55 protein-coding genes and 2 pseudogenes (2 of these 57 only partly in view) are annotated in these 57,671 nt (G+C 38.8%); 11 read left to right on the top strand and 46 right to left on the bottom strand.

Features of this window, described 5'->3' with window-relative positions; translation table 11 throughout:
• From PYS62_RS06410 to PYS62_RS06425, 4 genes are all read right to left on the bottom strand, one after another.
• Positions 1 to 1,116, bottom strand: the 5' portion of a protein-coding gene (locus PYS62_RS06410; RefSeq protein WP_066713678.1) for a glycoside hydrolase family 2 TIM barrel-domain containing protein. The gene continues 2,043 nt to the left of window position 1, outside the view; only the first 1,116 of its 3,159 coding nucleotides appear in the window; its start codon is at positions 1,114 to 1,116; its stop codon lies beyond the left edge, outside the window.
• A 105-nt stretch (positions 1,117 to 1,221) separates the two neighbouring features.
• Entirely contained in the window at positions 1,222 to 1,395 is a 174-nt protein-coding gene (locus PYS62_RS06415) for a hypothetical protein (protein WP_315573643.1), read from the bottom strand.
• Positions 1,396 to 1,757: 362 nt separating this feature from the next.
• Positions 1,758 to 3,806, bottom strand: coding sequence for an AMP-binding protein (locus tag PYS62_RS06420; protein WP_066713681.1), 2,049 nt, complete (start codon positions 3,804 to 3,806; stop codon positions 1,758 to 1,760).
• Positions 3,807 to 3,848: 42 nt separating this feature from the next.
• On the bottom strand, positions 3,849 to 4,403 hold the full coding sequence (locus tag PYS62_RS06425; RefSeq protein WP_066713684.1) for a DUF1836 domain-containing protein: 555 nt from the start codon (positions 4,401 to 4,403) through the stop codon (positions 3,849 to 3,851).
• 535 nt (positions 4,404 to 4,938) lie between these two features.
• On the opposite strand from PYS62_RS06425, the gene PYS62_RS06430 reads away from it, so the two are divergent.
• From PYS62_RS06430 to PYS62_RS06445, 4 genes are all read left to right on the top strand, one after another.
• Complete coding sequence (locus PYS62_RS06430; RefSeq protein WP_066713686.1) at positions 4,939 to 5,274, top strand: PBECR4 domain-containing protein; 336 nt, start codon at positions 4,939 to 4,941, stop codon at positions 5,272 to 5,274.
• A 202-nt stretch (positions 5,275 to 5,476) separates the two neighbouring features.
• Entirely contained in the window at positions 5,477 to 7,999 is a 2,523-nt protein-coding gene (locus tag PYS62_RS06435) for a M1 family metallopeptidase (RefSeq protein WP_066713688.1), read from the top strand.
• A gap of 159 nt (positions 8,000 to 8,158) precedes the next feature.
• Positions 8,159 to 8,503: a helix-turn-helix domain-containing protein gene (locus PYS62_RS06440; RefSeq protein ID WP_066713691.1), complete on the top strand. Its 345-nt coding sequence runs from the start codon at positions 8,159 to 8,161 to the stop codon at positions 8,501 to 8,503.
• A gap of 35 nt (positions 8,504 to 8,538) precedes the next feature.
• On the top strand, positions 8,539 to 9,099 hold the full coding sequence (locus PYS62_RS06445) for an IS1634 family transposase (protein WP_452038990.1): 561 nt from the start codon (positions 8,539 to 8,541) through the stop codon (positions 9,097 to 9,099).
• A gap of 340 nt (positions 9,100 to 9,439) precedes the next feature.
• Here PYS62_RS06445 and PYS62_RS06450 read toward each other — a convergent pair whose 3' ends face one another.
• The 3 genes from PYS62_RS06450 to PYS62_RS06460 form a co-directional block, all read right to left on the bottom strand.
• Positions 9,440 to 10,099, bottom strand: coding sequence for an ABC transporter ATP-binding protein (locus PYS62_RS06450; protein WP_066714587.1), 660 nt, complete (start codon positions 10,097 to 10,099; stop codon positions 9,440 to 9,442).
• A gap of 155 nt (positions 10,100 to 10,254) precedes the next feature.
• A complete protein-coding gene (locus tag PYS62_RS06455) occupies positions 10,255 to 10,974 on the bottom strand; it encodes a hypothetical protein (RefSeq protein ID WP_066714588.1) in 720 nt (239 codons plus the stop codon).
• A 122-nt stretch (positions 10,975 to 11,096) separates the two neighbouring features.
• Positions 11,097 to 11,822, bottom strand: a complete 726-nt coding sequence (locus tag PYS62_RS06460; protein WP_066714589.1) for a YaaA family protein — start codon at positions 11,820 to 11,822, stop codon at positions 11,097 to 11,099.
• Between the two features lie 292 nt (positions 11,823 to 12,114).
• On the opposite strand from PYS62_RS06460, the gene PYS62_RS06465 reads away from it, so the two are divergent.
• Positions 12,115 to 13,485, top strand: coding sequence for an FAD-dependent oxidoreductase (locus tag PYS62_RS06465; protein ID WP_066714593.1), 1,371 nt, complete (start codon positions 12,115 to 12,117; stop codon positions 13,483 to 13,485).
• Positions 13,486 to 13,680: 195 nt separating this feature from the next.
• Here PYS62_RS06465 and PYS62_RS06470 read toward each other — a convergent pair whose 3' ends face one another.
• The 6 genes from PYS62_RS06470 to PYS62_RS06495 form a co-directional block, all read right to left on the bottom strand.
• Positions 13,681 to 13,860 carry a type II toxin-antitoxin system RelE family toxin gene (locus tag PYS62_RS06470; RefSeq protein WP_156422988.1) on the bottom strand — a complete coding sequence of 60 codons (180 nt, stop codon included), beginning with the start codon at positions 13,858 to 13,860 and terminating at the stop codon, positions 13,681 to 13,683.
• Positions 13,861 to 13,929: 69 nt separating this feature from the next.
• Positions 13,930 to 14,157: a type II toxin-antitoxin system RelB family antitoxin gene (gene relB, locus PYS62_RS06475; RefSeq protein WP_315573619.1), complete on the bottom strand. Its 228-nt coding sequence runs from the start codon at positions 14,155 to 14,157 to the stop codon at positions 13,930 to 13,932.
• A gap of 201 nt (positions 14,158 to 14,358) precedes the next feature.
• Positions 14,359 to 14,607, bottom strand: coding sequence for a hypothetical protein (locus PYS62_RS06480; RefSeq protein WP_315574181.1), 249 nt, complete (start codon positions 14,605 to 14,607; stop codon positions 14,359 to 14,361).
• Between the two features lie 105 nt (positions 14,608 to 14,712).
• Complete coding sequence (locus PYS62_RS06485; protein ID WP_315574182.1) at positions 14,713 to 15,063, bottom strand: ATP-binding protein; 351 nt, start codon at positions 15,061 to 15,063, stop codon at positions 14,713 to 14,715.
• 15 nt (positions 15,064 to 15,078) lie between these two features.
• On the bottom strand, positions 15,079 to 15,303 hold the full coding sequence (locus PYS62_RS06490; RefSeq protein WP_315574183.1) for a hypothetical protein: 225 nt from the start codon (positions 15,301 to 15,303) through the stop codon (positions 15,079 to 15,081).
• A gap of 18 nt (positions 15,304 to 15,321) precedes the next feature.
• Entirely contained in the window at positions 15,322 to 15,636 is a 315-nt protein-coding gene (locus PYS62_RS06495; protein WP_315574184.1) for an AlbA family DNA-binding domain-containing protein, read from the bottom strand.
• Between the two features lie 352 nt (positions 15,637 to 15,988).
• On the opposite strand from PYS62_RS06495, the gene PYS62_RS06500 reads away from it, so the two are divergent.
• The gene (locus PYS62_RS06500) at positions 15,989 to 17,140 is read left to right on the top strand and encodes a M20 metallopeptidase family protein (protein ID WP_066714599.1); all 1,152 of its coding nucleotides are present in this window, start codon (positions 15,989 to 15,991) and stop codon (positions 17,138 to 17,140) included.
• Positions 17,141 to 17,313: 173 nt separating this feature from the next.
• Here the strand turns inward: PYS62_RS06500 and PYS62_RS06505 are convergent, their stop codons facing one another.
• Genes PYS62_RS06505 through PYS62_RS06520 form a run of 4 tightly spaced genes read right to left on the bottom strand, consistent with a single transcriptional unit; the run spans position 17,314 to position 21,715 of the window.
• Complete coding sequence (locus PYS62_RS06505; protein ID WP_066714601.1) at positions 17,314 to 18,309, bottom strand: uroporphyrinogen decarboxylase/cobalamine-independent methonine synthase family protein; 996 nt, start codon at positions 18,307 to 18,309, stop codon at positions 17,314 to 17,316.
• Between the two features lie 47 nt (positions 18,310 to 18,356).
• Positions 18,357 to 19,145: an SDR family NAD(P)-dependent oxidoreductase gene (locus PYS62_RS06510; RefSeq protein ID WP_315574185.1), complete on the bottom strand. Its 789-nt coding sequence runs from the start codon at positions 19,143 to 19,145 to the stop codon at positions 18,357 to 18,359.
• Positions 19,146 to 19,170: 25 nt separating this feature from the next.
• On the bottom strand, positions 19,171 to 20,457 hold the full coding sequence (locus PYS62_RS06515; protein ID WP_315574186.1) for a hypothetical protein: 1,287 nt from the start codon (positions 20,455 to 20,457) through the stop codon (positions 19,171 to 19,173).
• A 34-nt stretch (positions 20,458 to 20,491) separates the two neighbouring features.
• Complete coding sequence (locus PYS62_RS06520; protein ID WP_066714607.1) at positions 20,492 to 21,715, bottom strand: MalY/PatB family protein; 1,224 nt, start codon at positions 21,713 to 21,715, stop codon at positions 20,492 to 20,494.
• Positions 21,716 to 21,988: 273 nt separating this feature from the next.
• On the opposite strand from PYS62_RS06520, the gene PYS62_RS06525 reads away from it, so the two are divergent.
• Positions 21,989 to 22,699, top strand: a complete 711-nt coding sequence (locus tag PYS62_RS06525; protein WP_066714610.1) for a helix-turn-helix domain-containing protein — start codon at positions 21,989 to 21,991, stop codon at positions 22,697 to 22,699.
• 83 nt (positions 22,700 to 22,782) lie between these two features.
• Here PYS62_RS06525 and PYS62_RS06530 read toward each other — a convergent pair whose 3' ends face one another.
• The 16 genes from PYS62_RS06530 to PYS62_RS06605 all read right to left on the bottom strand — a co-directional run bounded on the left by PYS62_RS06530 (position 22,783) and on the right by PYS62_RS06605 (position 37,135).
• A complete protein-coding gene (locus tag PYS62_RS06530) occupies positions 22,783 to 24,033 on the bottom strand; it encodes a 6-phosphofructokinase (protein WP_315574187.1) in 1,251 nt (416 codons plus the stop codon).
• A gap of 113 nt (positions 24,034 to 24,146) precedes the next feature.
• Positions 24,147 to 25,154: a uroporphyrinogen decarboxylase/cobalamine-independent methonine synthase family protein gene (locus PYS62_RS06535; protein WP_066714250.1), complete on the bottom strand. Its 1,008-nt coding sequence runs from the start codon at positions 25,152 to 25,154 to the stop codon at positions 24,147 to 24,149.
• A gap of 10 nt (positions 25,155 to 25,164) precedes the next feature.
• Positions 25,165 to 25,767 carry a dihydroxyacetone kinase subunit L gene (locus tag PYS62_RS06540; RefSeq protein WP_066714248.1) on the bottom strand — a complete coding sequence of 201 codons (603 nt, stop codon included), beginning with the start codon at positions 25,765 to 25,767 and terminating at the stop codon, positions 25,165 to 25,167.
• 12 nt (positions 25,768 to 25,779) lie between these two features.
• Positions 25,780 to 26,787 (bottom strand): dihydroxyacetone kinase subunit DhaK, encoded by a 1,008-nt coding sequence (locus PYS62_RS06545; RefSeq protein WP_066714246.1) that lies wholly within the window; start codon positions 26,785 to 26,787, stop codon positions 25,780 to 25,782.
• 28 nt (positions 26,788 to 26,815) lie between these two features.
• Positions 26,816 to 27,979, bottom strand: a complete 1,164-nt coding sequence (locus tag PYS62_RS06550) for an ABC transporter substrate-binding protein (protein WP_066714244.1) — start codon at positions 27,977 to 27,979, stop codon at positions 26,816 to 26,818.
• Positions 27,980 to 28,011: 32 nt separating this feature from the next.
• Positions 28,012 to 28,725, bottom strand: a complete 714-nt coding sequence (locus tag PYS62_RS06555) for an ABC transporter ATP-binding protein (RefSeq protein ID WP_390086093.1) — start codon at positions 28,723 to 28,725, stop codon at positions 28,012 to 28,014.
• A gap of 4 nt (positions 28,726 to 28,729) precedes the next feature.
• Positions 28,730 to 29,506, bottom strand: a complete 777-nt coding sequence (locus PYS62_RS06560) for an ABC transporter ATP-binding protein (RefSeq protein WP_315574188.1) — start codon at positions 29,504 to 29,506, stop codon at positions 28,730 to 28,732.
• On the bottom strand, positions 29,506 to 30,507 hold the full coding sequence (locus tag PYS62_RS06565) for a branched-chain amino acid ABC transporter permease (protein WP_066714240.1): 1,002 nt from the start codon (positions 30,505 to 30,507) through the stop codon (positions 29,506 to 29,508). The genes PYS62_RS06560 and PYS62_RS06565 overlap by 1 nt, the downstream gene beginning before the upstream one ends.
• A 3-nt stretch (positions 30,508 to 30,510) precedes the next feature.
• Positions 30,511 to 31,401, bottom strand: coding sequence for a branched-chain amino acid ABC transporter permease (locus PYS62_RS06570; RefSeq protein ID WP_066714239.1), 891 nt, complete (start codon positions 31,399 to 31,401; stop codon positions 30,511 to 30,513).
• A 130-nt stretch (positions 31,402 to 31,531) separates the two neighbouring features.
• Positions 31,532 to 32,452, bottom strand: a complete 921-nt coding sequence (locus tag PYS62_RS06575; protein ID WP_066714238.1) for a ribokinase — start codon at positions 32,450 to 32,452, stop codon at positions 31,532 to 31,534.
• Between the two features lie 210 nt (positions 32,453 to 32,662).
• On the bottom strand, positions 32,663 to 33,667 hold the full coding sequence (locus tag PYS62_RS06580) for a LacI family DNA-binding transcriptional regulator (RefSeq protein ID WP_066714236.1): 1,005 nt from the start codon (positions 33,665 to 33,667) through the stop codon (positions 32,663 to 32,665).
• 467 nt (positions 33,668 to 34,134) lie between these two features.
• The gene (locus tag PYS62_RS06585) at positions 34,135 to 34,425 is read right to left on the bottom strand and encodes a Wadjet anti-phage system protein JetD domain-containing protein (protein WP_315574189.1); all 291 of its coding nucleotides are present in this window, start codon (positions 34,423 to 34,425) and stop codon (positions 34,135 to 34,137) included.
• On the bottom strand, positions 34,418 to 35,266 hold the full coding sequence (locus tag PYS62_RS06590) for a hypothetical protein (RefSeq protein WP_315574190.1): 849 nt from the start codon (positions 35,264 to 35,266) through the stop codon (positions 34,418 to 34,420). The genes PYS62_RS06585 and PYS62_RS06590 overlap by 8 nt, the downstream gene beginning before the upstream one ends.
• 82 nt (positions 35,267 to 35,348) lie before the next feature.
• Entirely contained in the window at positions 35,349 to 36,200 is an 852-nt protein-coding gene (locus PYS62_RS06595) for an SbcC/MukB-like Walker B domain-containing protein (RefSeq protein WP_315574191.1), read from the bottom strand.
• A gap of 83 nt (positions 36,201 to 36,283) precedes the next feature.
• Positions 36,284 to 36,544, bottom strand: a complete 261-nt coding sequence (locus PYS62_RS06600) for a hypothetical protein (RefSeq protein ID WP_066714233.1) — start codon at positions 36,542 to 36,544, stop codon at positions 36,284 to 36,286.
• A 174-nt stretch (positions 36,545 to 36,718) separates the two neighbouring features.
• Positions 36,719 to 37,135 (bottom strand): DUF4143 domain-containing protein, encoded by a 417-nt coding sequence (locus PYS62_RS06605; RefSeq protein WP_315574192.1) that lies wholly within the window; start codon positions 37,133 to 37,135, stop codon positions 36,719 to 36,721.
• Between the two features lie 28 nt (positions 37,136 to 37,163).
• Between PYS62_RS06605 and PYS62_RS06610 the strand changes: the two are divergent.
• Positions 37,164 to 37,946, top strand: a pseudogene (locus PYS62_RS06610) (DUF3825 domain-containing protein); the annotation flags it as partial.
• A gap of 107 nt (positions 37,947 to 38,053) precedes the next feature.
• Here PYS62_RS06610 and glnA read toward each other — a convergent pair.
• The 4 genes from glnA to PYS62_RS06625 all read right to left on the bottom strand — a co-directional run bounded on the left by glnA (position 38,054) and on the right by PYS62_RS06625 (position 42,650).
• Positions 38,054 to 39,391 carry a type I glutamate--ammonia ligase gene (gene glnA / locus PYS62_RS06615; protein WP_066714227.1) on the bottom strand — a complete coding sequence of 446 codons (1,338 nt, stop codon included), beginning with the start codon at positions 39,389 to 39,391 and terminating at the stop codon, positions 38,054 to 38,056.
• A 472-nt stretch (positions 39,392 to 39,863) separates the two neighbouring features.
• The gene (locus tag PYS62_RS07500) at positions 39,864 to 40,034 is read right to left on the bottom strand and encodes a DeoR family transcriptional regulator (protein ID WP_156422973.1); all 171 of its coding nucleotides are present in this window, start codon (positions 40,032 to 40,034) and stop codon (positions 39,864 to 39,866) included.
• A 209-nt stretch (positions 40,035 to 40,243) separates the two neighbouring features.
• Entirely contained in the window at positions 40,244 to 41,509 is a 1,266-nt protein-coding gene (locus tag PYS62_RS06620; RefSeq protein WP_066714225.1) for a GntP family permease, read from the bottom strand.
• A gap of 4 nt (positions 41,510 to 41,513) precedes the next feature.
• The gene (locus PYS62_RS06625) at positions 41,514 to 42,650 is read right to left on the bottom strand and encodes a glycerate kinase family protein (protein ID WP_066714223.1); all 1,137 of its coding nucleotides are present in this window, start codon (positions 42,648 to 42,650) and stop codon (positions 41,514 to 41,516) included.
• Positions 42,651 to 42,767: 117 nt separating this feature from the next.
• On the opposite strand from PYS62_RS06625, the gene PYS62_RS06630 reads away from it, so the two are divergent.
• Entirely contained in the window at positions 42,768 to 43,991 is a 1,224-nt protein-coding gene (locus PYS62_RS06630; RefSeq protein ID WP_315574193.1) for a CdaR family transcriptional regulator, read from the top strand.
• A gap of 587 nt (positions 43,992 to 44,578) precedes the next feature.
• Here the strand turns inward: PYS62_RS06630 and PYS62_RS06635 are convergent.
• The 6 genes from PYS62_RS06635 to PYS62_RS06660 all read right to left on the bottom strand — a co-directional run bounded on the left by PYS62_RS06635 (position 44,579) and on the right by PYS62_RS06660 (position 53,791).
• Positions 44,579 to 45,484, bottom strand: coding sequence for a BRCT domain-containing protein (locus PYS62_RS06635; protein WP_066714219.1), 906 nt, complete (start codon positions 45,482 to 45,484; stop codon positions 44,579 to 44,581).
• Positions 45,485 to 45,780: 296 nt separating this feature from the next.
• Entirely contained in the window at positions 45,781 to 47,556 is a 1,776-nt protein-coding gene (locus PYS62_RS06640) for an InlB B-repeat-containing protein (RefSeq protein WP_066714217.1), read from the bottom strand.
• A 271-nt stretch (positions 47,557 to 47,827) separates the two neighbouring features.
• Positions 47,828 to 47,995, bottom strand: coding sequence for a hypothetical protein (locus PYS62_RS06645; RefSeq protein WP_315574194.1), 168 nt, complete (start codon positions 47,993 to 47,995; stop codon positions 47,828 to 47,830).
• 308 nt (positions 47,996 to 48,303) lie between these two features.
• Positions 48,304 to 48,657, bottom strand: a complete 354-nt coding sequence (locus PYS62_RS06650) for a winged helix-turn-helix domain-containing protein (RefSeq protein WP_315574195.1) — start codon at positions 48,655 to 48,657, stop codon at positions 48,304 to 48,306.
• Positions 48,658 to 49,145: 488 nt separating this feature from the next.
• Positions 49,146 to 49,646: a hypothetical protein gene (locus PYS62_RS06655; protein WP_066714213.1), complete on the bottom strand. Its 501-nt coding sequence runs from the start codon at positions 49,644 to 49,646 to the stop codon at positions 49,146 to 49,148.
• Positions 49,647 to 50,284: 638 nt separating this feature from the next.
• On the bottom strand, positions 50,285 to 53,791 hold the full coding sequence (locus PYS62_RS06660) for an SHIRT domain-containing protein (RefSeq protein WP_315574196.1): 3,507 nt from the start codon (positions 53,789 to 53,791) through the stop codon (positions 50,285 to 50,287).
• A 387-nt stretch (positions 53,792 to 54,178) separates the two neighbouring features.
• Between PYS62_RS06660 and PYS62_RS06665 the strand changes: the two are divergent.
• Together PYS62_RS06665 and PYS62_RS06670 are read left to right on the top strand one after the other, a co-directional pair.
• Positions 54,179 to 54,394, top strand: a pseudogene (locus PYS62_RS06665) (N-6 DNA methylase); the annotation flags it as partial.
• Positions 54,395 to 54,878: 484 nt separating this feature from the next.
• Positions 54,879 to 55,124: a hypothetical protein gene (locus tag PYS62_RS06670; protein ID WP_315574197.1), complete on the top strand. Its 246-nt coding sequence runs from the start codon at positions 54,879 to 54,881 to the stop codon at positions 55,122 to 55,124.
• A gap of 389 nt (positions 55,125 to 55,513) precedes the next feature.
• Here PYS62_RS06670 and PYS62_RS06675 read toward each other — a convergent pair whose 3' ends face one another.
• The 3 genes from PYS62_RS06675 to PYS62_RS06685 all read right to left on the bottom strand — a co-directional run.
• Positions 55,514 to 56,938 carry a recombinase family protein gene (locus PYS62_RS06675; RefSeq protein ID WP_315574198.1) on the bottom strand — a complete coding sequence of 475 codons (1,425 nt, stop codon included), beginning with the start codon at positions 56,936 to 56,938 and terminating at the stop codon, positions 55,514 to 55,516.
• Positions 56,898 to 57,107 carry a hypothetical protein gene (locus PYS62_RS06680; protein WP_066713340.1) on the bottom strand — a complete coding sequence of 70 codons (210 nt, stop codon included), beginning with the start codon at positions 57,105 to 57,107 and terminating at the stop codon, positions 56,898 to 56,900. The genes PYS62_RS06675 and PYS62_RS06680 overlap by 41 nt, the downstream gene beginning before the upstream one ends.
• A gap of 247 nt (positions 57,108 to 57,354) precedes the next feature.
• Positions 57,355 to 57,671 carry the 3' portion of an N-6 DNA methylase gene (locus PYS62_RS06685; protein WP_390085794.1) on the bottom strand. Its footprint extends 304 nt past the window's final position, so only the last 317 of its 621 coding nucleotides appear in the window; the start codon falls outside the window, past its right edge — the gene reads right to left on this strand; the stop codon is at positions 57,355 to 57,357.

Here is a 57,671-nt window from a genome sequence, read left to right on the forward strand (position 1 = left end):
ACAATCAAACTCATGCCGATTTACGCCCTTAAAGACAATTCTTTCGCCATTCAAGCGCATGATGCCATCAACAATTTCAAAACGCCGGAAGCCTACTTTTTGGCTAACTGATTCAATGAGCTGCCCTTCACTTGTGCATATGTCTATAGTTAAACGATACAAATTAGGCTTTTCAGCATTCCAAGCTTGTAGGCCTTTCAACTGTCCTGAACTTATTTTTAAGGTGCTTGTATCAGCAGGGCTGAGCTTAGTCTGCCAATAGATAACTTCTTTCTTAGTGCTATCGTTCAAATTAGTGCTATCGCTTAAATCTGTCAGCTTAAAGCTTAAGTTTTCGCCATTTGTGAATGGTTTGCTTAATGTTAATTCCAAATTCAAGCTCGCTGTCTCACTCGTTTTAGCATAATCTGCATCTATTTTTACATTATTAATATGGATAGCTGGTTTAGCTTCTAACTCAACTGATCTGAACAAGCCATGCAAGCGCCAATAGTCCTGATCTTCTAGCCAACTAGCACTAGAATATTCATAGCAAGCAACAACTAATAAATTTTCATTTTGGAGATAGGAACTTACAGCAAATTCGCTCGGCGTAAAGGCATCTTCGGCGTAGCCAACAAAATTTCCGTTCAACCAAACATAAATAGCTGTCTGCGCGCCATGCAAAGTTAGAGTCACTTGCCCACCTTGAGAGAGTAAAGTTTGAAGTGGCGCATCTAACTTAAATTGGCGACGATAAACAGCCACATGGTTGGCTTTAGGCACTTGCCCTAATTCTACCTGTTCATGGCCGTCCCAAGGATACTGAATGTTGACATATTTGGCTTGTAATAAGCCTGCTGTTTCCAAATGGCCTGGCACTTGAATTGCCTGATAAATGGCAGCTTCAGCTTGGCCGCAAATGGCTTTATCTGTGTCAAGTTGAAAATCGTTCGCATCTAATACTTTCACTTGCCAAATTCCATCTAAAGATTGGCAAGGCTTAACTTGCACACTGCTGTTAGCTGTTTTTAGAGGTACTGTGTAATTTAATGTCGCATGTGATTCTAAACGATTTACGGCATAAACTTCAGGATCTGTAAGCCATTTTATTTGGGACTGCCTAATCTGTTGCATCTTGTATCTCCTTGCTTTTTGTTGATACAACTATAACATATCAATCTACCAAATAGATGGCATTAGGAGTGCAAAATTATCTAAAATGAACCGTCAAGCTTTTGTTTACTTGTCCTCGATGTGTAATTCTTTTTTCAAAGCAGCTTGCAAAACGGCTGAGAAATTTAAGCCTGCTGTTTCTGCCTGAAAATTAAGCCAAGAAGGAATTGTGCAATTTTTCTTAACTGCACGCAGGTCATTCTTGCGCCGATATTCAGCCAAATCTATATTAATTTTCACATAAAGACATGTTTTATAGCTATAATTACATCATCTTTACGAGTAAGGACGTGATTAAAATCCTAATTATCCAATAGCCGTATTTATTGAAATCATACCATTTTAAAAAGTCACTCACTAAATGAGCTATCCCAGCTTTTTAATGAAAGAATGCTTCGTAATGCTTATTTGTATAAGTCCTCCCCTTCTATTAACCAAACTTATGATTTTTGTAAAAAAGCAATTAACAAATTGATCTATTAGCTTTATCGTGAAGTCACGAATTGAAAACGTGAGTTTTGCAGGTAGTGCATTTATGCGCTACCTGATTTTTTTACGCAAAACGCAAATGTGTAATTCTCCCAACAAAACTAGCCACCGCTTTATTTCAGTTTTACCTCTTTGCCATTTAGTTCACGCCACAAGTTATCTTCGCCCGTTAGACCATTAAGCAATTTCGTTAGAGTCGGCTCACGCTTGATCTTCAAGGTTGATGTCATAACGAAAGAATCTATGGTCCAAGCCCAGTATTTGATAGCTTTGTAGGGTGGAACTTGTGCATTAATACGGGCTAATTCCTGTTGAATTTGCTCTTTTATTGTATATGGTAATTCTTCACCTGGCTTTAGTTTAGCTTTTACAGCCTCATTCAAATGCAATAACAGACAAACATCAATTGTATCTCGCTTGTTATGTCCGCCAAATGCCATTGCCTGATCCACTATTTCTGGCAAAGCAATCAAAGCTTCCAACTCTTCTGGGAAAATTTTCTTACCATTTGTTAAGACAATCATCGATTTCACACGGCCTGTGATAAACAAAGCTCCATGTTCGTCCAAATAGCCAACATCACCAGTATGGAACCAGCCATCTCGATCAATTGCAGCTTGTGTAGCTGCTTTATCTTCGTAATAACCTAACATAAGATTAGGACAACGTACCAAGACTTCGCCTTGATTTTGGCTTGTAGATTCAGCTTGTCCATCTTGCAAAAATTTAGCTTCGACACCGGCTGCAAAAGTACCAACGCTGCCTGCCACCTGTAAAAAATTGCTATTCATAGCTAAAATAGGTGCTGTTTCAGTCAAGCCATAGCCAACGTAAACAGAAAAACCAATTTCAGCAAAGAAAGCCTCCGTTTCAGGGGTGAGAGCTGCTGCACCTACAATAAACAGCTTGAGATTAGGTGAAATAGCCTCTCTGACTTTTTGGAACAAGCGAGGGCGCAAATCTATACCCAATTTTAGGGCAAAATGGCTTAATTTGCACAAGAGCGCGAACTGTTTTTGTTTGCCACGTTTGGCTAAGGCATGTTCTACTTGCCGCTTTATATTATCAAGTAATAGAGGCACTGTGACCATTAATTCAATTGGAAATTTTTGGAGGTTTTGGCTGATATAACGCAACCCATTATTGAAAACAATTGTCTGCCGATGGCCCCACCAAGCATATTGCGCCGAATTTTCCAAAGTGTGATGCAAAGGCAAGACCGAGAGGACCATTTTGTCATATGGCAGTTTAATGGAAGCTCGGCAAATGTATTCCACGTGGCTGATATTACTGTGCGATAAGACCACGCCTTTGGCTTTGGAGGTAGTGCCTGATGTGAAAAATATGGCAGCTGGAGCTTTGGGATCAATTTCTACCTTTAAGAAAGCATCTTGCCCTGCTAAAAGCATTGTCTGGCCTGCAACTTCTAAATCATTCAAGCGCCAAACACGAACTCCATTAACCGTACAAATAGGTGAAATGATAGCAGCCTCTGGCTTATCTAACGCCAAATTCGTGGCAACATCTGTAGCTAAATTCGTTGCACTCGTATCTTTTCTAAATTGCGAAGCTAAATCAGTAGCTACCTTTATCTGCTTGCCGCCGATTAATATGAGGTCAGTGATGGAACCAGGTTGAGCCAAAATGCCATCTATGAGCGTTTTTTTGCTAGCATCTAAGAAAATTTTGCGACATCTAGAGCGACTAAGTAGGCCCTGTAATTCCTTAAGCCCTAATTGTTTGTCCAACGGAACAGCTAGGCCCGCGCCAAACATGGCCGCATTTTGCGCCACAATCCAATCGACTGAATTATCACCCAAAATAGCTAAACGTGGTTTATTCATCCCTTCTAGACCTGGCAGATTACAATCTTCTACCTTTTCTTGAAAATAAGGTGCGCTCAAAGCCGTACCTAAGGCATTGATGCGAGCTTCCAGTTCTTTATACGTGAAGCTGACAGGGGCATTGGGATCATCTGGCATCTCAATATACGCTACTTTATCTGGACAAGTTTGCACAGTATCTCGTAATAGCTGACGTAAATCTGTAACTTTCTTCTGTCCACTTACAAGCATGGATGCTGGATGCTTTATAATTTCCGGCTGCTTTATGGCTGAATTACTAGTAGCTGAATTTTCATTTGATTGACAACATTTACGCATAATAAGCTCACTTTCTTATTGGGGGAATATATTGAATTTGCTTTATTCCACTTTAGCTAGGGTGCTTGTCAAAAGTCCGCCAGCTTCAACGCCTCCGCTTTGCACAATGTAATCCAAAAAGCATTGAAAGACGAAAGTCTGCGCGCTCAAAGCTAACGAAACATATTGCACGTTGGCAGGTAAATTAGGCAAAACTATCTGACCATCATTGTTAGCAAGACTATTAAACATAGTCCTAAAGCCTTGATTAATAAATTCAGCTAAGCAATCGTACGCTTCAGCTACATTCATAAAATTTTGCTGTAAAGTAATTCCTTTTGCAACGTCTTTGATTGGCAAAATGCGCTTATACAACGTTATGCAAATACACCAAGCTAGATGTTCTCGCTCATATTTACGGCCTTTAATAGGTGGTAACAAATTCCACTTGAGATAGTTCTGAATCATTGTCGGCGTCAAATGAATCTTCTCGTTGTGTAAAGGTGCCATGAGTTGATTAACAAATGTACAGATTTCTTCTCCGTACATCCGCTTTAGTGGAAGTTCTTCCCACTTAGGCAAGACAAACTCCTTTAATTCTGTAAACATTACGTTCATTAATTTTCCTTACTAACTTGCTGTATATCCCTAAATATAGGATTAATTCAGCAAATTACTGCTTTATTAGCTTTTCGCTAGCTGTTCAATATGCAGTTATGATAACCGTATATAAGCCGTATATCAAGATAAAATAAATCACGGTTTTTGTCAATGCAGCTATAAATTTTGAGTCAAGCCAGAAACATAATTTTCAAGCATTTACAAGTGTCTATTTAAAGCTCACGCAACTTTTACGCAAACTTCGCTGGATTTGCCTGTTATTTTCCAATCGTTAAATATTTACAATTTATATTTAAGACTATCGCATGCTAAAATGGATTTATAAATAAAGTTTGAGATCTGGCGGTCGTGCATACCGTTACCCTAAGCTGAGTGGTCAGAAATATCAGTCATGGTGAAACTGCATTACCTTGATAGCTAAGGTAGACCAAAGCGTGGGTGGGTATCTTTGTGATCGTAACACGTTAAAGTTTTGAAAGTCTTGTAGGTAATCTGCAAGGCTTTCGTTATATAACCTAAACGAGTAAAATTTATGGCTAACGAAATACGAAAAACACTAGATTGGTGGCAACAATTTAATAAAAGTGATCTTTTAATTACAGCTACAAATAGAAAGTTCTTTTTGCAGATAAATTTTTGGGCTTTGCCCCATCTATTAGGCCTGCATTACAGTTATAAAAATTCCCGTGCCGTTACTGGCGGTCGCATCCTAAAACAGCCAGCTAAAAAAAGTGATGAAGAAATATACGCCTTAATAGAATTGCATAATCCTAAAATGCTTGCTTCTGTAAAAAGTAGAGTTAAATCATTTAAAACATTCATGGAAGCTCTCGAATTAGCAAGCTTGGTAGAAAATACAAAAAATTGAAATTTACAATGAAAGACGCCTCGTTCCATTTTCATTTGCTAAACAGAAATAGCGCCACATAGAAAGCAAGCCTCTTTTATATTACGCTGTTTGCGCCTAAGCATCTTCTCCTTTTTCCACAAATCACGCCCAAGCGCTAGTATTTAGCTGGATAATTTATTAAAATTAAAGAATTGAACATTTAACATAAAGGAGTAAAACTATGGCAGAAACTAAACGTTTATACGATGCTTTCCAACCTGAGCATTACGATATTTTCCTCGACATCAGCCGTGAAAACAAAACTATCAACGGCAATGTCCAAATTCAAGGTCATGCCTGCACGCCTACTTTTGAACTCAATCAAAAATTCATGCATATTAATTCTGTTAAAGTCAATGATAAAGTTGTTGACTTCACTTTCAGTGACAAGACAGAAACTGTTACAATCAACGGCAAAGAAAGTGGCGATATTAGCGTCTTTGTTGAATTTAGCACTGAATTAACTGACCCGATGATGGGCATTTATCCATCCTATTACCAAATTGACGGCGTCAAAAAGCAAATTGTCAGCACCCAATTTGAAACTACTTTCGCTAGACAGGCTTTCCCATGTGTCGATGAGCCATTAGCTAAAGCAACTTTCTCACTAGCTATCAAATACGATGAACAACCTGGTGAAACAGTTATTGCGAACCAACCAGAGGAGAAATGTGTAGATGGCGTACACTATTTCCAAGAAACAGTCCGCATGTCAACTTATTTGATCGCCTTTGCTTTTGGTGATTTACAAAAGAAAATTACCCATACTAAGTCTGGGGTTGAAATTGGTGTCTTTGCCACTAAGTCTCACGCTCCTAAGGAATTAGATTTTGGTTTAGATATTGCTAAGCGTTGCATCGAATTTTATGAGGACTTCTATCAAACACCTTACCCATTAGCTCAGTCATATCAATTGGCTTGCCCTGATTTCTCGGCTGGCGCTATGGAAAACTGGGGTCTTGTCACCTATCGTGAGGGCTATTTGCTGTTAGATCCTGACAACACAACATTAAGCAATAAGCAATTAGTAGCTGGCGTTATTGCCCACGAATTGGCACACCAATGGTTTGGTGACTTAGTCACAATGAAATGGTGGGACAATCTCTGGTTGAATGAGTCTTTTGCTAACATGATGGAATATGTAGCAGTCGACGCTTTGGAGCCAAGCTGGCATGCCTGGGAAAATTTCCATACATCTGATGTTGCTGCTGCTTTACGCCGCGATGCAACAGATGGTGTGCAATCTGTGCATGTTATGGTCAACGATCCAGCTGAAATTGATGCTATTTTCGATTCAGCTATCGTCTATGCCAAAGGTGCTCGTTTGCTCGTCATGGTACGCGCTCTCTTAGGTGACGAAGCTCTATGTAAAGGCTTAAAAGCTTACTTTGCTAAGCATCAATACGCAAATGCTGAAGGTCATGACCTCTGGTCAGCGTTGGAAGAAGCAAGTTCATTCGAAGTTGGCAAAATTATGGATTCTTGGTTGGAACAACCTGGTTATCCAGTTGTGGAAGCTAAAGTTGAAAATGGCCAATTAGTCCTAAGTCAAGAGCAATTCTTCATCGGTGAACATAAAGATGCTCAGCGTTTGTGGCAAATTCCTATCCATTGTAACTATGCCGAGGTTCCAGCTTTGATGACGACAAAGACATTGAATTTAGGCGATTACCAAGCTTTACGTGCCAAGAACGGCAAAGCTTTCCAACTCAATATTGGTAACGTTTCCCACTTCATTGTCAAATATGATGCTACTTTACAAGCTGATTTAATCAAGGAATTGGCTAATTTGGATGCTATTTCACAATTACAAGTCCTGCAAGATAACTTACTTTTGGCTCAATCAAGTAGTCAGCCTTACGCTAACTTAATCCCACTCATGGAAAAGTTAGGTAATAGCAAGTCCAATATTGTCCAAACTAAGTTGGCACAAGTAACAAGTAACTTGATGGATTTCGTCACAGTAGATAGTGCTGAAGAAAAGGCTTTGAAAGCATTCATCCACAAATTGACAGCTAATTCTATTGAGCGTTTGGGCGTCATGCCAAAGGCTAACGAAAGCAATGATGATAGTCTGGCTCGTCCAGTTGTCCTCAATTTGGCACTCTATGCTGAAAATGAGCAAGTCATTAAGGCTTTACATGAAATTTATCAAGCCAATGTCAATGATATTTATAATTTGCCAGCTGCCATTAGAAGTGCTGTCTTACGCAATGAGATGAAGCAGTTTGGCTCTAAGGACTTGTTCGATAAGTTCTTAAAAGCTTATGTCGAAACTTCTGATACACAATTCCGTCAACATTTGCGTCAGGCTTTGAGTGCAAGTCAAGATGTTGAACAGCTCAAAAAATTAATTAGCAAGTTCAAGCAAGCTGATGTGATTAAGCCTCAGGATGTCTGCAGCTGGTACTATGGTGTATTATCTAACCACAAGGCACAAGATTTGGCTTTTGAATGGATGAAAGCTGAGTGGCCATGGTTGAATAAGGCTTTGTGTGGCGATATGTCATTCTCCTATTTTATCACCGCAACTTCTAATATCTTCCATACTGAAGCTGAGCTTAAGGCTTTCAATGATTTCTTCATGCCAAAGTTGCATGAGCCGGGTTTGGAACGTGAGATTATCATGGATAGCCGCGCTATTTCCAGCAAGGTCGAAATGATCAAGCTGAACAAAGAGTCTGTTTTGGCCGCTTTGCAATAAGTTAGGCAAGCTGTCGATATGACACAATAAGGAGCAAGCCGTCTCTAAAGGCGGCTTGTTTTTTGGGGCTTGAATTTACACTGTAAGTGCAACGAAAAATAAAAGAAGGTACAAGGCGCTTCTGTTAAAATAAAATAACTCAAACCACAGGTGACAACCATGTACCCATATGCACATCTTACACTAAGTGAGCGAGAAAAGATCCTGTATTTGAAAGCAACAGGCAATAGTATAACAAGCATTGCTAATAAACCAGGGCGAAATAAATTTACCATTTCGAGAGAGCTTAAACGTAACAAATGTACGTTCAGTAACGATTATGGCAACTATCAACCAAGCTTAGCTCAAGCAGCTTACGAGAAACGAAGAAAGCGATGGTCACCAGAAGAAATACAGGGACGTCTAAAATTGGAGAATGATAAATTACAGATAAGCTATCCAAGTATATACAGAGCAATTTATAAGGGCGTATTCAACGCGCAAGAAATAGGTGTACACAGTTAAAGCGTGCTTGTAAGAAGCTTGAACAACCTAGTTCTATTTCTAGAAAACGACCTAATGATCCTTTGCGTTATGTTAAGGATTATTCCATGACTAACGATGGTGAATTAGTAGAAAAGCATGTTTATGCTTTAGATGAGAAAGCTATTTGGGAAGATGCTAAATATGATGGCTTTTACGCTGCTTGCACCAATCTTGATGATGATCCTTGTGAAATTCTCAAAATTAACCATGAAAGATGGCAAATTGAAGATGCTTTTAGAATGCTCAAAACTGAATTTAAGGCTAGACCTGTCTTTTTACAAAATGACGATAGAATCCTTGCTCACTTCCTAACCTGTTTCCTTGCTTTACTGATTTTTAGAATTCTTAAAGCTAAAATTATGCCGCTTGTTCCTACGCTTACTAACAAAAGCTTAATTAACACTTTGAAGATTTTCTCTTTTAAGTCTTATGACGATGCTACTTATGTTCCTTGCTATGATGGAATTAATATTACCGATGCTTTACATGACTTTGCTAATTTTAGAACTGATACGGAATATATTCCTGTTTCATCTATGAAAAATATTTTTTGTATTTCTAAAAAGTCTAAATAATGTACGCACTTTTTAACTTGACTCCTTAAGCTAAGTTTATCCCTAATTTTTGGGGGTATTCCTGAGCTTTTATCTTCTTCCAGCTGTCAAAGATGGGTATTATCACCCATTCCATAATTTGGCTAATTCTCATTCCACGATTTGGCTAATTCTCACTCTGTGATTTGGCTAGTTTCCATTCCATGATTTTGCTAATTGTATAATAAATTAATCAAGCCGTTTTCGATACGATATAACAATAAGCAAGCTATCTTAAGATAGCTTGCTTATTTGTAAGTAAAGGCTTATTAATCCGCACTGCAAAATCAACCTTCTAAGATACAGTCTTTTTTTATTTTCCCTAGTAATCATCAAGGTTTATTATTCTATCGGCCTTACGTGCTATGTCTAGGTCATGGGTAACTAAAACAATTGTCTTGCCCTGCTTATTCAATCGGCGCAGAATGGCAAAAACAATATCGCGGTTAGCAATATCAAGATTGCCCGTTGGTTCATCTGCCAAAATGTATTTGGCATCTTTTAGTAGCAATCTCGCTAAAGCTACTCTTTGTTGCTCACCACCACTCAATTGAAAAATCTTTTTATTCAGCACATTTTCAGGTAATTCTACTTTAGCTAATACTTGCTTTAAATACGCATCTTCATCTTCCTCTTGTCGAGATGTCTTATTAGCCTTATTTACGCTTGAATACTTGCAGGCAATCTCTAAATTTTCCTTGACAGAAAGATCATCAACCAAAGCATAATTTTGGAACAAAAAACTAACTTGTGAGCGATGGTAAAGTAAGCGTTTATGCGCTGAATTATATTTTTCGCCATCAATAAGCACCTGACCAGAATGAGGAAATTCCAATAAGCCGATGATATTAAGTAAAGTTGTTTTACCACTACCACTTTTCCCGACAATTGCGACAAATTCATTATCCTCAATCGTCAATGATAAATTCTCAAAAACCTTTTGCTCACCGTATGATACGCTGATTTTATCTAACTGAATCATACTCACGCAAAGTGGAACTACTCATTCCGCTGATTTATATTTTGCCTAATTTCATCAAGCCTGAAATTTGTGCCGTCTATGCCGCCGAAGCTATAAGCGACACTATCTCAGCACTTGTCACCACTTTAGTCTTCTTCAGATTTTTAAGAAGCGAATTAAAAAATTTGAAGGCATATAAATAGCGGGGTGATTACCACGCTTTTATCCTCATGCGCTTTGCATACGCACCAAGGCTTATCTGTTTGCGTCTCGCTTGGTTCCATAGGCAATATTTTCTTATAGGGATAGTCAGAACTCTTATCATCACCTGTCTTTTTAACCTCAAGCGGATTTAATGTAATGATAGGCTTACTAATATCTGAATAAGAAACGCCATCATCGCTTGTTCTTTCGTCTAATGGTACCAATGCAAAATAAGGTGCACCGCCAGATGGATTATCTTTAGTTTCAAAGCGATACTTGCCAACTTTTAATTTAAGATCATCAATCAACTGTAAAAACTCTTTGCTAATTGTAGCAGACCAAGTCAATTTTCCCGTTTTGTCCTTGAAAACTGTTAATACCTGAATGCATTTTCCATCCACATACATCGGAAACTGCGTATCTATCATCTGATTCGTATCGAGACTATATATTCCATATGGTTCGCCAATCTCTATTTTAGAATGTGCATATGTATCAAGTTCATCTCTACCTAAAAATGAAGTCCAATTAGCTTGAATATATTGAATGATTTCTGCATCATAACTACCTCTTGCTACTTGAAGTTTAGGAACAGCTAAACTTAGTGTATCACTTGCAAATACCAAATTTTTCGTAATAAATACTAAAAGAAAAAACATTACAGCCAATAAATGAATTCTAAATTTCCGCATATGAATTACCGCCTAAAGAACTTCAGTTCTTGCTTTTAATTTAAGCTATTTTTCAAGCAAAATGCATTAGGATCTTTTAAAATTTTGCTAACTTCTTTCACTGTGTTCAAGCTTTATCTCTCCTACATTCGCTTACGCACGTAAACAAATTTATTGGGCGTAGAAAGAGCTTCTTCATAATGATAATCAGCAAATTCAAGTTGCTTGAAGCCATCACGCTCCGTCACATTTTGTAGCGCACAAGCCCGTAAACAAAGGCCACGCGCCTGTTTTAATTGCGTAGAAGATTTGTGTAATTTGCTGTCAGATTTTTCATAGAAATCAAAATCAAGCCAATCATACATGCTAGCTGTCAAAACGCTTGCAAATTCTGAGCTAGCCAAATTGATAACAAGCTCATCTTTCTGCAAAAGCTCATCCCACTTAGCTTGCCAAAAAGCACGCAAACTCATGCCATCAAGCACAAGCTTGCTATTAAAATCTAGTCGATAGGGCTTAATCTGAGCTTGCGGACTAATTGGGCCATATAAAGCAGACAAAATGTAGAGGTATTTGGCTAAATAATTACGCGCCGCAACATCTAAAGTCTCTGCCTCTAATGCTCTATAAGCTACACCTTGATACATATCTAAAGCTGTATAGGTGGCTCCCTTATGCCAGCTTTCTATGTAGGCTTTAACCTTCGCCAAAGCTTTTTCAGATTTTAAGTCAAGCACATTGGCTAACTCTTCGTCAGACAAATTTTCTAGGGCAAAGACCAAACGCATACTATCTGGACTCAATTCCCAATTTTGAGTTGACGCTTCAACGCAATTCAGCTTCTTAGCTGGTGAAAAAATAATATGCATCAAATTCCTCTTTCCGTAAACTATTTACCCTTTTTTCAAGCATAACAAGCAGCAAATACGCTTCACCTTGTGGGCATTTTAGCATATTTAGCAGATTGTGCTCAGCTATTTTTTAGCTCTAACTCTTAGATTTAAGCAGTCACATGCTGAATCAACCACCCAATATATTGTCGATTTCTGACTCAAATCACTAATTAACTACTATGACTTGTGCTTTGTGATACACGTTATTTCGTCTAAGTGCCTCCATCTCTACAATGAAATTATTGAATCTAATTGGAGGTTACAAATTATGAAATATGCTATTGTTGGTACTTCACATACTGGTTATGAGGCTGTCCAAACTATTTTAGAGCGTGAGCCAAAGGCTGAAATTGAATTGTTCGAAGCTGGCAAAACGGCCTCTTTCCTATCATGTGGTATGCAATCTTACCTCGAAAACGAATCAGATTGTCTATGCAAAATCCATTATGCCAATGCCGAATCTTACATTAAGCAAGGCGTTCATATGCATTTGAACAGTGAGGTAAACAATTTCAACGCTGATAAGCACGAATTAACTTATGTTGATGCTCAGGGAGATCATGTCATGAACTATGACAAGTTGATTTTGGGCGTAGGTGCTATTCCAACTCCACTTAATTGCCCTGGCAAAGAATTAAATAATATTCTCTATATGCGCGGCGAAGTTTGGGGTGGCAAAATCAAGGACAGAATGCCAGCTAGCTCCAAAGTTGTTGTAATTGGCGGCGGTTACATTGGCATTGAAGCTGCTGAAGCTTTCGCTAAGGCTGGTAAAGAAGTGACTGTTTTGGATTTCCAAACAAGCATTTTGCCAACTTACCTCGATAAAGAATTTACCGATATTCTCGTTAAGCATGCCAGTGAGCACAATATGACATTCCATGGTGGCGAAGCTGTCAAAGAGTTTAAGGGCGAGAATGGCAACGTTTCAGCTGTCGTTACAGATAAAAACACTTATGCTTGTGATACTGTTGTTATTGCTATCGGTGTAAAGCCAAATACAGCTTGGTTAAATGGTCTTGTTGAGTTAGACAAGCGTGGTTTCATTTTGACTGATGAATATCAACAGACATCTGCTAAGGATGTCTATGCAGCTGGTGATGCTACTTACATTCAATATGCTCCAAATGGCAAAAAAGCTGCTATCGCACTCGCAACCAATGCTAGACGACAAGGTATTGTAGCTGCCCGCAATGCTATGGGTGACAAGGTGCAAGTGCAACCTGTTTCTGGCACATCTGCTTTGGCTTTGTTCGATTATCATTTTGCTTGTTCGGGTATCAGTTCTGCTAACTCAGCTAGCTATGATGGCAAGGTCGAAAGTGTTTATCTTGAGCAAAGAGTCAGACCAACTTTCTTTACAGAGCCTGATACAGCTACCAACACTTTGTACAGCAAGATTTTCTTCGATGCTGAAACTAAGGTTATTTTGGGTGCGCAATTCATGTCCAAGTTGGATATTACGCAATATGCTAATATCATCTCTTTGGCCATCTACAACAAAAACACTTTGGAGGAATTAGGTCAACAGGATTTCTTCTTCCAACCTGAATATGTTGGTCCATGGCACGCTATCTCTGCTATTTCTTTGAAAGCTCTCGGTCATACCTACGGTTCTGACAAGATGTTGTTCATGTAGTTTTGACGATTCTCAAGTTGAAATAGCCATGAGTAACTAACAAAAAGTCGCAAGTTTGCGCCTAAATAGCAAAATCAGGCCCGCTTATTAGTAATAGTAAGCGGGCTTTGCTTGTGTGTTTGCGTTTACCTGAATGATTTTGCCTGGTTAAGGTCGCGTGGCTGAAATAAAACATATGAGGCAAAGATGAACAATTTAATTGTCATAAACATCTCTACGATGACCTATATCTAGTACTAAAATCAATAATGTATGATTTTCGATTAAACAAATAAGTCGATAATCGCCTACTCGATATCGCCAAAGTCCTGCCAAATTACCTGTCAAAGCTTTTCCTTGTAACTTAGGATCATCATATTTCGCTATTTCTTTTATTTTTTAGTAACTCTTAATTGAATCGGTTTATCCAGCTTGTTAAATGCTTTGTCCGCTTTTTCAGAAAATTTAATCTTCCAAGCCATACCGTTGTTCCATTTCCTCTAATGTGTAGGTTTTTAATTTACCTTTGCGATAATCTTCTACATCTTGCAATATACTGTATTCGTACAGTAATTGATCCAATCCACCTTCAATCAATTTGCGTAAATAAAAAGACTTCGTTCTGCCAGTTTCGTCTGCTAATTTTGTCAATTTTTCCGCCACATCATCACTAAGTCTAACTGTTGTAAGCATAAACAAACCTCCTCATCAGGTTATAATTTCCATAATTTAATCTATTGCATTCCATACGCATAAGCGTAATACAAGTATTGTATTAGCATAAACGTATCTCCAATACTACACATTTGCAAGTTCCATCAATTTTGGCAACAGTGGCTACTTAGCGAGTTTCTCGCTTAAATTCCATATTTGCTATTAGAAATTTGTGCCTTGTTACTTAAGTTGATATTTTCGGCTTTTGCCTCGGCCACTTATGTTTATTAAACCCATTTTTGCCATTTGGCGCGTAAGAACATAAGCTCTCGTCTTTTTTATATTAAGTAATTCCTGCAAATCATTGTCAGAAATTTCATCATAGTCGCGCAAATAATCTATAACCATCTGCATCTGTGGAGTTATTTTTGTGCTTGATTTTTCAACTTCTAATTCTGCAATTTCATTCACAACGTGATTTAGATTCATATTTGGCAACACAAGTTTAAACGTATTGTCTGTAACTAAAATTTGAGGCTGAACAGCTTCATCTTTATATAGAGAATAAATTTTGCGAATGCCCGTACCATATGATTAAATTAGACGCAGGCGATGAAAAATAGCGGCTAGTTTGGCATTACGAGGCTGAGAAATACCATTTTTAATATCCTCAGTCGTTATTCCTGGCAATAAGCCGCCCAACGAAATAAACTCCATAGCATTATCATTTACATTGATTATAATACTACCGCTATAGCTATAATCACGATGAATGAGTGCATTTAGCATCGCTTCACGCAAGGCAGATTCTGGATAATCACTATGTTCTACCCGCTCTAATCCTCTAAATGTTGCCATTGTTCGGTTACAAAGTGTCAAGTATTCATAGCTATCATTTAATTGTTTGAAAATAGAGCCACCAAATTCTTTTGCATCCTTGAACATAAGATTATCAGCATCCTAAAATACAGCTATCTTAACTGTGTGTTTACACTGATCAGACAAAATCTCAGCTAAATTAGTATACATACCATCTTTAACATGTCTAAGGCCCAACGCTACAAATTTTTCTTTGGAAAAGTCAACATGATATTTATCGAATGTACATTTCGCTTCTGTAAAAGTTAGTTCTTGCTCAATTGTACGCATTTCTTCAAACGAAGTTCCATCAGTATCTTTAATCATGCGTCGAATCTGTTCTACCTATGCTTGAGCTAATGACGCCCCTTGACGCACATAAACACCACTAGGTTTTAAACCTTTAGTTTTTAAATAATATGGTTTATAGCTACCTTCTTTAACATCAACACGAATCGTTTTGTTTTCTTGGAGTGTATAATGTACAAACATTGTAACGTCTGGAGAAATTGCATCACGAATGCCGTTAGTTAAACGTGTATAAGTTGCATCTACATCATCTATACCAATAGAATTACCATTATTGTCATAACCTATGTATATAACTCCACCATTGGTGTTAGCAAATGCAATAACTTCCTTGTAAACATCATCAACCATTTATGATTTATACTCTATGCATTCGCTTTCATATTGCATAATTTCATCCTCCCAGCACTAATGAGTTTATTATACATAATTTTCAGTTCTTAGAGTGAAATTTTCATTTTTTCACTTTTTTCACTCTATAAAGTGAAAATTCACCGTGCGTAGTGAATTTTCCTTATGCACGATTTATGACTATCAAGTAACCGTAAACATATTGTAGAACTTCAGCATTTTCATATCGTATTTAGAAAGTTTTAATTGCTTTATAAGATCCGCATTGTGCTTTTTTTGCTGTTTGGTGACGAGAAAAGGAGTCTATAGTCTTTCACTATCAGTGATAAAATTAACCAGAAGGAGCAAAAAAATGGCTATTTCAAAAGAATTAAATGATTATGTTGTAGAGATGCGCAGATATTTTCACGCACATCCAGAACTTTCTTGGCAAGAAGTTAAGACCAGCGAAAAAATTCAAGCTGAATTAACTAAAATGGGCATTCCTTTTGTTAAGGGCAAAGGCACAGCTGTTATCGGCACAATTAAAGGTGGTCAGCCTGGTAAGAAATTAGGCATTCGTGCAGATATCGACGCTTTGCCTGTAACGGAGAAAACAGGTTTACCTTTCTCTTCTGAAAATAAAGGTGTAATGCATGCTTGTGGTCACGACTCCCATATTTCCATCCTCTTAGCAACAGCTAAGTACTTGAACGAGCAAAAAGAACAACTAAAAGGTGAAATTATAGTTATCTTCCAACCAGCTGAAGAATTCATTCAAGATTCTGGTGCTAAATATTTAGCTGAAGAACCAAGTATCAAAGAACTTGATAACATCATTGGTTTGCATATTTGGGGTAACCTCGATTGCGGTCAAGCTGCATTACAAACAGGTCCTATCATGGCTTCTGCTGATACATTTGATATTTATGTACAAGGTAAGAACGGTCATGGAGCTTCTCCTCAAATGGCAATTGATCCAATTGTAGCTGGCGCAGAAGTAGTCCAGGCTTTGCAAGCATTAGTAAGCCGTGAGAATGATCCATTAGAGCCAATGGTAATCAGCGTAACAGCTTTCAATTCTGGCAATTCCAAGAATGTTATCCCTGAGACAGCACATCTAGAAGGTACAACTCGTAGTTTCAACAATGCTTTGAGAGATAAATTTGAAGAAAATATTCGTCGCGTATTAGATGGTCTTTCAATGACAACAAGAGCAAAGATTACCTTAGATTATCATGATGGAACTCCTGCTACAGTGAACCATGCTGAACCAGTTAAAATTGGTCAAGAAGTGGCTAAAGAAATCTTCCATGAAGGTCTCGTTACTGATTTCCCACGTGTAATGGGTGGTGAGGATTTCGCTAAGTATTTGACCCATATTCCAGGCTGTTTCATGCTCTTAGGTTGTGCCCCAGCTTCAGGTCATTTTGCTCAGCATGATGAGCATTTCAACTTGGACGAAAGAGCACTTGCGTTAGGCGTTGAGTATTTTGTCAACTACGCTAAAAAGTATTTAGCTTAATTTTACCTAGCCCTGTAACTATCTAATTGCCAAAAAACAAAAAGATGTCCTATCTTAACTGATCTAAACAGGCATAGGACATCTTTTATTTTGTTTATAAAAATCCTCGCTTGCTCAAACTCATAAATCAAGCAAGCGAGGGGTACTACTAAATATCAACTTAATGATTAAAACTATCTAGCAGCGTTTTTAATTACTTCTAAGCGATGTAAATCTTTTGGAGCTGGGATAGTGCAGTCGGCACCAATGATCAAACCTTCGCGGCCATTTTCCTTGATTAATTGCTTTGTATAAGCCTCAAGTTCTTCCAATGAACCAGTATCAATCAATGTACCTTCATTGTTATCAAAGCCACCGCAAACTGAAGCATTAAACATACTTCTGCCATCCTTTAGGCTGATCTTATCAGTATGTGTTGCCCAATTGTAGCATTTGCACTTATACTGCTTGTAGAATTCAACGTTATTGTGATAACGCTCATATCCACAAATATGCAACATGTTGTAATCCCATAACTCATTCATATGATCAAGAATTCTCAAATCACTTGGAACAATCCATTTTTGATGGAACTCTAAGTCAGCCTCTTTATGTTGCAACATTTGAACACTGTAGAAAAGGCCATCTAATTTTGTGTGTTTACGTAATTCTGTTAAAAGCATGATTGTATCATCTTCAACAATCTTCAAAGCACGAAGTGTTTTTTCAGTATGATTAATCATCAAATTCTTATAGGCATCCAAATCACCTAAAGCATATTCAACATACAAACGTAATTGCTGTACAGCACTGAACATCGTATATAACATCAATGTTTGTCCGTCGGTTAAATCATAAACTTTATTAAGCAATTCAATTTGGCCCTGAACCCAAGGATGATCTTTCGTAATATGATGAATCTTGTCTAAGCCTTCTGGTGTATGAACATCATTTTCAACAATTGATGGATGCAAGAAGAAACCATCTGACATAACTTTGATCATATCTGGATCATACTTGCTCAACATTGCTTTTGTTCCATTTACAACCATGTTGATTGTTTCTTCAGGATTTTGATAACCCTTAACATGACCCATAGCTGTTGGAATAAAGTGCCACCAAAAACCTACTGGTGTACGATCGCCTACGCCACCGTCCATAACTTTCATGACTAATTCTTTTTTTTTCATTTTATAATCCCCTGTATCTCTATAGCATAAATTTAATTAGTACTGAACTAATTATTCTTTTTCTTATCGTAGGCAAAAGTAGGATTGAGTGTCATGCTTCTACCACCTGAAACCTCGATTGTTGTAGCTGTCATATAACTAGCTGCAGAAGAAGCCAAAAATACAATTGGCTTTGCAATCTCTTCAGGTTGCGCCATACGATTGAGCAATGTAGCAGCAGCATTACGATTAAGTTCTTCTTGAGAAATAGCTGCCTTAACTAATGGTGTAATTGTAAAGCCTGGCATAATACATGTAACACGTACATTATCAGCACAGAACTCTCCAGCAAATGTATTTGTCAAATTGCAAATAGCTGATTTTAATGGGCCATATAAAGTGCTACGGCCAGCTGAAGCACAACGTGCAGCCAAGGAGCTAACATTAACAATAACACCGCCTTGTTTCTTCAAATAACGGAATGCAGCCTGACAACCATACACAACCGACTTAAAGCATGTATCAACAATGAAATTAACTTCATCGTCTGTATATTCATCGCCAGCACGACGTCCTGTTGTACCTACGTTATTAACCCATACATCCAAGCGACCAAATTTTTCATAAACAGTCTTTGCAAACTGGTAGTTTGGCTCTCTCTTAGACACATCTACCTTTTCAGCATAAACTTCACCATACTTACTTAGCTCTGCAACGGCCTTTTTGAGTTCATTCTCGTCAATTGAGCAAATAGCAACCTTTGCACCTTCTTTTAAGAATGTTTCTGTTGTTGCATAACCAATACCGCTACTACCACCTGTAACAACAACTACTTTGCCTCTCAAACCTAAATCCATTTTATAGCCTCCTTACAATAATATTTTATTTGAAGAATAATGCCATAACAGCACCAGCAATAAATACTGAACCTGATGTTGCACTGACAAAACCAGCAACCAATGTCTTAGGTAACATATGATCTTCCAAAACTTGATATTCTTCATCGGTCTCAGCACAAACTTTTGCAGCTTCAACTGTTAAAGTGTAACTTGCTGGGAAGCCACCTGCAATAGAACCTAATCCTATAGCAAATGACATTGGTACTGACCAACCAAACATCTTACCAACAGGAATTGAGAAAGCAGCAATACCGATTGTGGTCAATACAATCAAAATAGCAAAATCTTTAATCAATTGCACAACAACATCTGGTGTACAGCTGCTCAACTGAGCAAACACAAACATCATAATTATGCTGTAGATAAAGCCCATACTACGTGACTTAACCAAAATATTCTTCTCAGTAAGTCCGAGACTTGTTGCCAAAACGCCCAAAATCAATGCCCAAACGAACTTTGAAACATAGCCACCAGTTAACTTATCTAAATAGCCTGACATAATAGTCAAGATAACCATTGATAACAAATGCGTGAAATCGCTTTTATATTTTTTAGGAACTTGTGGGAAAATGTAATTTTTATTACTTGTATCAGCAGAAGTTGATTGATTACTTACATTAGCTGTCCATTTGCCTTGACGATATTGTTTAAGAACTGAATAGCCTTCTTTCTTCAGGCAAATGCTCGTCAATGGATATCCAACAAAGCCTTGCAAAATATAAACAGCCATAGCCAAGATTGCCAATTTTTCTGTTGGTGCAACAGATTGCATCATCATTGCAGCCACAAATCCACCAGTCAAAGGAGGTGCTGCAATAGCTGCTGTATCACGTCCTAAGATAAAAGTACCTGCTGTCAAAACAATAGCTAGAATACCTAACATGCCAGCTAATGTAACAACAACAGTTTTCCACTGATTTATTAATTCATTCAAATCCAACATTGATCCAAGATGTACAACCATCATCATAACTAAGAATGTTGGTAAATTCTTAGCAACACCACCTTGTTGCAAAATATCTTTAGGTAATATGGTCCAGAAACCAATAACGAATAAGATAGCTGAAATAAACATCGAAGGTACAAAAGCTTTAGTTGCTGTTGAAATCACTTCACCAATTACGACTAATAAAAGCATTGTGAAAAAAGCTGTAGGTACATCCCATTTTGCTTCGCCTATAGCAATTTTATATAAGCCAAAATAAGCGTATGAAATTAACATCAAAGCAACTAGTATATAACCTAGCCATTTTTTATTGTTATTATTCATATTAATTAATCCTTTTCCTATTTAGTTGTTATATCTATTTCTGCTTCTTAGCTGCATGTGCTAAGACAGCTTTCTTCATACGCTCCAATGCTTCTTGCAAAGTCTTTCTTGGCATAGCAAGAGTCAAACGTACATAACCTTTAGCGTTACCAACGAATAATTCATCGCCGCCTTCAAGTAAAACACCTGCTTCATAAGCAAAGAACTTTGGCAAATCTTCCACATCATCCAAATAAGCATTGAGATTTACCCAAGCCAAGTATGTTGCCTTTGGAATTTCAAATTTGGCAAGTGGCAATTCTTTAGCTAAGAAATCACGTACGAGTTCAAAGTTACCATCTAAATAAGTCTTTAGTTGATCCAACCACTCTTCGCCGTAATCATAAGCAGCCTTATGAGCAACAATAGAAATTGGGTTGACGAAAGCAACGTTCTTGTCACGATCTCTGAAAGCTTGACGCAAATTCTCATCACGAATAATGATATTGGAGAATTGCAAACCAGCCATGTTAAATGTCTTACTTGCTGACATACATGTAACTAATTTCTTATAATCAGTTACTTTAGCAAATGGTGTGTGCTTAACGCCTTGACGTAACAAACCGCAGTGAATTTCATCAGAAATCAACCACAAGTCATACTTCTTAGCAATAGCAGCAACACGTTGAAGCTCTTCTGTAGTCCAAACAGTACCCGATGGATTTTGTGGATTGCACCAAATGATTAACTTCATACCAGGTTGGGAAGCTCGTCTCTCTAAATCATCAAAATCTACAGTGAAGCGGCTACCGTCGATGATGAGTGGTGAACATTCATAATCAATCTTGTTGTATACAACAGCCTTTTTGAAGAAACCATAAGCTGGTGTAACCATAAGAGCCTTTTCATTTGGCTTGCAGATTAGTTCTACTAATTGATAAAGAGCAGGGATAACGCCAGTTGAGAAACAGAGCTCTTCGCGTGGTACAGACCAACCATACTTCTTTTCACACCACTTATTCAGTGATTTATGATACTCAGTATCCAATGACATGATTGTATAGCCGAAGATCTTGCGGTTAACACGATCGATGATTGCTTGGCGAATTGGCTCTGCGCAAGCAAACTCCATATCAGCTATCCACATACGAATGAATTCATCATCAGCATAAGGGAATTTCATGTCTGGACCAGCATGGAAAATGAAATCTCTGAATCCATCTGTGTTTATCGAATTCGTATGTTTACGATCGATAATTTCATCAAAATTGTAAGTCATAAGTAATCCTTCCTGTCTGCATACTGTCAGTTAGCAGACTTAACGTATTGAATTGTGTTAATTAATTTATAAACCAATGCACAATCAACATATATTCATTATAATGAGTGGGCTTATTTAGTAAAAAAGCACAAAGTTTCTTTCCTTTTGCTAAAAAAAATAATAAAGTTTCCTCACAGTTGATTTTATGCGGCTTTTTGGCTATACTTGGCACAAAATATGATTTGAATCACATAAATCAGACAAAAATCAATTTGTAGGAGATTTTAGCTTATGCAGGACATCAGTCCAATTATCGGTGAGAATATCCGATTTTATAGAAAGCGCCTACAACTTACGCAAGAAGGTTTAGGCAAATTAATTAATAAGGGCAAGGCCACTGTCGCAAAATATGAAAGTGGCCAAATTATTTTAGACGTACAAACGCTTTACGAAGTGGCCAAGGCACTTTGTGTCAATATGGACCAATTATTGTATGTGCAAGAAGAAACAAAGCCGTTGTTAGTGACTAAGTCTATACCAAATTTTTTCAAAGATGTCAGCAAGCTGTACATTTATTTTTATGATGGGCGTAATAAGTCGCTGAATGAATCGGTTATGTTGATTAGTCCTTTGCCTAGAGAAGATGGAATTTTTGAGGCAAAACTTTTCTTTAACGTTGAGAGTATCGACCGTTATCAGCTTTGTGAATATACCTATGTCGGTAAGCTTGTGCACTACGATGTGATAAGCATTTTCACCTTACAGAATAAAACGATGGATATGGAAGAGCTTAAAATCGTAATTCCAGCTTCTTACAACGACGAAATGGAAAAATTTGCGCATTTCTCTGGCGTTTCTTCGCGCCCTTTGATGCCTGTTACTTTCAAAATTCTCGTCACCAAGCAACAAAAAAAGCACAATGCGGAGCTTATAAAGCAATTAAAACTTTCTAAATACGATATGAAAATGCTGAAGTTCTACAATATGTTCACGGTGACTTGATGTGTCTCGCTAGATGTAGTTTGGTAGCTCATATTTGTTTTGAAATAACTTATGTAGCAAGAATTAGGCTCTAAGTTATATCTCTATAACAAGTTTCGCTCTAACTTAGCAAAGTCAGGCAAACCATTTGAAGTTAGTTTCAATTCTAATGGTGCTTTGGCATGATCGATATTGCTGATTAATGGTAAACAATAATTAATAAAATCTGCCGTCACATCGTTGCCAGCTTCATTGATCCACTCTCTTGGCACCAATTTTTCGGCATTGGCTACCTTATCTAAATCCACTAAACCATATGTCGTTTCGTAAGTGTCGGCTTCTTTTCGCTTGATTGTCACCATCTTGCCACTCACGCCATTTACCGCCTGTAATACAGCTTCTCTGCCTACCTGATATGCCTCACACAAATCAACTTCAGAGGCCAAATGATTAGCTGCCCGCTGCAAAAGTGAAAACTCAATGCCTCGCACCTTGGTATTTAAGCGCTTCTTCAAAATCTCAGCCAAGATATGACCAGCGCCACCCTGCTGCTTGTGGCCAAACACATCATCTTCTTCATCTTCGCCCGACAAGTCAGTGATAAATCTGCCATCTGCTAAATGCAAGCTCTCGGCCACCGCAATTATAATTAAGCGTTTTTGCTTGCGTAAAGCCTGCACTTCTTCGATAAATTTCTCTATGTCAAACACAACTTCTGGCAAATAGATCAAATCTGGTCCAAAGCCTGTTAAACGAGCCAAGCTGCTACTTGCAGCCAACCAGCCAGCATTTCTACCCATAATTTCAAAGACAATTATCTGTTCACTTGTATAGCTGTTAGCATCGCAAGCTACTTCTGAAATCATGGTACTAATGAATCTAGCCGAACTTGCATAACCTGGGCAATGGTCTGTCTCAACTAAGTCATTGTCGATGGTTTTAGGTACGCCAATTACATAGCACTCATAATCAACCTGCTTAAAAAAAGCGGCCAACCTCGAACAAGTGTCCATGGAGTCATTGCCACCATTGTAAAGAAAATAACGAATATTATATTTTTGAAAAACGGCTAACACTTTCGCAAAATCAGCATCCGTATCAGCGTGTAATTTGTAACGGCAGCTGCCTAAGGCTGCACCTGGGGTTGATTTTAGCTTAGCTGTCTCTTGTTTATTCTCCAAGCCTAGCTCGAACAGAGTCTCTGCTAAGATGCCCTCGACACCATGGTAGGCTGCATAGATATGCTCAATTTGCGGACATTTACGGGCTGTTTCTAATACTCCTTGCGCACTACTATTAATTACGGATGTACAGCCACCTGATTGTGCATACAACAAATTACCACTATATAACATAAATCTCTCTCTTAATTTGAAACATAAATTTAGATAAATTAAGCACCAAGCAATGTGCGAAAATAGAATCCATCCACAGCTTGGTGCTGATAACAAACAACTAGATATCGTGTTTATTTGTTGTATTCGTCAACAACCTTCTTAACATATTTCAAGCGCTCAAATCCAATTGCTGGATCAACAGTACAGTCAGCGCCAACAATAATGCCTTTCTTACCGCATTCGTCAAGAATACTTGTAACATAAGACTTAATCTCAGCATCGCTTGCCGTGTACAAGAATGTACCTGGATTATTATCAAATCCGCCTAAAACTGCCTTTCCGCCGAATAACTTCTTGCCTTCCTTGAGGCTGACGTTCTCAGCATGTGTTGCCCAGTTGACGATATCACTTGGATAATCTGTGTAAAGTTCAAGATTATTTGTAAACTCGCCCCAACCACAGATATGCAATAAAATGGTCAAATCATTCTTCTTCATTTCGTCCAAAATTACGACGTCAGAAGGTCTTACATACTTCTCATGGAATTCAACACCACATGTCTTATTTTGAACTTCTTGAACACTGTAATAGATACCGTCAATATCTGTCTCTTTCTTCAAAGCATCAATCAAGCAAATAAAGTCTTTTTCGATTTCTTTTGCAGCATTTGCCATCAACTCTGGATTTTCCATGAACAATTTCAAGAATTTATCTGGGCAATCCTCATCCTCAAAGAAATACAAGCGGATAGCTGAAAGAGGTGAAAATACACTGTAGAATGTCAAAACATCATGATGTGTATAAGCTAATAACTCATTCACCATCTCAATTTGTTTTCTGATCCAAGGATGATTAGGCCCAACAGCCTTAATTTGCTTCAAATCCTCAGCACACTCAAACTTCTTATCGATCATGCTTGGATGGCCAAAGAAACCATCAGACATAATTTTCAAAAAGTCTGGCTTTAATTCATCATACATCTTCTTATGACCGGCAATTACTCTGTCAATAATTGTTGGATCTGACAATCCACGGCAATGTTCAGAAAATGGCGTGTAGTGATACCAAAAACCTACTGGAACTGTCTCTGGCTCCTCGTTAGCAATTGCTTGTTTTACAATTAATTTTCTATTATCCATAATAACTCCTTTACTCTGCCAATGCCTGGAACATAAGTGATCCAGCAATAGCGCCACCATCAACTAATCCGATGCTGTTTTCTCCATAATAAGCAGCACGACCGTGGACTGACTTCATATTTTTTGTTGATTCTGCACCTTCAACGGAAGCCTTGTAAGCATTCTTGAAAGCAACATTGACATCCGATTCACCCTTCAAACCATTGATAGCTGGAATAAGAGCATCCAAAATAGTCTTTTCACCTTGTTTTGAACCGGCCTTAAGCATGATGTTATTAATACCTGCTTCTAATGCCTCAATCAGTTGTTCCAATGTAATTTCTTGATTATTACGCAAAGTCTTAGCTATGCCCATCATACCGATGGAGAGTATCGTACCCAATGATGATGGGGCAGCTGTGTTGAAGCTCTTTGCAGCAGCCATGAAAATCTTACCTAAATCAGTTTCTTCTGATTGTTTTATTGTCTCATATGCTGCTTTGAAACCGTTACTCATTGAAATACCTAAATCGCCATCACCGTTTCTCTGATCAAGCTCAATCAGATATTCCCTATTTGCAGCCATCTTATCGGCTATTTTTCCGAAAGCACATTCGATAGATCTTTTATTCATCACACATGACTCCTATCTATTGTAATTTGTATAGAATGGCGTCTGTGCAACATCTTCTAACAAATCTTGCATCTCGTCATCCAACGCAATAAGTGTAACTGACAAGCCTGACATCTCCATTGATGTAGCAAACTCACCTAAATGAGGATGAACAACTTCGATGTTCTCGCTCTTTAATAGTTCACTTACACTCTTGTAAACAATATATTGTTCTTCTAGTGGCGTTGAACCTAAGCCATTAATCATGACAGAAACTTTCTTTGGCTTATTCTCACCAAAGTCTGCCAAGATTGACTTCACAGCCAATTTAGCAATTTTGTCTGCTGTCATCATTTTTCTTACTTCAATACCAGGTTCACCATGGATACCCATGCCAACTTCGATCTCGTCATCAGCAATCGTAAACGAAGGTTTACCAACTTCAGGAATAACACATGGAGAAGTTGCAAATCCCATTGTTCGGATATTAGCTAAAGTCTTCTCACCAATGCGCATTACCTCATCGATTGACATACCGCGTTCAGCAGCAGCACCAACGATCTTGTATGCATAGACAATACCAGCAACGCCACGTCTTTTTTCTGATGTTTCATTAGGGCTAGAAGCAATATCATCGCCAGCAATAAGTTGACGTGTTTCAATATCGTCAAATTCAACCTCATCGCATGCCATCTGGAAATTCATCTTATCTCCACCGTAGTTGCCATAGAGACAGATAACCCCCTTACCGCAATCACAGGATCTAATCATATCGGCCATTGAAGAAGCTGACGGTGAAGCAAAAACATTACCAACAGCGCATCCATCCAGCATGCCATGACCTACATAACCTAAGAACAACGGTAGATGGCCACTACCACCAGCTGTAACAATAGCTACCTTACCATCTTCTTTTTTATTAGTTCTTAATAGAACTCTGTTATCATTCTTCATTAGGCAAACCTTATCAGAATGAGCTGCAATTATGCCATCGATCATATCATCGACAAAGGTTTCTGGTTTGTTAATAATTTTTTTCATTTTACCTCTTTACCTCTCTTAAAACAACTTATTTTTCTTTGATAGCCACAAACTGACCATCAACAATCTTCATAGGAACCAATGTTCTCATAGCATCGCCCAATTCGTTCATGCTGTAAGGACCTGCTAAGCTAGGATAATCTTTCATACCAGCTAATGCTTCTCTGATCTTCACAGGGTCGCTGCTGCCAGCCTTTTCAATAGCTGCTGCGAGTTGGCAAATAACATCGTATGTCTGCATAACGAATGCGTCGCCTTGTTTACCAGTCTTATCTGTATATGTCTTCATAACACGTTTGAATTCAGGAGTATCGATAGATGGTGTGAAAGCATTCATGATAAATGCGCCATCAGCACTCTTACCAACGAGGTCCAAGAACTCTTGTTTCAAGACGGAGCTTGCTAAAATTGTCTGCGTTTCAAAGCCCAAATTCTTAGCTTGCTTCAAAATATTAGCTGAATCTTGATAGTAAGCAATTTGGAAGAAAGCTTCTGGCTTTGATGACTTAATTGAAGTAATCATAGGTGAGAAGTCAGATGTTTGGTTAGGAATGTATGCTTGCTTATCTGTGATTGTACCGCCTAAATCTTTGAACTTCTTCTCAAAGATATCAGCAATGTTTTGGCCCCAGTCATCGTTGACATACAAAATACCAACATTCTTGATACCTAACTTCTTATATACATAATCAGCATATTGTGTCGTTTCCATCTCTTGTGTAAGAGTATTACGGAAAATAAATTCACCCATTGAAGAATACTTCTGGTGTGAAGCTGTAGGAGAATAGTTAACAATCTTAGCCTTCTCATATAAAGGAGCTGAAGCCATACTTGAAGTAGAACCGAAAGCACCAACAACAGCTGAATACTTCTTAGCACCTATAACTTTATTTGCAATATTTACAGACTCTTTAGCGTCGTTCTTATCATCATAGAAATCGACTTTAATTTCACGGCCGCCAAGAACCCAACCTTTTTCTTTCAAATCGTTTAAAGCAATTTCAACAGCAACTCTTTCTGTATCGCCATACTGCTTTGTATCACCAGTCAAAGGTCCGTACCAAGCGAAATAAATAGGATCTTTTCCTGACGCATTACCTTCCTTGGTTTCTACCTTATCTTTACTTACAGGTGCTGAACACGCTGTTAAACACATCGCTAACATTGTCAACGTAGCTAATATTTTTTTCATAATAAACTCCTCTTTAATTTTGTGATCAAATATTATTGATCGTTAACCCCACCAAGATAAGCTTCGATCAAGCTCTTGTCTTGCAGTAAGTCTTCACTCTTACCTTCCATCTTCATAACACCATTCTCCAAAACATATCCACGGTCAGACACCTTAAGTGCCATACGTGCATTCTGTTCAACAAGAATAATGCTTGTTCCGCTGTCTCTTATTCGCTTTAAACTTCCAAGCACAAATTTAACAAGTTTTGGTGCCAAACCGAGTGAAGGTTCATCCAACATCAAAAGTTTTGGCGTAGAAATCAAAGCTCTGCCCAGTGCTAGCATCTGCTGCTCACCACCAGACAGCGTTCCTCCTGTCTGATTGCTTCTCTCTCCTAAAATTGGGAAAAGTTCGTAAACGAACTTGATCCTCTCTTCTGTCACCTCCTTAGAGACTGTATAACCACCTATCTCCAAATTTTCTTTAACTGTTAAATCAGGAAAAATCTGTCTGCCTTCTGGTGATAACGCAATTCCACTTTTAACTAACTCATGAGGTGGAATACCCGTAATTGGCGTTCCATTATAAATTATCTGTCCAGACTTAGGTTTCTTAATACCTGCAATCGTGTTAAGAGTTGTCGTCTTTCCGGAACCATTAGCTCCAATAATAGACAAAATCTCAGCTTCATTTAAGTGAAATGATATGCCGCGCAAAGCACGAATACCGCCATAATTTACCACTAAATCATTTACTTCTAGCATCATATTATTCGCCCTCCTCGACACCTAAATAAGCATCGATAACAGCTGTATCATTAACAACTTCCTCAGGTGTACCTATTTTTAATAAGCAACCATGATTAAGCACAGCAATGTGGTCACTTAATGACATAACGAAGCGAATATCATGTTCAATCAAAATAATTGTTACACCCAATTTCTGTAACTTTCTGACGTCATCTCTTAGCTCCAATGTTTCAACTTCATTCATACCAGCAGCAGGTTCATCCAATAACAACAAATGTGGGTTACTGATCATAGCACGCGCAATTTCCAGTTTTCTTTGTACACCATATGGTAGTGAAGTTGGATTTTGGTATCTCAATTCATATAAGTTGAAAAACTTCATCCATTTTTCAGCTTCTTTTTCGCAATTTCTTTCTGCTACTCTGTATTGTTTGCTTCTAAAGGCTGAAGAAAGTATTCCACTTTTTTCACGATCATGATCGCCAACCATGATATTTTCTTTAACGGTCATTTGTGGAAACAATCTGATATTCTGGAATGTTCTTGCCATGCCCAACTTATGAATATCAAACGACTTCGATCTTGTAATTTTCCTACCTCGAAAATAAACTTCACCACTACTTGCCTTAGCAAGACCAGATATAGCATTAAATAATGTTGTTTTGCCAGCACCATTAGGACCTATAATGGCAAAAATCTCACCTGGTTTAACTGAAATCGAAACATCCGTCAAAGCCTTAATACCGCCGAAGACCTGTGAAATGTTTTTAGTCTCTAGCATATACTCTCCAGCCATTATTCTTCCTCCATCTTTTGTCTGTCCAACAGCCTAATCTGCTTGAAATTAATACCGCCTAAAAGTCCATTTGGACGGAAAATCATCATAATTACCAGCAAAATGCCATATATAACTTGTCTGTAATCTGACATGAATCTCAATGCTTCAGGTAAAATGGACAAGAAGAATGCACCAATAATGCTTCCCATCAAATTGCCGAGTCCGCCAAACAACGTCATTGAAAGCATGGATATAGACTGGTCAAAGTTAAATGCGTTTGGATCGATAAATCCCATGTATTTTGCGTAGAAGCAACCTGCAAGTCCCGCCGTACCTGCTGAAATTGCAAAGACAAGAACACGATATTTCAAAGCGTTGATACCCATCGATTGAGCAGCAATTTCATCGTTTTTAATTGCCTGGATTGCACGGCCGTGTTTAGAACTTAGTAGCGCTGAATAAAATAACAATATAACGATTGAAATTACCATTATGATATACAATTCAAAACGCATGTTTCTAATTTCTTGTCCAAAGAACGTGAACTTAGGTATATTTGGTATACCCTGAGGTCCTCTTGTCAGTTCCATCCAGTTCAATTCAACCATACGCACGATTTCAGCAAAACCTAATGTAACAACCGCAACGAACTTACTAGAAACTCTCATCGTTGTTAAGCTTAAAAGGGCACCAGCCAATGCTGTAATAGCAATTGCTAGGATAAGAACTACCCATTGATTGGTGTTATATGTTGTTTGTAAGATTGCCGTAGTATATGCACCTATACCAAAAAACGCCGCATGTCCCAAAGATGTGACACCTAAATAACCTGTTAACAAGTTGAGTGAAAAAGCTAATACAGTAAAAATCAAGCAGTTAATTGCTACAGCAAAGAAGTAAACATCCTGGCATACAAGTGAGAAAACAATAAGAATTGCATAAAACACTACATAGGCCCATTTTTCATACTTCGCCCAAAATGATTTCATATTAGAGATAATACCTTCTTTAGTCATCATGCATCACACTTTCTTTATCTCTTTCTTACCAAGCAAGCCTTGTGGTCGCAATAGAAGAACTGTAATCAGAACGACGAAGGCAACCATATCTCGATAACCCGAGCTAACATAGCCAGCAAAAATTGTTTCAGCTAAGCCAATCAAGAGGCCACCCAAAGCAGCACCAGGTACTGAACCAATACCGCCTAAAACAGCAGCAGCGAAACATTTCAAGCCAACAGAAGCGCCCATCAACGAGTCAACTCTCTGATAGTATGTAGCCATCAAAACACCCGCAAAAGCAGCTGCAGCAATACCTACGAAGAACGTTTCAGAAATTATACGTGGTACGTTAATGCCCATGAGACTAGCAGCAGTCGGATTTTGTGAAACAGCTCGCATCGCTGTACCAAAACTTGTTTTGTACACGATGAACGAAAGCACCGCCAGCAAGCATATAGCTAATACAGCAATCAAAATTTGTATATTCTGAATTACGGCACCACCCACAGTAATGTATCCTAAATTGAACGGATCATTCATTACAAGTGGCACTGTTCCGAAAACTAAGAGCACGCCATTGTTAAGCATTGTTTGTACGCCAATTGTACTAATAAGCGCTGTAATACCAGCACCTTTTTTCTTTCTGATTGGTCGCAATGCCAATATATCCATGCTAGCGCCCAAAGTAGCAGTCAATCCTACGCTGATAACGAGAACTAACCACCAGCTAACGCCACTCTGCAGCATAAATTTCGCTGCTATAAACTGAGCAAAATAAGCTGCCAGCATATAAAACGATGAATGCGCAAAGTTAGTCAACTTCAAAACACCATACACCATGTTAAATCCTATTGTAACAAGGGCGTAGGTAACTCCAATAAAAATTCCATTTACTACTTGCTGAAAAAACACTGTTTCCTCCTTGAGCTGTTAAGCTCATCGATATTATACGATGATATTTGTATATTGCAAACAGATAAAGCTTATAAAAGCCTGAATGTTTTAGACATATAGCATATCATAATAATAAATTTGTTCATTATTAGTCATCTAGCAATTTGTCATTTTCAAACTCACTGATAAATTTCTCTACCTTATTCAAGGTAGGAATAGAGCTTTGTGCGCCGTGTTTACTTACAGCTATTGCAGCTGCCGCACTAGCTATATTCATCGCCGTTTTTACATCTTTTTCGTTAGCAATCGAAGCAAGAAAATAGCCAGTAAACGTATCACCGGCTGCCGTCGTATCAACAGCCTTCACTTCATATGGATGTTGTTCAAGAATTTTGCCGTTAGAAAAATATACTGAGCCTCGTTCGCCCAGTGTCAGTAAAAAATCACTTTGTGGATATTTTTCATGTAAACTATTCAACAAAATTTCCGGCTTAACATTAGACATAGAAGTCAAAAATTCTGCCTCTATTTCATTGAGTACAAACAAATCAACTGTCTGTAAATCAACTGCTAAAAGTGCTTCATTAATTGGTGATGGATTTAAAACAACCTTCAATCCGTACTGCTTTGCTCTTTCCAATGCATAAGCTAATTTATTGGTTTCATTTTGTAAAAGTACCATATCGCCTACTTGCATTTGTCTCAAGCCAGCATCAATCTGTTCTTCTGTTAAACAATCATTGCTACCCGCATTAACAATAATGCAATTCTGGCCAGCATCATCCACTTGAATAACGGCATTTCCATTTGCGATATCGACTTTGCGAATGAGGCTTACATCAACTTGTGCTTCCTCAAGTGCCACCTTTAAGTCGTTACCATCGTATCCAATAACGCCTAAATGCTTAACCTTAGCTCCAGCCTTAGCTAATGCAACGGATTGATTAAGTCCTTTACCACCGAACGAAATTGAAAAATTCTTGGCACTAACTGTTTCACCGGGTTTAGCAAAACTACTAACTCGATACACATTATCTAAATTCAACGAGCCAATATTAAGTATTTGCACTAAACCCACCGCTTTCACTAATTTAAGAACGCCAACTTAATCGATTAAGTTGATGCTCTTAAATTAGCACTTTCATTATTAGCATTCAAGTTTTTATTCATCATTTCTACAAATTAGCGGAATGTGCGCATGAATTTCGTGCAACATGTCTCAATACATCTTTTTACATCAAATTTGTGTTCGACACCAAGTCGAAAAGTCATCACGCAACTAATTAAGTGCTCTTGTCGATTTTCTCACGATAAGCTCTTGATTCAACACGATATTAGGCTCTACAGCTACATTATTTACGCAATTGAAAAATGCTGCCACTGCAAATTGGCCTATCCACGAACTTGGTTGACGTACAGTTGTTAGCGTAGGTGAAAATAGTGACGCAATTTCCGTATCATCATAGCCTATTATACTAACATCGTCAGGTACTCTAATTTCTCGTTCAGAAAGAGCTTTTATCACACCTATTGCAATTAAATCGTTACCGCAAAGTATTGCCGTTACCTCTTTGGGTATACTTTGATACATTACCGTGTGATATCCATATTCTGCTGTATAATCGCCATGGCGTATATAATATGGTCTAGCAGCTATACCGTATTTGGCAAGTGCTTTAAGATAGCCTCTTTTACGTTCCTTAGTTGTATTGGTGCTTGCTGGTCCTGAAATATACATAATATTTCTATGTCCACTCTTGCACAAATAATCAACAGCCTGAAAAGCCCCACCCAAATTGTCCGATGCAATCATAGAAGAAATACCTTCATAATTCAGCTGACGATCGATGGCAATGATAGGACAATTAAAATGTATTTGGCTTTCACGATTAATATTGCGCATATTAGTACCAGCAATAATGATACCATCTACTCGTTTGGATAAGAGATATTTAATTTGTAAGACTTCACGTTCAAAACTTTCATAAGTATTGCAATAATACGGTAAATACCCACGATTAATTAGTTCATTTTCAATTGAAGTTGCAATATCTGTAAAAAAATAGTTTTTTATGTCTGGCAGAATAAGACCGATCGACTTAGTCTGATTGGTCCGCATTGACTGAGCAATCACATTGACAGAATAATTTAGTTCATGCGCTTTTTCTAAAACACGTTGCCTCGTTTGATCCGAAATATCATGATCATTTTTGCTTAAGACTTTACTAACTGTCGCTGTGGACAAATTAAGAGCCTCGGCTATTTTTCTTAATGTCACGGTCATATGAGCTCTCCTCTACAGATACCCTTTGATTTTTAATTATACCTTGAATTCACACTGTAAGTACAACAAGCGTCGTACATCACACAAAATGCCCGCGAAATGAAACGCAAAAATCACAAAATTTGCCCGCAAAATTTCTTAAGCGGGCCAAGAGAGTATGTTATCTTTTTAATTAGCCTTGAATTTACACTGTAAGTGCAACAGTAAAAAGAAGAAGGTACAAGGCGCTTCTGCTAAAATAAACAAAGTCACAGAAGACAAACGATGTACATATGTGCACCTCTTACACTAAACGAGCTAGAAAAGATGCTGTATTTGAAAGCAACATGAAATAGCATAACAAACATTGCTAATAAACTAGACAGAGAGAGTACGAAATAACTCACCATGCCTATCCCTTACCCAAAACATTTCTGATGCCAAAATCAAGCTCTAAACAGTTAGAGCAAATTGGACTATTCCAAACTCTAATTCTCCTTAGCAAAAATTTCCAAAACCTTCAGTGATTCCTGCTCCTCCTTGCAATTGTACTTAAGCATTAAATCGAGTACATCAGAATAGGCTCTCAAGCTTTTCTTATTTTGCTTAATAATCCGCCTGTAACTCACCGTTAGTGGCTTGCAAAGTCCCGCATCGTAAAAGTGCTTTAGCGTAGTAAGATCCATCTGTTCTGCCTGAAAAGGAATTTTTGTCTTTGCTTTAAGGTTTTCTAAAATTAAATAACCACATACAGCCAAGTCGCCCATATGCTTATACACAATTACGATTGTCCCGATATAGTTTACTTAAAAATGCCTCAACGCTACGACTCGGATAAGCACCTGAATAAATATAAGCAACATGAGGCGAGCAGACATCATGGTAAGTCGTCAAATTTTCAACAGTAACAACTTGACCTCTAGGCACGTTAATCTGCTTAATTGACTCTAAAGAGGAATTATCAAGTGTAATACCATCCTTAAGTTCAGCCACATTTATAAATGAGGTAGCAAACTCAATTGTTATGTCGCCCTTAACCAAGAGGTATGACGGATTTTCATAAAGATTATAATAAGCAAGTATTTTTGTCTTATCTATAATCTCATTTGTGTAATCACATAGAATACTCTCTATACAACTTTGATATTCCTTTTGAAACATTTTGGAATCATTGAACATCGCCGTGGAAAAATTGCGTATGTAACTCTCTTGCCTAAGGTTTAATATTGCGACAAGCAACTTAAGAATCACAGCTGTCCGCTTAGCATTGAACTTTAAATCATAAGGTAATTTCTTGTATTCTTTAAGTAATTGCTGCCAGTCATGCACGAGTCGCGCTATTATCGTAAACTGACTGTCGCGATATTGCTCTATAACATACATAAGCTCCCTAACTTGCTCAGGCACAGTTTTACGTTGCAGGCATTTATAGCATTTATCCAAGGCAGATAAATTAAGCTTAATCTTTAGATAATTACCCGAACTATCTGCAACAACATCTATCATATTTTCAAACAACAATTCTTTGATAGCCTGATTAATACTGAGATAAGTTTCATGATTGTAACGATCAGTATAAGCAGTAAAAACCTTTCTAATCTCAAATTGCACTGCACGCAAGCTGTTTACTTCTGTATCAAAATGGCACGTCGCTCATACATTGTCAACAGTTGTTCTAAAATCACCTTACTAAAGTTCATGTTCACACTCTCTCAAAAACGCCTATTGCGTTACGATTACCCGATTTGACGATGGAATAAGTGATGTCACAATAAGGGATTATCGTACTTGCCTTCTCTGTGGAGGCAAGCAAAACCACTTTCATCTGCAAACTTTTTAGCATGTGCATCATTGGCTCTATACGATCGCTTGTCATATTGTTGAAAGCTTCATCTAACAAAATCAACCTGATTGAATCGTCTTGATTTTGCTCATATATCTGCAAAAGCGAGGCACAAATTGCTACATAGAACGGAGCTTGATTTTCGCCAACGCTACCTTCGCCGCTCACCTTTGAAAGTGCTGCTTCCATTTTGGTAACTGCATTCTTAACTATGATGTCGTAATCTAAATATGTCCGGTAGTCGACATAGCTGCCAAAGGCCTTAGCATCTGTCTTTCTGCCGCTCAAATTCGCTTGCGCTCGTTCTGCCACGTCAAGCATAATACGACTCATAAAGTCCTCTATTTTGCTTTCAAAGACCTCTTGCTTGTTGCTTTCAGCCAAAAAGGCCATGAGATTATTCTCATGTTCAATCTGCTGTTTGTTCTTGTCCATAATAATGTCATAAAAAAGTGCAAGTTCTTTGTCTTTGCTCTTCGCAATTGAGAAGCGATAGCTTTCCTCTCCATATTCCAGATTTTCCATAACTCGATTTATCTGGCGAAATTGTTGTATAGCGTTTTGAATATCATCTTTCATGCGGAATAAAACATCTTTGCGGAAACGTTCTTTGCACAACTTTTGTGCCGCTTGTAAATTCTCTCTATGGCGTTCCAGTTCAATATGTTGGAGTGATAGATATTCCTGTTGATACCTATTAACGCCCGCCAAGCCGTTAGGATAGTCACAAACATAACGGGCAGTGAAATTCTGCTGTATTGGCCCTTGCGTTTCTGTAAAGCTGCTAATTCTGTTTAACTGAAAGTAAGTTCTTTTTTTGCTGTCTGCAATTGCTTTTCTAAGGCATCAACGCCAATAAAGTGTTCCTGTTTGCGCATCCTCTGTAAGCAATTATTTTGGAAGCGCAAGCGATTTTGGCTCACGCTCTTTGCATACAGTTCCAAATCATCTGTGTTTGAGCAACAAACGACATCTTGCATAACGAATCTAGCATAACGTTTTACATAAATATTTTCCGATTTCTTGACTAAGCCTTTGCAATTTTCAAACTGCAAAGGTCGTAATTTTTATTACCCAATTCTTCCCGCAAACTTTCTGACCTTAAAGTCAGAAACTTTTGTTTCCTAAAGAGAAGCTCACTCTCCCCTAGCAAAATTCTCTCCTCTTATATTGCAAACTCTTCTAAATAAGCTAACTTTACACATAATTAAGGATTCTCCTACCAGGCGCTATTCTAACAACCAGTCAAACAAATTAAGCAACTTAATCCCATTTTCTGACTTAATAAAATCATGATCCAACGACAAAACAATTTTCTCATAGTTGTCTGTTATTTGCTGCAAAGGCCTTAATTCTCGTTGCCTAGTTTGCTCTGATTGCAAACTCTCCGTAACTTGTATATAAATTTTTTCATCTACTTTTTCGGCTAAAAAATCCACTTCTAAATTGCCAATTTTACCTATGTACACATGATATCCACGTCTCAGCAATTCTAAAAAAACAATATTTTCAAGAATGTGACCCCTATCTGCATCACGATAACCTAACAGTAAATTACGCAAGCCAATATCGACAATATAATGTTTCTCTAAAGTTCTTAACAATTCCTTGCCTTTGATATCGTAATGTTCAACAGCAAAAAACACATATAAGGACGATCCAGATAACGACAATGACTATGCAGCCTTTAATACTGGCCTGGTTGATCGTAAATACGATTATATTTATGCCCTTTTCAAAAAGAGCGATATTCTTGATAAGCCTAATTACTGGTATCTTTTAGACTTCGTTGTGGCTGGTGAAGATGCAGGTAAAACACTCGTTAAAGTCTTTAATCCGTTGCCTAAGCGTGCTGACTATTTTGAAAACAATATTCAAAATATGCTTTATGATACGAGCACAGGTGATTTGTCTTGAGATTACCAACATATTATTGTGGAGCGTTTGTATCGTTTCCCAAAAGAGTTTTTGGAAGATAATTGTTCGCCCAAAATGTTGTTAATTAACGATATGGATCTTGATATGGCTTATGACAAAAAGACACCTAAAGAAGCGCGTATTGCCTATTTCAAAGAGTTTGCCGAACGTATAAATGCTGATAATCGTTGCTTTAACAGGTTGAAAAATCGTTTGGAAGATTCAATTAAATTAGCAATTAAGCGTGTTGAGTGGAATTATAAGACAGCTATTCCAATGTACAATCCTCGTCAAAAGAAAGGCTCTCTGTTATTGCCTTTAGCACTATTGGATGAAAGTCATGTCGACTTAGCCATGGTAGTTCAGCGTCACGCATCTGGTGCTTATCAAGAGGAAACTATTCTGTCACTCGATTATGCTTACAGTAACAGTCGTCTCATCACTCGGCCTGACAGCGACTGGCTTAAAGTCGAATCAATCGTCAAGGATAGTCATGAGGCTGTTGACGATTACGAAGATGATGAGGAAGAAGATTACTAAAAATCCATATGAAGCTTAAATTTACCTTGCAAATAAATAAAAGGCACATAGCGCTGTTAATAATTTAATGCTTGCTATGTACCTTTTGCTAACGCTTTAAGTTAAAACTAATAATCAATATAGTGCTGTAACTCCCACTCTGACACACTCTGTGTATACTTTGCCCACTCTAACTCTTTGGAGTCGATAAAGCTACGTGTAAGATGCTCGCCTAAAGCTGACTGAATTAATTCATCTTGTTTAAAAGCTTTCACGGCATTATGCAAAGTGGATGGTAACGGCTTAATACCACGTGCCTGTCGTTCGCTCTCAGTCATTTCAAATACATTGCTCATAATTGGTTCCATCGGCAACCTTTCATCCTCGATGCCTTGTAAGCCAGCTTGTAAAGTAGCAGCTAGCAAAAGATAAGGGTTAGCTGTTGGATCGGCTGATCTTAACTCCAAACGGGTTGTCAAAGGACCTGCAGATGGGATACGCACAAGCGGAGAGCGATTTTTGGTTGCCCAGGAGATGTAAACAGGGGCCTCGAAGCCAGGAATCAAGCGCTTATACGAATTAACTGTAGGATTACCAATGGCGGTGATAGCACGTGCGTGTTGCAAAATACCGTTCAAGAAATAAAGGGCGGTTTTGGATAAGCCGTATTGGCCATTTGGATCATAAAAGACATTTTGTTCGCCCTTAAATAAAGACATGTTCGTATGCATACCGTTACCAGGTTCACCTTCCAAAGGTTTGGCCATGAACGTTGCGCAAAGTCCGTGCTTTTTGGCCACGGTTCTAACAACCATCTTGAAAGTTTGCACACGGTCAGCGGTGGTTAAAGCATCATCAAATTTGAAATCAATCTCTTGCTGTCCATGACCAGCTTCATGGTGCGCTGCCTCTACTTCAAAGTCCAAGCTCTCCAAAGTTTCCACTATTTCGCGACGGCACTTAGCTCCATCATCGCTATCTGTCATATCAAAATAGCCTGCACGGTCACACACATTAGTTGTCCATGTGCCATTATCTGCTAACTTGAATAAGTGAAATTCAGCCTCAAAGCCCACATCAAAAGCTGTGTAACCCATCGACTTCATCTTTTCCAAGATGCGCTTTAAGTTATTACGTGGATCACCTGTAAATGGTGTTCCGTCCACTTTGTGCACGCTACAAATTAAGCGACCAATGTTGCCTGATGCGCCATCACTCCAAGGCAAAACTAACCAGGTTGATAAATCGGGATAAAGAATCATATCGCTTTCTTCAATGCGCACAAAGCTATCAATTGATGAACCATCAAAGCGAATCTCATTCTCTAAAACTTTGTCTAGCTGGCTGGTTGGTAATTCTACGTTCTTTAATTTGCCATTAATATCGGTAAAGGCTAAGCGTAAAAAGCAAACATTATGCTCCTTAACGCTCTTACGAATGTCTTCTACTGTTACTTGCTTACTCATATGTTCCCTAACTAAGCACCCAAATGTTGCTAAAAATGCGATCCAGTAAACAATAGCAAACTAATTTGCGAGCGTCAATTAGGCGGCGTACAGCACGAAAGGTGTATAATCTATTTAAGATTTTTGCGTTAAACTGCAATTTTATTGCATAGATAAAATGTGTTGTAGCTTGTAAGCCCTTACCTTTCTCTTGCTAAGCCCTTTGTCTGAGCTTGTTCGGCTGAAATTGTTTGCCCAAAGTGTTTGTCTGAAATTTTAGTCCAAAACTACCGCTAAACTCCAATTAAAAATCAGGCTGTCAACACCAAAATGGCGAGCAATAGCATGAAAATCAGATAAGCAAGGCTGCAACTTGCTAATAAGGAAAATTTTTCTAAGCCTAGAAAGAGCAACAAAATGGAGCTAGAAATAAAGAGCGAGAAAAAGCATCGTCATACTGGCATATGTTATCCTGTTTCAACCCTTCGTCCCTTCATCCCTTAATCACTTGCCAATATCCGTCTTTAGAACTCCCAACGTACTTTATGATTTTGGCATCTGTCAAGGCTTTTAAGTCTCTTTCCATTGTACTTATAGATACAAGTAACAGATTAGACAATTCAGCGGTTGTTATATTTGAATCTTTGCTGATGAAATCTACTATTGTTTCACATCTTTCGTTAGGCTTTAATTTTCGGGTGACATTTTGACCCTCATTTTTGGTATCACTTACGTTTTTGGTATCATTTTTAGTATCATTTTTGGTGTGCTTACCAGAAAAATCATCTAATCAATACGCACTGTCATGCAATAAAAAAGAGGACCCATAAGGTCCTCTTTTGCTAAACGTGGCGCATTAAATCGCCAGAACAACTAAATTAAATAAATCAACGTAGCAACAATTGTTGAAACAAGACCAACTAAAGCTTCATAAGGAATCAACTTTAAGCGTTGCTTAATTGACATCTTTACAGAACCGCCTGTAGCATGAAAGAAAGATCCATGTGGTAATTGATCAAGCACCGTAGCACCAGCATGTAACATAGCTGCAGCATTTAAGCTCGTTACATTAGCAGCTGTCAAGGCTTTAGCAAATGTTCGGCCAGCAATTGTTGAACCAGCTGTCGTTGAAGCTGTAGCAGCACCCATCAAAATACCTGAAACAGGAGCTAAAACGAAAGGAGGCAAATGTAACAATCCAATCAAAGTGATCATATCAGTTTGTAAATTAGAGTGAGAAATGATTCCAGCTAATGTACCTGTACCAATTAATAAAGCACAAACACCAATTACCTTACTAAATCCATATTCAGAGTACTCTGCTACATGTTTCATCTCATTTGTGACCAACAGGCATACAATACCGCCAGCTGGCAAAGCAATCAGAGGATCAATCACAATGTTGAATAATGGTCTTAAAGCCAACAAAACAATAACAACAACTGGACCTAAAATAGCTTGTAAGAATGAAGGCAATTTCTGTTCATTTCCTGCTTCCAAGTCATTTTCTGTAACATAGTCACGGAATTTATTCTTATTAAGAGAATTACTCAAAAATGCAACAGCAATTAAAGCGCAAATGGCTGGAACAATATTCACGGCCATCAAACTATTTAAGTTAAGGCCAAACGCCTCACTTGTAGCAATCGTATTAGGGTTAGGACTTATGATATTACCAGCCTTGCCGCCACCAATCATAGCTAATAACACTGCCGATTTACTTAAATGGGCTTTCTTAGCTACAGCTAAAGCAACTGGAGCTGTTGTAATAACTGCTATATCAATAAAGACGCCAACTGTACAAATAATCATGGTCGATATAGCAATAGCCAACATTGCATTTTTACCGCCTAATTTTTCGACTATCGTATCAGCAATCTTAATTGCAGCACCTGTCTTGACTAAGCACCCAGCTAATATACCACTAGCCATGATTCGTAATACTGCACTCATCATTGTTGCTGAGCCGTTAATCATGGCAGCTACTGTTAACACCAAGCTACCTCCGCCAATTAAGCCACCTACCAATGCACCAATTATCAGCGAGTAAGTTGCATGATAATTTTTGATAATCAAAACTATCGCTACGACTAAGCCAACAATCGCCCCGAATGTGCTAAAGACAACAGAGTTATCCATATAACTACCTCCACAAATTAATTAAATTAATTACTTGGCTAACTGTCCGTCTCAAATTAGCTTTGGTGTTCTCTTCAGATAAAGCTTCTTCTAATGGACGGATCTGATCTAAGATTGGGAAAAAGGCATCGATGCCTTTGGCATTAACAGCTATCGCTTCATTGTCAACCACACCTGCAAACGCTATCACCTTTTTGCCGTATTTTTTGGCTAATTTAGCTACCCCAATTGGCGTTTTTCCCATAGCTGTCTGGAAATCTAGCTTGCCTTCACCCGTGATAACTAAATCAGCTTCTTTCATATAATCTTCTGCATGAATCAGACGCAAAATAAGTTCAATACCTGACTGTAAGTTAGCTTCAAGATATGTCTTGAAAGCATAACCTAAGCCACCTGCTGCACCTGCGCCAGGATACAGGTTATCAGCCTGCTTAATTACAGTTTTGGTCATTTGATGATAATGCAGCAAATTAGCTTCTATCGCTTTAACATCAGCTGCACTTGCACCTTTTTGTGGTGAAAAAACAGCTGCGGAGCCTCGTTCACCATTTAGAGGATTATCAACATCACAAGCTATATCAAACTGGCACTCTTTTAAGCGCTTATCTGCTTGACTTAAATCAATCTCAGCTATCATAGAAAGTCCAGCATTGCCCGGCATAATCTCGTACTTATTAGCATCTAAAAAACGATAGCCCAAAGCTTGTAGCATGCCAACACCGCCATCGTTCGTAGCTGAGCCACCGATACCCATGATGAAGTGCCGAACGCCTCTATCAAGTGCATCTATAATCATTTCGCCAACGCCATATGTACTTGCTTGCAATGGAGCTAATCGATTTTGAATTAAGGTTAAACCGCTTGCTTGACTCATTTCCATGATGGCGCAATTGTCTTCAGTTGAAATTACATATGTAGCTTCCACAGGTTCAAAGAGAGGATTATTTACCTGTACTTTAATACTCTGATGATTTGGGAAAGAATGGAAAGCTGAAACTGTACCCTCTCCACCATCAGCAACAGGTAAAACTGTCACTTGGTCAGTAGGATTAATTTTCAGGATTGCTTCTCTGACTGTACATCCAGCAGTGTGAGAAGAGATACTGCCTTTAAAGGAGTCCATCAAGATTAATGTGTTCATACACCCTCCTATTAATATTTAAGATATGACAAGTATAAACACGGCTAAATTAGTGTTACAATGTGCTGCGGAACATTTTTTCAACTATTAGTCAAGAATTATTTGGTCTTAAGCACAATGAAAATAAATAAAAGAACAGCACAATTAATCGTTGAAGAACTACGTGAGGTCATCAACGAACATATTAACTTTATCAATAAAGACGGCACAATCATCTATTCAAGTGATGCTGCGCGTATTGCTACTTTTCACGCTGCAGGGCTTTTATCGATTCGTGATAATAAGGTTGTAAAAGTTTACCGTGATGATGAATATACTGGTGCAAAAAAAGGCATAAACATGCCGATAAATTTTAATGGTGAAGTAATCGCCTCAATAGGTATAACAGGCGATACAGCTTCCGTCAGCAAATACGGTGCAATCATCCAAAAGATGACAGAAATTTTGCTCAAGGAAACGTATAATCAAAAAATTGATAAACAAAAGCGCGAACGTATTAAGTCATATCTAGAAGATTTAATTGCTGGTAATGAATACGAACTTATAAATAATCCTCTAGAAGATGATAATTCTAAATTAGAAGCAACTAAATGGAAAAGAATCGCTAAGCTAGCTTACGCTGATAGCCATCTCAAAAAGGCAAGCTCTACACAAGCACATGCTACTCTTCCAGCAGCGTTTGAAATGAATCAAGTAGCTTATACTAAACTAATTTGTGTGGGTAAAAATGTTGATAATGTAATCGATGTCGAACTGAGCGATAAAATTTATCGCGTATTAGAAAAGTTTTTTTCTAATAATTGTCTCTATGCTGTTTTTTTCAAAGAAATCATTATCTACTGTTATGAAGCTAAGTCAATTAAAGATTTCAAGGTTGTATTGGCAAATTGTGCTACAGAAATCACACGTAAAACAGGGTACGTCTTCGATTTTGGAATAAGTGAAGAATTTTATCTACTAGAGCAGGCTAGTAGTATGTATAAGCAAGCACAAATTGCTCTCAGGTGGGGGCATTTAGCTAATTTGCAGCGGCACATTTTTAGTTATGCACGTTTTGACATTGAGCTACTTTTAAGCGCAGTGGATAAAAAGACTTTGAACAAATACAAGCAAATTATTCTGAATAATCTCCTCGACAAGGATGATTATGCCATTTATGCAAAGCTTATCAAAGCGTACGTTCAATGTAATGGTTCCCTACAAGCTTGCGCAGATAAGTTGTTCATTCACAAAAATACTGTTCAATATCGACTAAATAAACTAGCCAAATTAACAGGCCTTAATCCGCAAAATACGCTTGATTTAATTAAGTTGTACCTCGCATTTTTAATTAATGTGTGATGACCATAACTCGTTAATGCAAAATTAAAAGCGTCTCTAGCATAGAGCTAGCGTCACCTAAAAATAAAACATTTGCATTCTTGTAAGTATTTATTGGCAGTTAAAATATTAAGGGCGAAGCTAAAAGCTCCGCCTGTTTATATAATTTAACTAAGCACTTACCGTATAGCACTTTCAAAAGCTAATATAGCTACGCCCTAAGTGCTGTAATTGGCACAATATAAATCCCTGTTTTGGGTTCTTGCAAAGCAGCATCTAAATGGCCGACTATAACGCACATAAAAGCTGGTTTCTTAGCCACATGCTTATAAAAAGTACTTAAGCTATCTAATGCATCTTGAATGCTACCATCAATAAGCTGCCACTACCACAAGCACAAGTTGGGTCTAGTTTCATTACGTGTTGGATACAATGAAACCTTGACCTTGAACTCTGAAACTTTTTGTCTGTACTTTGAAACTTTAATTTTGAACTCTGAAACTATTTATAGGAATCTGAAACTTTGACTTTCCATTCTGAGTTTTAACCTAACACTTTTAAACTTCACGCTTGGTATTTCTTTTACTATTTACGGCTTATATCTGAGACTATATTTCCAGCAAATCATAGAAAGTCCGCTCATCAATAATTTCTATATCTTGACCCTCAAGTTTTAACTTTTCTGCTTTCTTATGCTTTGAAGACTTCTCACCTTTAAGAATTGCATTGTAGTCATTGTCACCAAGGATCAGATAGTTAGTCTGCTTATTCACGCTATTATCTAAGATACCGCCGAGATTCACTACAAGCTGCATCGCATCTTTTCGAAGCATTTTCTCAAGCTTACCGGTGAAAACAACATGTCGATTATAGAAAAATCCATCTTCATCAATGACCGCTTCAGTAGGCTTAATGGCTTTGATATCTATTCCTTTGCCGCCGTGGCTTTCGCCGGTGATCCATAAATCTTCAATAGCGAGATTCTTCTCCGCCATACTAGCTTTTACGGCATCATATAATTCTTTCGTTGATACGCAGTCCGATAAAGCACGATGTTCGTTATTATGTAAGCCTAAGTAGTCAGTTAAATCGGAGAGTCTGTGATGCTTCAACTCAGGATACAGTTTACGAGCAAATTGCATCGTATCCATATACTGATTAGACAATTGTTCCTTAAAACCCTCATTCAAAAAACGCATATCAAAAGAGGTGTTATGACCAAGAATAATGTCATCACCTATGAACGAGAGTACATCCGTTTTAACACTGTCTATAGATGGCATACCTTCCAGCATGTCATTAGTTATTCCTGTTAATGCTGTAATAAAACCATCTACTTCTGTACTCGGTTTAATCAACTTATCATAACGGTCTACTATTTCATTATTCCTGACCTTTAAAATACCTATCTCAATAATTTCATCGTAATACGCAGATAAGCCGGTCGTTTCGGTATCTAGCACACAGTAATCATCAATGAGTTGCTTAGTGTAATTTGAGTTTGAATTGGACATAAAAGCACCTCCTTCATCTATTGAAATGAGCTTTTACAAATTTATCTTCTAATACTCATTATATCTTGAAAGCTAAGTGCCTTAAACATAAAAACAGGTCGATTGTAACTCTGAAACTATTGCTTTGTACTCTGAAACTTTAGAGCTTGGAGCACCATACTGTTTTTTATTGAGAATAAGAAAGCTTATATCTCAAATAACACTCAAAAGATAACATACAAAAAGATGGCTCTAACATATCGCTAGAGCCATCTTCTAATAACCAATGCTCGTTACTTAAAACAAGCAGTGCCTAGTTACTTGTTTTCTTCCATCATTTTCTTCTTACGAAGAATTGCAAGTCCTGCAATCGAGAAACCTATAGCTGTGAGCAAGCCTGCAAACGATGCTGATTCACCAGTCTTAGAAATCATGCCAATATGCTTTTTAGGCTGTGGCTGAGGAGCTGGTGTCTGAGGATTTGGCTTGAGTTCCGGAGTCGGTGTAGGTGGGTTTGGAGTTGGATCCGGATTTGGTACAGGATCTTTCGTGTAAATAGCGTATACAGTCATATCACCATTAACTACGCTTGCTCCCGTAAATTCAGTACCTTTACCGTCTTCCTTCGTATTCCATTCCTTGAATGTATAACCAGCCTTCGTTGGTTTCTTCGGCATAGACTCATTAGTCAACGCATCAGTATCAATTGCCTTGCCTTTTTCTACTTTCCTTGTAGCATGAATCTTATCGCCATCGACGAAGTTAACGTACAAATAAGGGTTCTTATAGTTTATGTCATTGTTATTAAGCAAGCTCTTTCGAAAATTACTGGCTTGTGCGGCATCAGAGTCGCCACTAAATAAAAGCTGAGTATAGTCAGCATAATTTTCTGGTGCCGTATATTTACCGGAGATAGCCCGATTTCCTTTGAACAAAGTTTTCTCATCTGTGCTTATATTCTTATATGCCTCTGTGTCCTTTGTAGGATCGTTATTATCTTCTTTATAGGTGTAAATTGCACCACCACTAGTAGCTACATTGTTAGTAAATTGCGATTCACTTATATCCGCTCCACCATTATCCTTATTAAGGTATAAAGCACCTCCTGCAGCTATGGCACTATTAGCATCAAATTTCGATTTACTTATCGTCAGTTTCTTTACACTAAAAATCGCTCCGCCCCATTTAGCCTGATTCTTGCTAAACGTAGTATTTTTTATTGTTAGTTCTTGTGATGAATAAATCGCTCCGCCCGTGCTTGCTTCATTTTCTTCAAATCTAGCATTCTCGATAGTAGCAGGATTCGTTTCACCGATCCAGATAGCACCACCGACTTTTTTGTCAGGAACTTTGTTTCCCTTAAATGTGCCACCAGTAATAGTTAATTGACCAAAAGAAGCTATCGCTCCACCACCAGAAGTGGTACTGCTATTATTTTCAAAAAGACCACCTTTGATATTGAGAGTAGAGCCTTGTCTAGATTGAATGACACCACCTTGATTGTGAGATGTATTATTTCTGATCACAGCCTCATCTTCGATCGTTAATGTACCTCCATTAACATATAGTGCTGGACCATCAAAAATTTCAACATCAGAGAAATTTTGAATTATCGCTCCTTTGCCAATAGTGATCTTGCCTCCAGTAAGGGCAGACAAGCACTCGCTCTCATGAGCTCCGTCAAGTGTTATATTATCAACTGTAATCTCTGCACCTTCTCCGACACCCATAAGCTCTTTCGGACCTTTTCTTGTAAGCTCGTATGGTCCACCTTTACCTGAAGTTAGCCTTATTTTATTATTACTTCTGAGATGCATACCTTCGGTTGCTGGAATAACCGTATCTTTATTTACATATACAGTATATAAACTCGTGGCATCGTTTATATCCATATTATTAACACATTCCATAAATGTGTCGTATTCGCCAACAGGCATCTCTTCACTAGAGCCAGCTACTTTTTTAGTTACTGTAAAAGCTTTAGCGTTGGGTATATCATCAGCCGCAAATACCTGTGTAGTTCCAGCTATTACACCAAACGCTACTAATGTTGCCATCAATAGACCCATTGTCTTTTTCAATAATGCTTTCATATTCTCCTCCTTATCAATCTAATAATGTTCCTTTTATTGTTTTTAAAAATTGCATAAAAATAGGTAGGAATACATACCTATCCATCAGGTATATATTTCTGCCAATTAAAAAATCCTACGTGAAAATGGACAGATCTATGCTGTCTGTCTATCTGTCATGGATTTTGTTAGTTTTTTCATGGCTTGTCAACCTTGTATGCTAATTTTTCTTGTGCTAATTATATAAGAAAAATCTATATTGACTAGCCTTTATATATTGTATATCCGTTATTTACTTGTCTATTTTCATTACGATCCCATCAAGGAAGATAAACTCAACCTTTCCATCGTGACGCACGGTTAGATAGTCAACCAGGCCTTTGAAATGCAGATAGTCTAAAAGTAGTTTACAAAGGCTATAATCCATCTCGTCTTGCAGTATTTTCTTTACTTCTCGCATTGACTCATCCTCCTTGTAGCCTATACATCACTCAGACTCCGTAATAAGTCCAGTATTGATAAACACCCTAAGGGCTAAAAGAACACCCCCTTGTCTAAATAGCACACACCCCTAAAAGCAAAAAAGTCTAGCGTCAATTCACACCAGACTTTCATTCACGTTCTTCTGCTTAGTCAGCCTACAATAAACCTTTATTTACAGTGTTCTTTTAAGCAACAGCTAATAGGCTTGGTATCATTTTCTGTAAAGTTATCTCTAGTTTCATTACGTGTTGGATACAGTAAAACTTTGCCTTTATAACTCTGAAACTATTGCTCTATACTCTGAAACTTTAACATTGTACTCTGAAATCTTATTTTAGGCAGCAGATGACGTACGTGAACAGCAGCAGTATTTTCACAGCCATACGAAGGCGCACCCCAGACTGGCTCGTAGATTGCAACTAGGCTGTAGACACGTCCAGGATGCTTCATGAGAAAATGGCAGGTGTCATATTCTTTGGTCGCAAGCGCAACCGCTTCGCCATCTACGGTAACTTTTTTTGCGGCATCATCGAGTTTGATACCACCAAGCACAAGTGTTCCGGCAGTCTCCTCGTCCTGAGGATTGGCGGCACCGAGCCGCTTATATCGGCGCAGCGCACTGCGTACGCGTGCCATCATAGGCACAAAGCAGCTCATAGTCGGGATTTTGCAGATAAATCTTGAGTGCACCAACAATATCACGGTCGTCATCTACTAGAAGAATGCGATACATTTGAACTCTTTCTCACATAGACCCTTGCATTTCAATACAATGTTTCGTCAGGGCAGGTGGCATACGAACCAGAGCATTTTCTCACGAGGATATATGAGGTGGCAGACGGCAAGTTCTGCTTACTAGACTTGACTTTTGCGTAGGACCCAGAGATTTTAAATCTGGCCCTCAAGCTCATAGTAGGTCAAAATCTTATTGGAGCGTCCTCTGCTATTGAGATCACGCACAACGATATCCTCTTCCCTAAGACCAGCGAGAACAATAAAATGACCAGTCTTGGTAAAATACCCTGACCCATGATGCAAATAATGGGATTGCCTGCTTCGAGGTCTGTCTTAACACGTTTCTCTTGCAGGGGAATCTCGGTCGCATCTAAACCTAATTTTCGACCGCCCTAAGATATGAGCGCCCAGGCACTACCCTCTCCATCGACTGCATAACCCTGAGCTGTTGCAAACTCGCCCATCGCAAGAGGCGACATCGATGCGTCCACCGTAAGATAAATATAGGCCATCGATAAACAGCTCGGACCACAACCAGAAGGCGCAAAGTACTGACCCGCATAGTTGGTATAGCCCCAGCGCTCATCCCACAGCAAGAAGAGCGGAACCATGGGACTGTGAGCGTATTCAGAAAGATCAATAGTTGGATGATCGTTGTGACGCTTGTCAAAATCCAAAACAAACTGGCGTGCTTCGGGATTGCGTTCAAAGAGACTGACAAGCTCGGTAGGAGTGATCTTGGAAGGGCGTTGCCATGACAGCAAGCCCTGTTGAAAACAGATAGCCCCAAGGGACGTAAGCGTAAGAAAAAAGAATGATAATGCGCTTGAACCAGCCGCGATGACGATGTTGGCGATGCGCTCGGCGCTGATACGACCGAAGTGTTGAAGCACTACGGCTATAGCGAGTTACGCCGCCCCTATAGACAACATCATTATGAGACGCAGGCCCTTCGCAGATAACTTCCATGCGCCCTCCTTTCCTGACTTGCGGCATTTCATGACAGGGTTGTATTACTTAAGCGCATTGTCTTCTGACCGCCCTTTAAGGAACCAGAAGCAAAATTCGAAAGATTTCCTTAACTTCAGGCATGCAAATTGGTCTGGCAAATCAAAGGACCACTTTGCAAAGACATTGAGCCCTATGCTCAGACAACGTCAAAAGAATTATTACAAAACACATCATCTAGCAGGTATAAATCAGCTTTGGATCTATACTTTGTGGTTTGTGACGACTGCGGCAGGGGAGCCACGAGCAAAAGTGCTGGAATGATTACAAGGTCAAACGGTGAAATTGCCAAATATGACGATGAAGGCGGGAGCTTCAAAGCAAACGACCTTTCGATGCTTGAGGCTGGCCTTCACAAAGTATTTTGGGCGCCCAAAGGATGCAGAGGATGCATATCGTATGGGGCTGCATCGATGATCTTATGCCACCCCAGAAACAGAAAGACGAAAAAACGGTATAGCCATATTTCACGACTATACCGTAATGTTCGGGATTACAAACTCCCTATGTTGCACTGCCTAACCTATTGGTTGTTATTTTTCTTAAGCCCCAGTGCTAGTGCTGAAAGAGCAGATCCAATCAGTGCCATGACACCTACATAGAATGGTACGCTCGTTGCTTCGCCAGTTTTTAGTATAACATGTGCAGAAGAATTTGTCCCTTTATTTCCTGTATTTCCTGTATTTCCTGTATTTCCTGTATTTCCATTTATAGAACCTGGCTGTGCTGTTCCTGGGTTCATTGGATGCTCCGGTTTGGCCGGTTCTTCGGTGAAGGTCCAAGAACCTGTAATGCTTGCGTTCTTGTCACCCATGATGCCGTTATTCGGATCGGTCCAACCGCTGAAGGTCCACGTACCTTTCTTACCGTCCTTCTCACCTTTTACCGTGTCGTTCTTCTTGTAGGTGGTATCTACGGTGTAGTGATCACCAGCATAGTAACTATCACTATTCTTCGGGAGCTCTTTTCCTGCCGGTGCGTCCTTACCCCAGTTGTAGACAACCTGATACTTGTTAGCTTCGGTGAAGGTCCAAGAACCTGTAATGCTTGCGTTCTTGTCACCCATGGTGCCGTTATTCAGATCGGTCCAACCGCTGAAGGTCCACGTACCTTTCTTACCGTCCTTCTCACCTTTTACCGTGTCGTTCTTCTTGTAGGTAGTATCTACGGTGTAGTGATCACCAGCATAGTAACTATCACTATTCTTCGGGAGCTCTTTTCCTGCCGGTGCGTCCTTACCCCAGTTGTAGACAACCTGATACTTGTTAGCTTCGGTGAAGGTCCAAGAACCTGTAATGCTTGCGTTCTTGTCACCCATGGTGCCGTTATTCGGATCGTTCCAACCGCTGAAGGTCCACGTACCTTTCTTACCGTCCTTCTCACCTTTTACCGTGTCGTTCTTCTTGTAGGTGGTATCTACGGTGTAGTGATCACCAGCATAGTAACTATCACTATTCTTCGGGAGCTCTTTTCCTGCCGGTGCGTCCTTACCCCAGTTGTAGACAACCTGATACTTGTTAGCTTCGGTGAAGGTCCAAGAACCTGTAATGCTTGCGTTCTTGTCACCCATGGTGCCGTTATTCAGATCGGTCCAACCGCTGAAGGTCCACGTACCTTTCTTACCGTCCTTCTCACCTTTTACCGTGTCGTTCTTCTTGTAGGTAGTATCTACGGTGTAGTGATCACCAGCATAGTAACTATCACTATTCTTCGGGAGCTCTTTTCCTGCCGGTGCGTCCTTACCCCAGTCGTAGGTCACTGTGTATGTAGGGAGTTCATACACAACGGCTATTTCATGGTTTTTATCGAGATTCGTAAAGGTATAGCTATTTGGATATTTAGATATATCCATTTCCTTGGCATCAACGGTTACGCTCCTTAGCTTGTAACCATCCTTTGGTGCATAGTTTATGGTCTTATTGTCTCCCTTATATGCATCGCAGCTCGGATCAATGGTTCCGTTTGTTACGGATGTAGTGATTTTTAGCTTGACCCGGCTCTCCTTCCAAATTGCTGTGACTTGCGTATCTTTGTCAACCATAATCTCAGTGCCTGGCGCTAGTTTTTTGCCATTCACTTCCCAAGTGTCAAATTCCTGATTTTCAGGAGCAGTGAAAGCATTACTCAAAATCTTGTACTTTGAGCCCTTGTTTAGCTTCTTGTCTTTCATTTCGCCGGTGCCGCCGTTACCGTCGTAGCTAATAGTGGCAGTTTCGAGAGCCTTGCTTGCCAGATCCGATTCAAGCGGGGCTTCTTCAGGAATTAATCCACCATTATCTTTTGCTTTTGCCGTGATGGTGGCTCCAACTGCTAACTCTTTAATCTCCAGGGTTACTACCCCAGTATTTGCATCAACGGTCGCACCATCCGATGTCCACGTGGTCTTACCTGTGGTAGCGTCTACGGTTCGCGTTGCGGTGACGGTTTTCTCCGCGCCCGATTCGTCCTTATACGTAATCGTGTAGGACGCCAAGTCGGTATCATCACCGGGATCTTTATAAGCCGGTGGGGTAATAGTTACTTCACCCTTATCCGTGTCTACTGCAATCACCGGAGATTTAGGTGCGATATTTTTTACCAGATCTTTAGCAGGGAATTTAGTGACTTTGGCCCCATCGTTTAGTTTATAGGTTCCATCGGCATTTTTTCGATATACCGGATTGCCGCCATCCCAATCAACTTCCACATCATTAGGACTGATTATTGTAACGTTTCCGTCTTTATCAAACTCGATAAACGCAGGATCGTCTATAAATCCAGTTCCATCGGGGAGTTTAGATACGCCATGTACCGTATTGGCATCTCGAATAGCTTTATCGATGGCTTTTTTATCGTCATCAGTTAGTTTTTTGGGATCTCTCACGGCGACCTTTTTGGGAGTTGTTATTACCGGCTCAGACTTCGCGCAAGAACGGAATTTATGTGGCTCTTTGACAATAATACCGAACTTTTTTCCGAGTTCTAAATCATCATCATTGATTGAGAACGTAACTTTTGTGCCGTCAACGGATACTGTTTGAGACATCTCTCGCCATGTCGATTTGTCCACTATACATTTTCCACCTTCACAGAAACTATTGTCCTCGTTATCCGTGAAATTGTTGACAAAATAAAATTTCGTACCTGCGGCAACCTCTTCAGCAAATGTAACGATAATCTGTCCATCTGTTACCTGGACTTTTTGTATTGTCGGAGCAGCAGATGTTTCCGTTACCGTTTTGATTTTTAGGTCCGGAGCTTCAATTTTTCCGGAGGTTGATCTATCGGTATAGGTCACTTCATAGTAGGCATGATCCGTGCCATCGATAGAAAATGTAACACTCTTAATTTTATTCGCAATTTCCGGATTGGCGTTCTTCAACAGTTCAGTAGCTTCTGCTTTCTCATCGTCATTTACTTGGTTGGAGTTCGTGTGTTCAATCCAGATTTCGCCGGCGGGCATTGTGAGCGTTGTCTGACCTGCTATTGATAGCTCAGCATTTGCAGTTACTTCTGGTGATTTGTCTTCATCTAATTGTTGATAGACAGTAACTGTATCTCCTTCTTCAACTTTTGTTCCAGCAGGTAAATCTACTTTCCAGGTATTTCCTCTTTTAGGGGTATAGGAAAGAGTGGCTTTAACAGTGCCGTCTTTAGCCTTTAATGTTACATGGACTGTTGCTATTACAATCTTTTTATTAACCTTAGCTTTGTGTACCTTACCGCCGGAAATGGTTGTGGCGTCGCAAAAGACTTTGTTAATGGTCGGTGCCGGTATAGCAGCACCCACGGGTTGACCAACAATCTCTGGCCCGATCTCTAGATCCTCGCCCTGTTCCTCGTTGGATTTGATACTTGATGGTTCTTCCTTTACAGGAGTGACAACTTGCGGTTCAGATTGAGGTCCGTATTGCGAGTTTTTGGCATACGTAATTGGTGTCCATGACATAGATAAAATCATCAAGGACGCCAACGCGAGCGAAAAAAACCTAATAACATTTTTATGTTTTATCTGCTTTTTTATTATCATAATTTTTATCCATCTACGCATGGCGTTGGATTTTCCTTTCTTTGACGTCCCCTATCAATTTGAATTGTTTACATCTTTCATTACGGGTGAATAAGTCATCCAAATCTCGCAATTCATAATCATGTTACATACTACCACATCTCAATTGTAGCCTCAACTTTATTTTTTACCACAATAGTGCACTTGATTCTTTGCCATTTTGGCTCTTATTGACATTTGGGGCTGCGGTGGTTCTTCTGGAGCATCCAACATTGCCTTTAAACCGAAGCTTGGTATCGAAACTGTCCACGACGGCCTCCAGGTGAGCTACGGCTGTGCGTGCTCCGTCAAGAACAGGACGGTGAAACGATCAGCCAAGTTTACAGAAGCGAGGATTAATAGACGAACAAGCAGCAATTGGCATCAAAGATATGGGAATCCGCCAACAAGATGCGCTCGAAAATCGAGGCAAACGAATACAAGGACTACATCCTGGGCTTCATCTACGAGCACCTTATCAGCAACTTCGCCGCCAACGCAGGCAAGAAAGCAGGCGAGTTCTACACGCCGCACGAGGTGTCCATGCTCATGAGCGAGATAGTTTCGTGGCACCTGCCCGGACGCAAGAACATCACAATCTACAATAAAATCATTTACAACTATCCACTGGAACGTTTCCGTGCGAGTGGCTACACGAAAGATTTTCAAAACTTTGCAACCGATACGAACCTCCGGGGTCGCACACTTATAGCTCTTATTCTTAGCGAATATCGTCGTTATCTTTTTGCGGACTTAAAACTGAATATTAAACCAGTTATTATGCTTAAATCGCAAAAGATTAAAGAGTCCGAAGCTTTCCATGACGAGTTTTTCAAAAAATTAGAGGAACTCACGAGCTATAAGATTAAAGCTTTGCAAAATGCTAACATTCCGCTTCTTTCTAAGGCTATTGCTTATTTTGGGAAAAAGATGACACTCTTGAAAACCTGGAGCATAGTCTTAAGAACTCTTTTTCTGAAGGTAACACCATCATCATGAATGGATCTTCAGACGGTAATGACGCTAACAAAATTAAAGTGAACTCACTCGAAGATAAAGATAATCCATTCGCCTTATTCTTGCTGTTGATATGCTTAATGAAGACTGGTATGTATTAAACCTTTTTGATATTGTGCGCCTTTATGATAGTCATCAAGGTAGCGGTAAAGCTGGAAAAATCGGTTCGTATACAATTAAAGAGGCTCGACTGATTGGTCGTGGGGCACGCTATTGTCCGTTTGTATATGAAAGCGACAAAGACCTTAAATATAAGCGTAAGTTTGATGGTGACCTTACGAACGATTATCGTATTCTGGAAAACTATGTTTTTCCATAGTCTGAACGATTCACGTTATATTGCTGAGTTGAAACAAGCCCTTATTGCAACTGGACTTCAGCCTAAAAATCCAATTACTCGTGAATATCGACTAAAAGAAGAATTTAAGACTGGGGGTGCGGACATCTTTTTAGACAGCCACACCCCCTTCTCTCCATCGATACCCAACTAATTTTATTATACTCTTTTAACAGCAAAAAAGCACGTCAGCGACCTGCTGATGTGCCTTTATTTTGCCCTGTAACATTTCCTATAACCTTAACACTTTAGTTCTGTTTTGCTCCCATCAAGGAAGGTAAACTCAACCTTTCCATCTTGATGCACGGTTAGATAGTCAACCATGCTCAGCCAGACGTTTTCATCGAACACAGTTAACAAGTTCTGCTTTTTCAAATCCTCGATAAAATATTCAACCTCATCACGTCTTGCTTGTCCACAATTATAGCTTTGACTTCTTTAAGCCTTGATTCTACAGTATTAAACCTGTTCACTAGACTCGTATATTTTTTCTCATACTCATCTTGGTCCTGCAATTTCCGTGCGTTTTCATTGATGCAGTTGTTGACCTTGTCAGCTACGATGTTGAGTTCTTCTTCAAGTTTCAGTTGTTCATTTTCAAGACTTGAAGTATCAAAAACAGTTTTTACCATCTCTTTATGCGTTGCGATGATTTCTTGTTTATCTTTAACAAGCATATTTACACCTTTAATAAACAGCGTTTGAATCTCTTCTTCTTTTAAGTGTGGAGTGGTGCAGTGTTCTTCAAACTTGTGATTATATTGCCAGATTCTTGTACGGTACTTATCTGTTGAATGCCATGTTTTAGAACCATACCATGAACCACAATCGCCACATTTAATCTTGCTTGAATATATGCTGACGCTTGAAATGCGATTTTTACCGCCCTTTCTTAGCGCTAAAAGTTTCTGCACCCTGTCAAAGGTAGACGGTGGAATAATGGCCTCATGGTTTCCTGTCACGTAGTATTGAGGGATTTCTCCCTCGTTCTTTTTCTTCTCCTTGGTTAGAAAGTCCACCGTGAAGCTCTTCTGTAAGAGGGCATCGCCTTTATACTTCTCATTGCTTAAGATGGCATGGACTGTTCCTGCCGACCATTTTTTCTTGCCTCCTGGTGTCGGTATACTGTCAGCAGTAAGTGCTTTGGCTATCCCAAAAGCTGAGTAACCTTGTAAAAACATGCGATAAATCTTTTTAACCGTTACGGCTTGCTCTTTGTTAACGATGAGGTTTCCATCCTCACCTCGATCATAGCCTAAAAATCGTTCGAAAGGCACGGTAACCTTACCGTCTGCGAATCTTTTCCTTTGTCCCCATGTGCAGTTTTCAGAGATCGAGCGTGATTCTTCTTGCGCCAAGCTCGACATTAAGGTAAGAACGAACTCGCTTTTAGTATCAAGCGTATGAATGTTTTCTTTTTGAAAGAATACGCCGATTCCTCTTCCTTTAAGCTTTCTAATAGTTGAAAGACTGTCTACCGTGTTTCTGGCAAAACGGCTGATTGATTTGGTAACGATTAAATCAACTTTTCCTTGCAAAGCATCTTCTATCAGACGATTAAAACCATCTCTATTTTTATGCCTTAGACCTGAAATACCATCATCGTAATATAGACCAGCAAACTGCCAATCGTTTCGCTCTTTAATATACTTTGTAAAGTAAGCCTTTTGTGCCTCTAAGCTATTATGCTGTTCATCTTTTTCAGTTGAAACGCGGGCATAAGCTGCAACTCTTATCTTTTTAATTTTCGTCAGTTTAAAAATTCTTGGTGTCAGTTTTACTACTTCTTTTACCATAAATTCCCTCCAGCATAAGAGTTGGAGGATCATAGTGATCTTTTATCTGAGTAACTGATAACTGCCATGATTTGTCATCAACCATGCCTTTGAAATGCAAATAGTCTAAAAGTAGTTTACAAAGACTGTAATCCATCTCGTCTTGCAGTATTTTCTTTGCTTCTCGCATTGACTCATCCTCCTTGTAGCCTATACATCACTCAACCTCCGGAATAAGTCAAGCACTTATAGACCCCATAAGAAGTAAAAGAACACTCCCTGAATCAAAAACACACACCCTTGTCTAAATCGCACAGCCCTAAAAGCAAAAAAGACACCCCCTAAAAAGGAAAAATCCAGCGTCAATTCACGCCAGACTTTCATTCACGTTCTTCTGTTTCACAAGCCTACAATAAATCCTTATTTACAGTGTTCTTTTAAGCAACAGCCAATAGGCTTGGTATCATTTCCTGTAAAGTTATCTCATACACCTTGTTAATATTCGTTTTACCGACCATTACCAGCCTAGCTAACAGCTTGGAAACTGTCTGTGGTGTAAAGAATTCACCGCCAGATTTACCAGCATTACTTGCGTAATTGGAAATCAAATATTCATAAGCATCACCGAAAGCATCAATATCGTTATCTTTGAAATCGTCAAAATTGATACTAGCTATACCAGTTAGTATATCAGTCAGCCGTTTGTGCTTTTCTTCTACTGTTCCACCTAAACGATTGCTTTTTGTATCAATAT

The sequence above is a fragment of the Amygdalobacter nucleatus genome (assembly GCF_029167365.1).
Lineage (GTDB): Bacteria > Bacillota > Clostridia > Saccharofermentanales > Fastidiosipilaceae > Amygdalobacter > Amygdalobacter nucleatus.

What these genes read in the sequence shown, in the direction of transcription:
- PYS62_RS06420 (WP_066713681.1), bottom strand. Translation starts at nt 3,806, where the DNA reads ATGCGTAAATGTTGTCAATCAAATGAAAATTCAGCTACTAGTAATTCA.
- PYS62_RS06425 (WP_066713684.1), bottom strand. Translation starts at nt 4,403, where the DNA reads ATGAACGTAATGTTTACAGAATTAAAGGAGTTTGTCTTGCCTAAGTGG.
- PYS62_RS06430 (WP_066713686.1), top strand. Translation starts at nt 4,939, where the DNA reads ATGGCTAACGAAATACGAAAAACACTAGATTGGTGGCAACAATTTAAT.
- PYS62_RS06435 (WP_066713688.1), top strand. Translation starts at nt 5,477, where the DNA reads ATGGCAGAAACTAAACGTTTATACGATGCTTTCCAACCTGAGCATTAC.
- PYS62_RS06440 (WP_066713691.1), top strand. Translation starts at nt 8,159, where the DNA reads ATGTACCCATATGCACATCTTACACTAAGTGAGCGAGAAAAGATCCTG.
- PYS62_RS06450 (WP_066714587.1), bottom strand. Translation starts at nt 10,099, where the DNA reads ATGATTCAGTTAGATAAAATCAGCGTATCATACGGTGAGCAAAAGGTT.
- PYS62_RS06455 (WP_066714588.1), bottom strand. Translation starts at nt 10,974, where the DNA reads ATGCGGAAATTTAGAATTCATTTATTGGCTGTAATGTTTTTTCTTTTA.
- PYS62_RS06460 (WP_066714589.1), bottom strand. Translation starts at nt 11,822, where the DNA reads ATGCATATTATTTTTTCACCAGCTAAGAAGCTGAATTGCGTTGAAGCG.
- PYS62_RS06465 (WP_066714593.1), top strand. Translation starts at nt 12,115, where the DNA reads ATGAAATATGCTATTGTTGGTACTTCACATACTGGTTATGAGGCTGTC.
- relB (WP_315573619.1), bottom strand. Translation starts at nt 14,157, where the DNA reads ATGCTTACAACAGTTAGACTTAGTGATGATGTGGCGGAAAAATTGACA.
- PYS62_RS06480 (WP_315574181.1), bottom strand. Translation starts at nt 14,607, where the DNA reads ATGAATCTAAATCACGTTGTGAATGAAATTGCAGAATTAGAAGTTGAA.
- PYS62_RS06485 (WP_315574182.1), bottom strand. Translation starts at nt 15,063, where the DNA reads ATGTTCAAGGATGCAAAAGAATTTGGTGGCTCTATTTTCAAACAATTA.
- PYS62_RS06490 (WP_315574183.1), bottom strand. Translation starts at nt 15,303, where the DNA reads ATGATTAAAGATACTGATGGAACTTCGTTTGAAGAAATGCGTACAATT.
- PYS62_RS06495 (WP_315574184.1), bottom strand. Translation starts at nt 15,636, where the DNA reads ATGGTTGATGATGTTTACAAGGAAGTTATTGCATTTGCTAACACCAAT.
- PYS62_RS06500 (WP_066714599.1), top strand. Translation starts at nt 15,989, where the DNA reads ATGGCTATTTCAAAAGAATTAAATGATTATGTTGTAGAGATGCGCAGA.
- PYS62_RS06505 (WP_066714601.1), bottom strand. Translation starts at nt 18,309, where the DNA reads ATGAAAAAAAAAGAATTAGTCATGAAAGTTATGGACGGTGGCGTAGGC.
- PYS62_RS06510 (WP_315574185.1), bottom strand. Translation starts at nt 19,145, where the DNA reads ATGGATTTAGGTTTGAGAGGCAAAGTAGTTGTTGTTACAGGTGGTAGT.
- PYS62_RS06515 (WP_315574186.1), bottom strand. Translation starts at nt 20,457, where the DNA reads ATGAATAATAACAATAAAAAATGGCTAGGTTATATACTAGTTGCTTTG.
- PYS62_RS06520 (WP_066714607.1), bottom strand. Translation starts at nt 21,715, where the DNA reads ATGACTTACAATTTTGATGAAATTATCGATCGTAAACATACGAATTCG.
- PYS62_RS06525 (WP_066714610.1), top strand. Translation starts at nt 21,989, where the DNA reads ATGCAGGACATCAGTCCAATTATCGGTGAGAATATCCGATTTTATAGA.
- PYS62_RS06530 (WP_315574187.1), bottom strand. Translation starts at nt 24,033, where the DNA reads ATGTTATATAGTGGTAATTTGTTGTATGCACAATCAGGTGGCTGTACA.
- PYS62_RS06535 (WP_066714250.1), bottom strand. Translation starts at nt 25,154, where the DNA reads ATGGATAATAGAAAATTAATTGTAAAACAAGCAATTGCTAACGAGGAG.
- PYS62_RS06540 (WP_066714248.1), bottom strand. Translation starts at nt 25,767, where the DNA reads ATGAATAAAAGATCTATCGAATGTGCTTTCGGAAAAATAGCCGATAAG.
- PYS62_RS06545 (WP_066714246.1), bottom strand. Translation starts at nt 26,787, where the DNA reads ATGAAAAAAATTATTAACAAACCAGAAACCTTTGTCGATGATATGATC.
- PYS62_RS06550 (WP_066714244.1), bottom strand. Translation starts at nt 27,979, where the DNA reads ATGAAAAAAATATTAGCTACGTTGACAATGTTAGCGATGTGTTTAACA.
- PYS62_RS06555 (WP_390086093.1), bottom strand. Translation starts at nt 28,725, where the DNA reads ATGCTAGAAGTAAATGATTTAGTGGTAAATTATGGCGGTATTCGTGCT.
- PYS62_RS06560 (WP_315574188.1), bottom strand. Translation starts at nt 29,506, where the DNA reads ATGGCTGGAGAGTATATGCTAGAGACTAAAAACATTTCACAGGTCTTC.
- PYS62_RS06565 (WP_066714240.1), bottom strand. Translation starts at nt 30,507, where the DNA reads ATGATGACTAAAGAAGGTATTATCTCTAATATGAAATCATTTTGGGCG.
- PYS62_RS06580 (WP_066714236.1), bottom strand. Translation starts at nt 33,667, where the DNA reads ATGACCGTGACATTAAGAAAAATAGCCGAGGCTCTTAATTTGTCCACA.
- glnA (WP_066714227.1), bottom strand. Translation starts at nt 39,391, where the DNA reads ATGAGTAAGCAAGTAACAGTAGAAGACATTCGTAAGAGCGTTAAGGAG.
- PYS62_RS06620 (WP_066714225.1), bottom strand. Translation starts at nt 41,509, where the DNA reads ATGGATAACTCTGTTGTCTTTAGCACATTCGGGGCGATTGTTGGCTTA.
- PYS62_RS06625 (WP_066714223.1), bottom strand. Translation starts at nt 42,650, where the DNA reads ATGAACACATTAATCTTGATGGACTCCTTTAAAGGCAGTATCTCTTCT.
- PYS62_RS06630 (WP_315574193.1), top strand. Translation starts at nt 42,768, where the DNA reads ATGAAAATAAATAAAAGAACAGCACAATTAATCGTTGAAGAACTACGT.
- PYS62_RS06635 (WP_066714219.1), bottom strand. Translation starts at nt 45,484, where the DNA reads ATGTCCAATTCAAACTCAAATTACACTAAGCAACTCATTGATGATTAC.
- PYS62_RS06640 (WP_066714217.1), bottom strand. Translation starts at nt 47,556, where the DNA reads ATGAAAGCATTATTGAAAAAGACAATGGGTCTATTGATGGCAACATTA.
- PYS62_RS06645 (WP_315574194.1), bottom strand. Translation starts at nt 47,995, where the DNA reads ATGCGAGAAGTAAAGAAAATACTGCAAGACGAGATGGATTATAGCCTT.
- PYS62_RS06650 (WP_315574195.1), bottom strand. Translation starts at nt 48,657, where the DNA reads ATGATGGCACGCGTACGCAGTGCGCTGCGCCGATATAAGCGGCTCGGT.
- PYS62_RS06660 (WP_315574196.1), bottom strand. Translation starts at nt 53,791, where the DNA reads ATGCGTAGATGGATAAAAATTATGATAATAAAAAAGCAGATAAAACAT.
- PYS62_RS06670 (WP_315574197.1), top strand. Translation starts at nt 54,879, where the DNA reads ATGCTTAATGAAGACTGGTATGTATTAAACCTTTTTGATATTGTGCGC.
- PYS62_RS06675 (WP_315574198.1), bottom strand. Translation starts at nt 56,938, where the DNA reads ATGGTAAAAGAAGTAGTAAAACTGACACCAAGAATTTTTAAACTGACG.
- PYS62_RS06680 (WP_066713340.1), bottom strand. Translation starts at nt 57,107, where the DNA reads ATGCGAGAAGCAAAGAAAATACTGCAAGACGAGATGGATTACAGTCTT.